Origin of the sequence: Micromonospora sediminicola (assembly GCF_900089585.1) — a bacterium.
Classification (GTDB): Bacteria; Actinomycetota; Actinomycetes; order Mycobacteriales; family Micromonosporaceae; genus Micromonospora; species Micromonospora sediminicola.
Window position 1 is genome coordinate 331269 of record NZ_FLRH01000003.1, and the last position, 55337, is coordinate 386605.

Consider the following 55337-nt stretch of genomic DNA (forward strand, 5'->3'; position numbering starts at 1 on the left):
CGCCTCCTCCGCCACCTCGGCGGCCTCGGTCAGCCGACCGGCGGCCCGGTAGGCCTCGGCCAGCTCCCAACGCAGCAACGCGTCGCCCGGCAGCCCCTGCTCGACGCAGAGGGTGACCGCCTCGGCGAGATCCTCCACCGCCTCGGCGGCCCGCTCGGCGGCGAGCAGCGCCCGCCCCCGGGTGACCCGCAGCGGCAGCCGGGCGCCCGGCGGCGCGACCGCCAACGCCTCGTCGCACGCCGCCACCGCGTCGGCCGGGTCGTCCGTCGCGCGGACGTAGGCCAGGCAGGCGGCGGTCAGCATCTCGCCGTCACCCACCTCGCCGGCCAGCCGACGGGCCCGCACCGCCGCGTCGCGGAACTCGTCGGCCCGCTCCAACCGCTCCAGCACGTGCGTGCGGTGCAACGCCACCCGGCCGTCCAGCCACGGGTCGAGGCCGGCGTCGGCGTCGGCGCGGTCGAGCGCGTCCAACGCCTCCGCCCACCGCTCCCGGTGCACGTGGGCCAGCGCGAGCCGGTCCCAGGCGGCGGCGCGCTCGCGCGGCTCACCGTGCGCGGCCAGGTGCTCGGCCGCCTCCCGAGCCAGGGTCAGCCCCTCCTCGGCGCTCTCCTCGACGGTGCTGAGCAGCGCGCCGAGCCGACCGGCCACCACCTGGGCCCGGAGCGGGTCCGGCACCTCGCGCCAGGCGGCCAGCGCGGCGCGGTTGACCTCGATCGCCACCGGCACGCCGTCGTCGTCCTGGGACACCTCACCGGCCCGCAGTTCGAGCCGCCGGGCCCGGGTGGCGGCCGGCAGCTCGGCGTCGCCGAACCGCTCGTCGTACGCGCGCAGCGCGGCGACCAGCCCGTCCCGCCGGTTGGTGCGCCAGCACTCCTCGGCCAGCGCCAGCAGCTCGTCGGGGTCGGCCTGGGCCGGCACGGTGACCGGTGCGGCGGTCACCGGCCCGCCGCCGGAGCGCGGGGCGGGCACCGGCGGGCGGCGCAGGCTCGCCGAGAGCGGGAGGTGCTCGCCGTCCGGCTCGGCCGCGATCCGCCGGGCGATTCGCTCGGACTGGTGGGTGGTGCCGTTGCGGGCGTCGAACCGCTCGGCCAGCGCGGTGGCCGAGTCGGCCAGCTCGTCGGCGAGCGCGCCCGCCGGCACGTCGGCGGCCGGCCGGTCAGCGGCGGCCCGACGGTGCACGGTCAGGTCGGCCGGCACCTGCCGCAGCGCCGCCGCGGCGGCGGCCGCGAAGTGCATGCCGGCGGCCGGGGTGGGTGCCCGGTCCAGCCAGTCGAGGTGCCGTTCGACCAGCTCCAGCGCGCGTGCCCCGTTGCCGGTGACCGTGCAGAACTCGACGTGGTCGGCGATCTCCCACAGGTCGGCGAGGCGACCGCGCAACCGCCGGTACGCCTCCCGGTGCGCGTCCCGCGCCTGCTCCTGGCGACCGGTCTCGCGGTAGGAGGCGAGCAGCGCGGTGAGGATCCCCTGCGGCTGCTCGACGCAGTTCAGGCGCCCGGCGAGCACCGGCTCGGCGAGCGCCACCGCCTCGTCGTGCCGGCCGATGTCGGCCAGGTAGCCCACCTGCGTGGTCGGGTCGCAGCCGGCGCAGTCGGAGAGCGCGTCCCGGGGGGTGGTCATCCAGAGGCGGTACGCCTCGGCGGCCGCCGACTCGTCGCCCAGGTGGTCGGCGACCAGGAACCGGTGCTTGTGGACCGCCTGGAGCGAGTGCCCGGACTCGCGGTAACGCCGTTCCATGTCGTCGAGCACCGCGTACGTCCGGTCCAGCGGCAGCTCGGGGAACTTCAGCATGGCGTTGACCATGTACTTGAAGTACCAGAGGAGCTGGTGGGTGTAGCCCTGGTGGTAGGGCTGCGGGTCCCGGTCGAACTCGGCCAGGCACCAGGAGAACGTGACGAACGACTTCGCCGGCTCCCCACCGTGGACGTACGCCGGGGTGGCGGTGATCCGGGCGGCGAAGGCCAGGTGCCGGTCCTCGCCCGCGTCGGCCCGGCGCAGCAACTGCTCCAGCGCCGCGATCTGCCCCGGGCCGTACGGCATGGACTCGATCTCGCGCAGCATCCGCCAGAGGTCTTCGTCGGTCACGAGGTCACTCCTGTCCCGGTACGGCCCGGCCGAGCAGGCCGAGGAAGGAACTGTTCAGCAGCGCGGCGTCGGCCGCCCGGATCGGATGGTGGCCGAGCAGCAGGGCCTGCCCGTAGAGCGCCTCGACGGCCAGCCCGACCAGCTCCGGGTCGGTCAGCGTGGTGACCCGGCGGACCAGCGGGTTGCGGTGGTTGAGGACCAGCTGCGGCCGGTCCGGCGGGGCGGAGGCGGCCAGCGCGTCGAGCACCCCGCCCCACAGCTCGTCGGCCCGGTCGCGGCTGGCGGCGAGCTGGTCGTGGAAGGCGGCCGAGCGGGACACCAGGTAGAGCGCCGGCAGCGAGACCGGGTCGTAGGCCCGGACCACCACCTCGCAGCCGAGCCGTTCCAGGGCCCGCTGCGCCCCGGCGAGGAACGGGCGCAGGGCCAGCTCGGTCGCCGGGTCGAGGATCTCGAACCGGGTGGTGAGGTCGCTCGGCTCCAGCCGCTCGATCAGCACCGACCGGTCCACCGTGGGCAGCCGCTCGATCAGCTCGGTGTCGTAGGTGTAACCGCCGTTGACCACGGCCAGGTCCTGCGCGGCGGCCACGGCGGCGAGCTGGCGGAACTCGTCCAGGCTGGCGGCGTAGCGGATCAGGCCGTGCCGGCTGCGGAACTCGGCGAGCGTGAGCGTGCCGACGTTGGTGTCCATCGGCCACCACTGGTCGACCAGGCGGAGCATCTCGTCGTCGTGCAGCGCCAGCGCCTTGACCCCGAGGTGGTGGACCTGGAGGAACTCGGCGAGCCGGTGCGGGTCGTGCGTGGCGAGCCGGACCAGCCAGCCGCGGATCTGGTCGCCGAGCGACTCCCGGACGGCGCCGAGCAGGGCGTCCTCGTAGAGCGCCTCGCGGCTGGCGGTGGGACGCAGCTCGCCGGCGTCGACCACGCAGTGGGCGAAGAACGCCCACTCGGGCAGCAGGCCGTCGGCGTGCTCGGCGAGCAGCATCCGCTTGAGGTAGACCCGGTGCCCGGCCCGCGCGGCCGGGTTCACCGGCGTGGGCAGGATGAAGGCCACGCCGGTGAGGCCTGCCTCGGGCACCGACAGCGGCACCACGTCGAACGGGACGAAGCCGAGCAGGTCACGGGCGTAGCGGGCCAGCCCGGCCCGGTCGACGGCCGCGCCGGGCGTGGTCGGCCAGGGCGGCGGGCCGGCGGTGGTCGGCGTGTCGCCGACGCGGACGTCCACCGGCAGCAGGCTGCCGTAGAGGCGGGCCAGCTCGGTCACGGTGGGGGTGCCGAACCACTGGTCGGCGTCGCGTCGGGGCACCAGCGTCACCGTGGTGCCGGGCTCGCTGCGGGCCTGCTCCGGCTCGGCGAGCCGCACCGCGTAGCGCCCGTCGGACCAGCCCGTCCAGAGCACGGTCGGCTGGTCGGCGTGTCGGGTGACCACCCGGATCTCGTCCGCGACCAGGAAGCAGGAGAGCAGGCCGATGCCGAACTGACCGAGGAACTCGTGCCGGGAGAAGCCCAGCTCGTCCCGCTTGGAGCTGCGGCCGATCGTGGCGAGCAGCTCGTGCACCTGGGACTCGGTGAGGCCGATGCCCGTGTCGTGCACGCGCAGCGTCCCGTCGCCGGTCAGCTCCGGCGGCTCGACCCGGACCCGGGCCGGGGCGTCCGGCTCGGTGGCCCGACGGGCCGTGATCGCGTCGACGGCGTTCTGGAGCAGCTCGCGCACGTAGACCCGCGGACTGCCGTAGAGGTGATGACTGAGCAGGTCGACCACACCACGGAGGTCGACCTGGAAGGTGCGGTCCAATCGCGCTCCCGGTTCCGATTTCGGCGCTCACCGTACCGGCCGTGGCCGACAGTGTCCGCCCCCCTTTCCGTCGGTCGGCTTGACCCTCGACCCGGTGCAGGCCGCACCGTCCGTCGGCATGACCACCACCGTCCTGGGCCGGAGCTACCGGCTGCTCTGGTCCGCCGCCGTCTGCTCCCGGCTCGGCGACGCGCTGCGTACGCCGGCCCTGGCGCTGCTGGCCGCGACGCTCACCCGGGATCCCCGGGCGGTCGCCGCGGTGACCGTGGCCGGGCAGCTCCCGCCGCTGCTCCTCGGCCTGCTCGGCGGCGTCTACGCGGACCGGTGGGACAGGCGGCGGACGATGGCCGTCGTGGACGGGGCCCGGGCCGTGGTGGTGGCGGCACTGGCCTGGCTCGTGGCCACCGGGCAGGCCGGCATCACCACGCTGGCCGCCGCCGCACTGCTGCTCGCTCTGCTGGGCACGCTCTTCGACGCGTCCGCGTTCGCCCTGCTGCCCGCCGTGGTTCCGCCCACCGCGCTGGCCCGCGCCAACGCCCACCTCCAGGCCGGCACCACGGTGGCGGGCGGTTTCGTCGGCGCCCCCCTGGCCGGCGTCCTCTTCGCCACCGCCGCCGCCCTCCCGTTCACCGTGGACGCCCTCACCTTCGCCCTCGCCGCCGCCCTCGTCCTCGCGATCCCCCGCCGATCTTGCACTTCCGGCCCGGACGAAACCCCGGAAAGCAGACGGAACGCGGGCCGCAACCGCAAGATCGGCGGCATCGGGGTGTGGCGGGAGGGGTGGGAGGGGGTGCGGTGGGTCTGGGGGGATCGGGGGTTGCGGGGGTTGGCACTCGCGTCGGCGGGGTCGAATCTGGCGATCAGCGGGCTCGCGGCCGTGCTGGTGCTCTACGCGCTGGAGGTGCTGCGGGTGCCGGCGGCGGCGTACGGGCTGTTCTCGGCGGGCGTGATCGCCGGCGGGTTGGTCGGCGCGCTGCTCGCCGGCCGGCTGGCCGCTCGGTTCGGCACGCTGCCGGCGCTGCGCGGGGTGCTGCTCGGGCAGACGCTGGCGTTGACCGGGTTCGCGCTGGCCCGGCACCCGCTGACCGGTGGGCTGGCGCTGGCCGGCCTGGCCGCCGGCACCACGATCTGGAACAGCCTCTGGTCCGCGTACGGGCAGCGGCACGTGCCCCCGGGCCTGCTCGGCCGGGTCGGCGCGGCACAACGGACGCTCGGTCTGGCCGCCGCCCCGGTCGGCGCGGCGCTCGCCGGGTTCGCCGGCCGGGCGTACGGGCTGGCGCCGGTCGGTTGGGCCGCCGCGGCGGTGTTCGCGCTGGTGACGGTCGCCGCCTGGATGACGTTGCGGGACGGCGGCGTCGGGTCACCCCCGGCCGGGCTCGAAGCCGGCCAGCCGGACGGCGAGCCGCTGCCGGGCCGGCGGGAGCGCGGAGACCACGCGGAGCAGCAGGTTCCGTAGCGGCCGGACGGCCGGCGGGGCGGCGGCGAGCCGGGTGAGCCCGGCGGCGAAGCCGAGCACCTCCTCGGCCCGGGGGCGGCGCTCGGCGGCGTACGCGTCGAGGGCCTCCGGGCCGGCGGCGAGCGCGTCGCCGAGCGCGACCGCGTCCCGCAGGCCGAGGTTCATCCCCTGCCCACCGGCCGGGCTGTGCACGTGCGCCGCGTCGCCGGCCAGCAGGACCGGGCCGGACCGGTAGGTGTCCGCGATCCGGTGGTGGATCCGGAACCGGGAGGCCCAGGCCACGTCGAGGACCCGGTCCGGCCGGCGGACCGGGCCCCGCTCGTCGAGCAACGCCTGGAAGTGCCGCGCCTGCGGCTCGCGCGGCGCGTCAGTCACGGTGGCGACCAGCCGGACCGTGCCGTCGGGCAGCGGCGCCCAGATGAGCGGGCCCTGTCGGGACAGGAAGAGGGTGACCTGGTCGCGCGGGAGCGTGCTGTCCACCCGCACGTCGGCGAGCAGGAACGACTCGCCGGGGTCGGCCGGGCCGCCGAACCCGATGCCGGCCAGTTCGCGGACCCGGCTGTGCATGCCGTCCGCGCCGACGACCCAGCGGGCCCGGACCGTGCCGCCGTCGGCGAACCGCGCGGTGGCGCCGCCGTCGTCGAGGTCGAGGCCGGTCAGCTCGTACGGCCGGCGCACCCGCCCGCCGAGCGCGGTGAGCCGGTCGGTGAGCACCACCTCGGTCTCGGCCTGCGAGATCAGCAACGCGTACGGGTAGCGGGACGGCAACCGGTCGAAGGGGACGGCGGCGAGAACGCGGTCCCGGTCGCGGACGGTGAACCGGGTCGAGTGCAGCCCTCGGGCGGCCAGCGGGGCGGCCACCCCGATCCGGTCCAGCACCTCCAGCGTGCCGGCGTGCACGACGGCGGCGCGGGAGGTGACGGGCGGCTCGGCCAGCCGGTCGACCACGGTCGCGGTCATGCCGTGACCGGCGAGGGCCACCGCCACGGCGAGGCCGGTCGGCCCGGCTCCCACCACGAGGACGTCCGTGGACTCGGGCAGCATCGCTCCACCTCCGGCTGGGTCAACAACTGTTTGCCAACGCTTGTTGACCCAACACTAGCGTCGATGTCAACGGCTGTTGGCCTACAGTCGTGGACATGACCGACACGGCCCCCCGCACCCGCCGCTCGGACGCCACCCGGGCGGCCATCCTGCGCGCCGCCCGGGCCCGCTTCGCCGCCGACGGCTACGACCGCGCCACCATCCGGGCCATCGCCGCCGACGCCCGGATCGACCCGTCCATGGTCATGCGCTACTACGGCAGCAAGGAGGGGCTCTTCGCGGCGGCGGCCGAGTTCGACCTGCACCTGCCCGACCTGACCCAGGTGCCGCCGGAACGGCACGGTGAGACGCTGATCCGGCACTTCGTGCGCCGCTGGGAGGCAGACGGGACGCTGGTCGCCCTGCTCCGGGCCGCCAGCACCAACCCCGGGGCGGCCGAACGGATGCGCGGCATCTTCGCCGACCAGCTCGCCACCGCCGTGGCCCGGTCCGGCGCCGACCCGGCCACCGCCGCCCGCCGGGCCGGACTGGTGGCCAGTCAGATCCTCGGCCTCGCCCTCACCCGGTACGTCGTCCGGCTGCCGCCCGTGGTCGACCTCGACCCGGAGGAGCTGGCCGCCTGGGTCGGCCCGACGATCCAGCGCTACCTGACCCAACCTTTCCCCCCGTCCCACGCGTCTGCGAGGTGACGGAGGGAGGAGCCGGATGAGGCGTGCAGCGGACGACGGGCGGGCCGACTACCTCGCGTTCGTCGAGGCCCACCAGCACCGGCTGCTGCGTGCCGCGTACCTGGTCTGCGGCAACCGGCACCAGGCCGAGGACTTGCTCCAGGAGGCGTTGCTCAAGCTGGCGCTGCGCTGGCCCTCGGTGCGCGACGGCGACCCGGCCGCGTACGTGCGGGCCATCCTCTACCGGGACGCGGTCTCCTGGTGGCGGCGCCGGCGGCGGGAACGGCTCAGCGCGTACCCGCCGGAGCGGGCGGGCGCGGACGCCGACGACGCGCTGCGACTCTCCGTCCGCGCCGCGCTCGACCGGCTCCCGCCACGCCAGCGGGCGGTCCTGGTGCTGCGCTACTTCGAGGACCTGACCGAGGCGGCCACCGCCGAGGCGCTCGGGGTCACGGTCGGCACCGTCAAGAGCCAGTGCCACGACGCGCTGCGCCGGCTCCGCCAGGTGGCGCCCGACCTCGGCGGCGCCGGCGACGGCCTGGTCACCGGGATGGAGGCGAACCCGTGAACGACCCCGACCTGACCCGGCTGCTGACCCGGGCCGCCGAGGACGTCCGGCCGACCCGGCCCGCCGCCACCGGATGGGAACGCGCTCGCCGGGTCCGCCGCGCCCGCCGGGCCGCCGGCGCCGTCGCCCTGGCCGTCGCGCTGGTCACCGGCGGCACGGCGGCGCTCCTGCACCGCGCTGCCCCCGCCCCGACCCACCCGGTGGTACGCCCGGACCCGAGCGCGCCGCCGGTGCAGCAACCCCCGCTCGAACTCGACCTGGTCGCCGATCCGCTCGGCCGGCTCGGCGACCGGGTGGCCGCGCCGCTCTCCGCCCGGCCGGTCGACCGGGCGCTGGCACTTCGCCAACCGGTCGAGCCGAAGACGGGCGAGGCCGGCCCGGTCCGGGTGCTCGGCGACGACGGGCTGGTCCGGGAACTCGACGTGGTGACGCTCGCCCCCACCCGGGACGCCAGTGGCAACGAGGCCGCGCCGCTCAAGCCGGGCAGCCTGTCGCCGGACGGCCGGACCGCCGCGTTCGCGCAGACCGGCGAGGTGGTCGTGGTCGACCTGACCGACGCCTCGGTCCGCCGCTACCCGCTCGCCGGCTACCTGGAACACGTCGTCTGGGCCGGCGACCGGCTGCTCGTCGGCGACAACGACACCGCGTACGAGCTGGACCGGGGCAGCGGGAAGGCCCGGGAGCTGCCGGTCGACCCGTGGGGCCTGGTCGTGCCCGAGCCGGGCCGCCCCGGCGACCTGCTCGCCCTCGGCGGCGCGGAGGACGGCCTGTCCGTACGCCGCTATCCCGGCACCGGCGGCACGCCGCAGCAGCACCAGGTGGGCACCGACGGCCTTCCGCCCGGCTACCGGCTCGACGAGGTCTACGGGCGGGGCTGGCAACGCGGCGACCGGATCGCCCAGGCGGGTTGGACCACGACCGGCAGCATGGGCGGGGCGGAGGGCGTGGCCGTGGTGGACGCCCGCACCGGGGCGGTCACCCGCCTGCTCGACCTGGGCCGCGAGGACCGGGCGAAGGCCTGCTGCGGGGTGCTCGGGTGGTCGGCCGACGGTGCGGTGCTGTTCCGCTCCGACCCCACCGGCCTGGCCCGCTGGCGGCCGGAGACCGGCGAGGTCGACCTGGTGGCCCGCGACGTGGCCGGGCCGGTGTCGTTGCCCGCCCGCTGACCGGCCGGCCCCCCGGCGCGTTCGGGAGGGCCGGCCGGGACGGTCAGCGGGTCAGGCCGCCGGGCTGGTCGCCCTTGACCACTGGCGCCCGGACCAGGTTGCCCCACTCGGTCCAGGAGCCGTCGTAGTTGCGCACCTGCGGGAAACCGAGCAGGTGGTGCAGCACGAACCAGGTGTGGCTGGACCGCTCGCCGATCCGGCAGTAGGCCACCACGTCGTCGGACGGGCTCAACCCGAGCTGGTCGGCGTAGATCGCGCGCAGCTCGTCGGCCGACTTGAACGTACCGTCGTCGTTCGCGGCCGACTTCCACGGCTTGCTCACCGCGCCCGGGATGTGCCCACCACGCAGCGCGCCCTCCTGCGGATAGTCGGGCATGTGCAGCATCTCGCCGGTGTACTCACCCGGCGAACGCACGTCGACCAGCGGCCGACCGGCCGCCACGTGCGCCATCACCTGCTCCCGGTAGGCCCGGATCGGCGCGTCGTCGCGCGTCGGCACCGGATAGGTGGCACGCGGCCGGCTCACCTTCTCCCGGGTCAGCTCCCGCCCCTCGGCGGTCCACCTCTGCCGGCCGCCGTCGAGCAGCCGCACGTCGGCGTGGCCGAAGAGGGAGAAGACCCAGAGGGCGTACGCGGCCCACCAGTTGAAGTTGTCGCCGTAGAAGACCACCGTGTCGTCGCGCCCGATGCCCTTGGCCGCGCACAGCTCGGCGAAGCTCGCGGCGTCCAGGTAGTCGCGGGTGACCTGGTCGTTCAGTTCGGTGTGCCAGTCGACCTTGACGGCGCCGGGGATGTGGCCGGTGTCGTAGAGGAGCACGTCCTCGTCGGACTCGACCACCACGAGGCCCTCGTCGCCCAGGTGCTCGGCCAACCACTCCGTGGTGACCAGGCGCTGCGGGTCGGCGTACGACTGGAGGCGGGGATGCGGATCACTCGGCACAGGCATGATCCCCAAGGTACGCCGGATCAGCGGGCGGCGGCGCCGGTCAGGCGCGGCGGTGCACCAGCCGGCCGGCGACCACGGTGGCCCGGCACGAACCATCCGCGTCGAACACGGCCAGATCGGCCCGGCCGCCGACCACCAGCGTGGCCGGTCGCGCCCCGGGCAGCACGGCCACCTCGTTGCGGACCGCGGCGGCCCGCAGCGCCGGGTCGGCGACGTGCGCGTCGAGCACCGCGGCGACGCCGAGGCGGAACAGCGCGTGCACCCGCTCGCGGGGCGTCGGGGCCTCGGGCAGCGGCCCGTCGTGCACCAGCGCCGGCCCGAGCGTGCCGGACCACCGCCGCACCCGCACCCCGGGGTACGCCTCGGCCAACTCCTCCGGCGATGCGACGGCCTCGACCCGGTCGCCGGCGACCAGGACCGCCAGCCCGGCGCGGGGCTCGTCGTCGAGGGTGAGCCGCAGCAGGTCGGCGGCGTGCACGGTGCGCACCGGTCAGTCGGCCTCGACCGGGCCGAGCACCGGCCGCTTGGCGGTGACGAAGTCGCCGGAGGACCGCCCGGTCAGCCGCCGCCGGATCCACGGGGCCAGGTGCTGCCCGGCCCAGCGCAGGTCGGCGGCGCGCGCGGCCAGCCACGGCGTGGGCGCCGGGTGCGGCGGCACCATTAGCCAATCCTCGTCGCAGCCGACGCCGAGCGCGTCGAGCACCTGGGCGGCGACCCGCCGGTGCCCGGCCGCGGACAGGTGCAGCCGGTCGGTGCTCCACAGCATCGGGTTGAGGTAGGCCTCGTCGGCGTAGAGGTCGACCAGGATCGCGCCGTGCCGCTCGGCGACCTCGCCGACCACCCGGTTGAGCAGGGTCACCCGGGGCGCCACCAGCCGCTGGCCGGGCAGCCGGGCCATCACGTCGGCGAACCGGAACAGCACCACGTCGCTGCCGCCGCCGCGCAACCGCCCGACCACCGCGTCGAAGCGCGGCACGAAGGAGTCCGGGTCGAAGTTGCGCCGCAGCACGTCGTTGCCGCCGGCCGCGAAGCTGATCAGGTCGGGTTTCATGGCCAGCGCGGACGGCACCTGCTCGGCCACGACGTTCGGGAACAGCCGGCCCCGGATGGCCAGGTTGGCGTAGCCGAAGTCCGGCCCCGCCTCGGCGGCGAGCCGGGTGGCGACCAGGTCGGCCCAGCCCCGGTAGCTGCCGTCCGGATACGCGTCGTCCATGCCCTCGGTGAAGCTGTCGCCCACCGCCACAAAGCTGCGCCAGCGCACGGCGCCTCCCCCTCAGACGTCCCGGCAGAATCGCGTCGCTCAGTCTGTCACCGTCCGGGCCGGTCCCGACGCCCCTGGGGGCCGGACGTGGCGGACGTCTCGACGTCCTGTTCCCGACAGCCCGCCGACCGGACAAAACCCCCGGCACGTCCGGGCGGGGCAGAATCCGTCGGCCGGACCGGGGATGATGTTCGCCGTCATCCGGTCGGGCGAGCCGCCCGGCCGGTCCCGCGTACGGCACGAGCGAGGAACCACATGACGCAGGGGCACCCACCGGCGGCAGGTTGGCCACCGCCCGGCAACGCTCATCCCCCGGCCGGCCCGCCGCCCGCACCCGGGCCGCCGTGGGCGCAGCCACCACCGCCGCCACCGAAGTCCCGCCGAGGGCTCTGGATCGGGCTCGCGGCCGGCGCGCTCGCGCTGGCGGTCTGCGCCGGCACGCTGGTCGGCGTCGGGCTGGGCCTGCGCGGCGACGACGAGGAGGGCGCCGCGCCGAAGGCGGCCGCCGCGGCCAACGGCGTCACGGTCACCAACGCCGAGCTGGCCGCCCTGCTCGACCGGCACACGAAGGCGCTGGCCGACAAGGACCTGGACGGCTACCTGGCCGCGTTCGACCCGGCCCGCAAGGACCTGGTGGCCGGGCAGACGCAGCTCTTCCGCAACCTGGGCAAGCTGCCCCTGTCGGTGGCCCGCTACGAGACCGTCGAGCAGCAGGGCCGGGCCAGCGACGCGTTCGGCCAGGGTGTCACGTTCCAGCTCGACGTCTCCTTCGTGCACCAGTTCGACGGCTTCGACCTGGCCCCGGTGACCGAGTGGTACCGCTGGACGATCGTCCGCACCGGCCGGGACGCGCCGATCCGGGTCACCGCCGTCACCGGCGCGCCGGCCGCCGCCGGGGGCAGCTCGAAGACCGTCTACCACCCCGGCCCGTGGGACAAGTGGCGGGACATCCACGTCGAGCGGACGCCGCACGCCCTGCTCATCACCGACGCCACCCGCGCCGCGGAGGCGAAGCGCCACGCCCCGGCGGCCGAGGCCGCGGTCGCCCACGACCTCGCCGTGTGGCGGTCCGGCGGGCTGCCCGGCCCGGTGCCGAAGGGCTTCGTCCTCGCGCTGGCCAAGGGCAAGGACGAGCTGACCTCGCTCTACCGGGTCGGCAAGGAGAAGGCCACCGAGGCGGGGTTCTCCCTCGGCATGGTGGCGGCCGAGCGCACGGACGGGAAGTTCACCATCGGCGGCACCCGCGTGGTCGTCGACACCGGCGAGGACTACTTCACCCGCTCCGGCGGCGGCGGCAACGACGCCGGCATGGTCTTCCGGCACGAGGTGGCGCACTCGCTGATGACCCCCCGGACCGACCTGGCCGAGGTGGACGCGTTCGACCGGCTCGACGAGTGGGTGGTCGAGGGCTTCGCCGAGTACGTCGCCTTCCACGGCCGCCCGCTGGGCGCGAGCGAGCGCACGGCGGCGGCCCGGCGGCTCGTCCGGGACGGGTGGAACGGCACGCTGCCGGGCAACGGCGAGTGGGACGCCCCGGGCCGGGTCAGCTTCCACTACTGGCTCGGGCACGCGGCGATGAACCACCTGGCCGAGAAGTACGGGGAGGCGAAGCTGTTCCGCTTCGTCGACGCCGTCTACGCCGGCACCCCGACCGACCGCGCCGCCCGGGACGTGCTGGGCGTGTCACTCGACGAGTTCCAGGCCGGTTGGGCCTCCTACGTCCGCGCCCAGGCGCGCTGAGCCGGATCGGAGACGACGGATGACGTACCAGCACCAGCACCAGCAGCCGCCGCCCGCGTACCCGCCGGCGGGTTGGCCCGGCCCGGCCGGTCCGCCGCCCGCGGTGCCGAAGCGGCGCGCGCGTCTGGCGCTGCTCCTGGCCGGCGGTCTGGTCGCCGTGCTGGCGGTCGCCGCCGGCACCGCCTACGGCGTGTCCCGGCTGGTCGGCGGCGACGACGGGCGGGAGCTGCGCACGGCCTGGGTGCTCGACTTCCCCGAGCGGCAGCGCAACGGCCTGAAGACGTTCGACGGGCAGGACATGTTCGGCGCCTGGCTGATCGGCGACGCGGTGGCGCGCGCCCAGCCCGACGGGATCATCGCCTACCGGTTGACCGACGGCGGGCAGGCGTGGGGCGTGCCCGCGCCGCCCGGCAGCTCGCTCTGCGGCGCCGCCCAGACGCTGGCCGAGGGGCGCGGCGTGGTGGCGCTCGGCTCCGCCGACTCCTGCGACACGTTGGTCGGCTTCGACGCCGCCGCCGGCACCCGGACCTGGCAGGTGACGTTCCCGGCCGAGCGCCTGAAGGGCCGGGGCATGCTCACCGCGCCGGACCTGTCGGTGGCCGGCGGGCAGGTGGTCGTCCGTTCCGACCAGCGCGTCCTCGGCTACTCGCTGGCCGACGGCAAGCGGCTCTGGCAGACCGACGCCGACCGGCTGCTGCCCGGCCGGGACTGCCGGGTCACCGACGCGCAGGCCGCCGGCACGCAGGCCGTGGTGACCGCCCGCTGCGACGGCGTCCGGGGCGCGCTGCTCGGCCTGGACCCGGCCACCGGCGCGGTGCGCTGGCGGCAGCAGTTGCCCGACGCGCAGCAGAGCGACGGCGTGCTCAGCGTCGACCCGCTGGTCAGCCTGCCCGGCCTGGACGGCCGGACGTTCGTCGCGCGCGACGCCGCCGGGAAGGCGCGGGCCACGTTCGGCAACCCCGTCGGCGGTACGCGCTTCAGCGACCTGCCGGTCAACCGGTCGAACACGGTGGAGGGTCCGGCGGTCCGGCCCTACCTGGCCGACGCCGGCACGCTCTACCTGCCCACCGAGGCGGCGAACGTGCCGGGCAAGATGCGCCAGGCCAACCAGGTGGTGGCGATCGACCTGGCCACCGGGGAGCGACGCTGGGTCTCGACCGGGCACACCGACAGCGAGGTGGAGCTGATCCGCCTCGACGAGCAGGGGGTGCTCGCCTGGGAGGTCGGCGACCACCGGGACCTCCCGCCGCGGCTGGTCCGGATCGACCCGGCGACCGGGAAGGCGGCGGTGCTCGCCGAGGGGCCCCGGTCGGCCGGCACCGAGGGCAGCGACGCGAAGGTCCTGGAGCGGGACGGGACGGTGGTGCTGGTGCCGTGGAAGCACGTCAGCGCGGACGCGGCGATCACCGTCCTGCGGTGAACGGCCGCGGGGCGGGCCACCCGTCGGTGACCCGCCCCGCGTGACGGCTCCGGTCAGGGGACGTAGGCCAGCAGCGCCGCCCCGCCCAGCCCGGCCGGCTCGGTCACCGTGCCCACCGGCTGGAACGTGCGGTCCAGGACGGTGATGCCGCCGTCCCGCCGGACCAGCACCGTGCCGTCGGTGGCGAACAGGATGCTGCGGACCGTACCGTCGCCGGGCAGGTCCACCGTCTTGCCGGTGGTGGTGTCGACCACCGCGAAGCTCCCGTCGTTGCGGGACGTGTCGGTGTTGATCCAGCCGACGGCCACGTACCGGCCGTCGGACGAGACGCTGCGGACCCGCCAACCGTCGTGGCGCGCCGCCTCGGCCTTCGGCGGGGTGTAGCGGTAGAACACGGCCTTACCGTTGTTGGTCGCGTACGGCCGGCCCTCGGAGACGGCCGCCCAGTTCCGCCCGTCCGGGGTCCACCACTTCAGGGTCTCGTTCCCGGCGTCCCCGTCGGCCGGCCGGCGGGTGGTCAGGTCGAGGAGCGCGAGGTGGCCCTCCTGCTGCACCAGGAGCCGGTCGTTGGTGTTCCAGACGAGCGGCTGGTCACCGAGGCAGGTGGTTCGGCCGGAGTAGGGCGACCGCTTCGCGATCGTGGCCCGGCCGGAGCCGTCCACCAGGGCGGTCACGAGCGTGCCGGCCTCCGCCCCGGCCGCTCCCTCCACCCAGGCCAGTCGCTCGCCGTACGGCGAGATGGTGATCGTGTTCCGGACACACTCGCCGCCGCCGTACGGCACGGTCGTGCTCACCCGGTCCGTGTCGCCCCGCACGACGTGGATCTCGGCGGCCCGCTCGCCGAACGCCAGGTAGTAGCGGGTGCCGGACAGCGCGGTGGACGAGGTGGCGGGGGCGGCGGCCGGGGTGACGGCGACGGTGGCGTCGGACGACGGCGTGGAGGTGGGCGCGGACGGTCTGGTTCCGGTCCCGCCGCAGGCGCTGACGCCCGCCGCGACGAACGCGGCGGCGGCGAGGGCGGCGACGGTACGCAGTCCGCGAGCGGTGGTGAAGACGTTCACGATGCAATCCTCGGGGGTTCGGTGACGCGGGTGTCTGACGCACTGCCAGACGTAGGTTTTGATGTGGATGGTTGCCGCCCGGGTGGAAGAAAACCTTGCCGCCGGTCCGGCAGACGCGAGGTGAACGGCCGCGGGGCGGGGCACCTCTCGGTGACCCGCCCCGCGTGACGATCCGGTCAGTCGACGACCTGAAGGATCTGCTGGTCCTTGAGCGCCGACGGTTCCCGGATCTCGCCGGTCTTCCGGCCGTCCGCACCGATCAGGACGAGCGCGTTGTGGTCACCGGCGTCGACCCGGGCCACCAGCGTGCCCTGGCTGGAGAACCAGGCCTGACCCAGGGTACGACCGCCGAGCGGCAGTTTGATCTCTCGTCCGGTCCGGGTGTCGATCACGGCGTTGGCGTCGAGTTCCCGGGCCACGTCACCGTACGGCTCGTCCGGCGACCGCAGCCTCAGCGCCATCCGGGTCCCGTCCGCGGAAATGCTCGCGACGTCGAAGGACGGGCGAGCCTCCTTCACCCCGACGCCGGGCACCAGCTTCTCCGCCGTGCCGTCGGGCCGGTTTACCGCCACCCGGCCCTCACCGTCCGCGTAGGCAAGAACCTTTCCGTCGGCCGACCACAACGGGTGACAGCCCCCTACCTTGGCGATCGGGGTGTACGTGCCGCTGGCGAGGTCGAGGACGGCCTTCTCCGACACCGGGGTCGGATCCGTCCGCAGCACGGCCGCGATCGTGAGTCGGCGGGAGTCCGGGGACCAGGTGGGCGTCCAGCAGTCCCCTTCGACCCGCTGGTGGCCGCCCGGGGTGAGCTTCCGGGCGTTGCCACCGTCCATGTCGGCCACTCGCAGAATGTTGTCCGGATCGACCCAGGCGACCCGCTTGCCGTCCGGTGACACGGCCGCGCTGGACAGGGCGGAGATCCGGGGGAGCTTCGCCAGCCGCGTCGGCTCCACGCCGGGCTTGAAGGACCAGAGGTACGCGGTGGGCGTCTCGTCGTTGCTGGGCGCCGGGCCGTAGAAGATCCTGCCGATGGTCGGGCCGGCGGGGCCGCCCCCGGTGACCGTGCTCGGGCTGCCCGATGCCGTGGGGGACGGCTCGACGGACGGGGTGGGCGTGCTGTCGACCGGCGGGGCGGTGCTGGTCACCGACGGTCCGGCCGGCGCGGGTGCCTGGCTGTTCGGCCGGATGGCCAGCGCCGTACCGGTCGCGGCGGCCAGCACCACCAGCGCGGCGGCCGAGGTGGCGACGGCCCGCTGGATGCCGAGCCGGCGCGAGGTACGCAGCGCCCGGTCCCGCAGGTCGACCGGGGTGACCTCCTCGGCCAGGTCGGCCAGGTCGAAGCGCAGTCGGTCCTGGTTCATCGGGCGGTTCCTTCCGTGACGTACAGCTCGGCGAGTTCCGGGGCGACGCTGCGCAGCTTGGCGAGGGCCTTCGAGGTCTGGCTCTTGACCGTGCCGACGGTCACGCCGAGCAGGTCGGCGGCCTCGGACTCGGTGCGGTCCTCGAAGAAGCGCAGCACCAGCACCGCCCGTTGCTTGGCGGAGAGCCGGGCCAGCGCGGCCCGGAGGGTGAGCCGCAGCGTGGTCTGCTGGGCGTGGTCGGGGGCCGAGTCGCCTCCGCGTGGCTCGGGCAGGTCGCCCGGCATCGACTCGGCCACCTTGCGCCGCCGCCACCAGGAGACCTGGAGGTGGTACATGATCTTTCGGGTGTACGCCTCGGCGTTGCCGCTGTCGTGCAGGCGGCTCCACGATCGGTGGGTACGGGCCAGGGCCGACTGGACGAGGTCCTCGGCCAGGTGCTGGTCGCCGGTCAACAGGTAGGCCGAGCGCAGCAGTGCGGGGGTGCGGGTTCGCACGAACGAGTCGAACTCACTCAGGAGAGGGTCCACACGAGCCGATCCTTGGGGTCAGGTGGTGCGTCAGTGGGGATGCCCTTCCAGACGTCACCCCGCCGCGCGATGGTTGCCGGTCCGGCCGGTCGTCTTTTCCACGATCCTTCGGCCGCGGTCAGCAGTCGAACACGGACCAGCAGATGTCGTTGCGCAACCGCTGGTCGTCCAGGACGAGGGCACGGATCGCCGCCGGCAACCGGTCGCGTTGCCACCGGCACTCGGCCCGCCCCTCCGCCACGCTGCGGTCCGCCGGCGCCGCCGCCCGCACCGCCTTGATCGCGTACGCGGCCGCGCCGAGTTCGTGCGCGGCGACGTGGGCGACCACCGCGGCCTGGCCGGCGGCGTACGCGGCGTGCCGGGCGGCTCCGCGCAGGTGCCGGGCCGCGCCCATCGCGTGCCCGCCCGCCGTCCGCGAGGACGTCATCGTGACCTCGCCCCGCGTCCAGGCGCGGACCCGCTCGATCGCCTCGCGCGGACGCGGGTCCCCGGGCTGCGCCGCCTCGAACAGGGGAAGGACGTGCTCCGCGCACACGGCGGCCCACAGGGCGAGGAGGTGGTGGTCGGCGTCGGTGAGGGACCCGCCCCGACGGATGGTGGTGAAGCGGGGGTCCCGCACCTTCGGGAGGATCACGACCGGCGCTCCGATCCGGTGGACCGCGTGCCCCGCAGCGCCGTGTCCAGGGCGTTCATCAGCCGGGCGACCCGGCTGCCGCCACCGGTCGTGGGCGGGTACCGGCGGAGCACGTCGACGAGCGTCGGCGTGGCCCACCGCCGGGACCGCTCCAGGAGCGCCTCGCCGACCGCCGGGTCGTCGCCCGCCGCCAACTCGCCGATCCGTGCGGCGCTCGCGGCGGCGCGCAGGATGTGGCCGACCTGGGTGGCCCGGGCGATGGGGTGCAGGTACGCGGCCGACGCGGCGTCCCCGGCACATCGGGCGGCCAGGCGCGCGGCCTCGGACGGCGCGGACCGGGCGGCCCGGTGCGCGTCGACGGAGGTGACCCGTTGCCGATTGGTCCGGTCGGCGCCGTCGACGAACGCGCGGGCGGCCTCGATCGCCGCGCGGGGACGCGGGTCGCCGGGAACGGCCCGTTCGTAGACCGGCAGGACGTCTTCCGCGTGCCGGGCCACGTAGCGGGTCACCTCGCGCAGTTCGTCCCTGGTCAGGGCGAAGTCTCCGGTGGTCATGCCCTTGAATCGTATCGTTGAACTGTCGGTGGAGACCTCGCGCCGATCTCGGCGCACATGGGTGCCGGAAAGCCTCAACCGGTGGTCATTCCCGGATGCCGCGCCGGTACGGCCCCCAGCCGACGAACCGCTCGAACAGCTCGCGCGGGGCGGGCCCGTCGTGCGGGTTGAGCCGGAACAGGTCGTGGGTGGCCTCGTGGTAGAGCCCGGACAGGTAGACGGCCAGGTCGACGGGGTGGTCGGCGTACTCGACCTTGAGCAGCAGGCGCGCCTGCGCGCAGGGCCACGGCGCGCCGCACGCCCGGCACAGCCAGAGCGGCCGGATCGGCAGGTGCGCCGGATGGTCCGGCGGGTAGGGGCGGGGCCGGTCCGGGTGCGGCCCGAGCCGGGGTACGGGAAGGATCATGCGTGACAGTCTGCTGAGGACACCACTACGCTCGGAAGTCGTCGGCGTCGGCCCGGGGAGGGGTCGGGAAACCGGCGGGTGACCGAGGAGGACTGGTGGAGAACGAGCCGACCGCCGAGCTGATCCGCGCGCAACTGCGGCGGCTGCGACTCAAGGCCGAACTGAGCCAGGAGGAGTTCGGGAGGCTGGTGCACTTCTCCAACTCGCAGGTGTCGGCGGTGGAGCTGGGCCAGCGACCGCTGGACCGGTTCTTCCTGAAGCGGGCCGACGAGGTGCTGGGCACCGGTGGGCTGCTCACGTCGCTGCTCAAGCTCGCCGAGCGGGACGGCCAGCCGAGCTGGTTCCGCCCCTGGCTCGAAGCCGAACGCCAGGCCCAGCAGCTGCGCTGTTACCAGCCCAGCCTGATCCCCGGCCTGTTGCAGACCGAGAACTATGCCCGCTCCATGATCCGCACGGACGACATGCTGGACAGCGAGGAGGCCGACCGTCGGTTGGCGGTCCGACTGGACCGGCAGTCCGTGCTCACCCGCCCCGATCCACCCAAGTTCGTCGCGGTGATCGAGGAGGCCGTGCTGCGACGTGCGGACGAGTCATTCCGTGGGGTGATGGGTCAACAGGTGGCCCATCTGATCGAGGCGAGCGAGCTGCCACACGTCGCCGTTCACGTCATACCGGTCGACGTCAGCCTGCACATCGGACTGACCGGACCGTTCACGCTCGCACGCGGCGGCGACGGCGGCTGGGTCGGCTATCTGGAGAACCAGCTCGGCGGAACGGTAATCGACAACGATGAGGACGTGGCTATCCTGCTGTCCAGGTGGGAGAGCGTCCGCAGCGAGGCGCTGTCCCGCCGCCAGTCGATCGAGCTGATGAAGGAAGTGGTCGAGTCATGGAGCTGATCGGCGCTGTCTGGCGTACCTCGACGCGGAGCGGGCAGAGCGAGTGCGTCGAGGTGGCGGACAATCTTGTCGGGGTGGTCGGCGTGCGCGACAGCAAGGACCCGACCGGTCCCGTCCTCACCTTCAGTCCGGCCGCCTGGCGCGCCTTCGTCCGGGTCAGCGGGGGCCGCGCGTCGCGCTGATCAGCACCGTGTGCTTGCGTACCCGGAAGGCGCCCTCGGCCTCGATCCGGGCGCGGACCCGGTCCTGGACGGCCGACTCCTGCGCGGCGGTGAGCGGCCCGACCATGCTGGCGAGGTAGGCGAGGACCGGCTCGACGGTGGGCACCGCCAGCTCGTCCGGGTAGCGCTCGACCGTCACGTCGTCCAGGTGGGCGGCGATCCGGGCCGGCGCCTCCTCGGCGGTGGTTCCGTCCTGGTGAAATCCGGCGGCCACCTGGGCGCGGTCGACCGCCGGCCCGAGCGTGTCCAGCTCGGCGAGGTGGTCGCGACCGTTCAGCGCCACGGCCAGCCGGCCGCCCGGGCGCAGCACCCGGGCGAACTCGCGCAGCGCGGCGTCGGGGTCGTCGAGGTGGTAGAGCATGTGGTTGGCGATCACCGCGTCGAAGGCGGCGTCGGCGTAGGGCAGGCGGGTGGCGTCGCAGCGCTGCACCCGGGCCCCGGGCACCTCGCGCAGCCGGGCGCACATCGCGGGTGAGAAGTCGGTCAGGGTGAGCCGCAGCCCGGCCGCGGGGCGCTCCACCCGCCGCCACAGCTCGCCCGTGCCGGCGCCCACCTCCAGCACCTCCCCGGTCAGCGGCAACCGCTCGCCGAGCCAGGAGAACCAGTCCTGCGGGTTCGTCCCGTACGCGTGCAGCGCGATGCGCGCGGTGAGGTTGTCGGTCGTCGTCGCGTACTGGCTCACGGCGCGGGCCGACGGTGTGGTGGTCACCCGTCGACGGTAGGACAGAACCTCGGTATTCAGCGTTGCTATCTACCGGTACCTAGTGTTACTTTCTACTGGTAGTCAGCGTCACTTGGTAGCGAGGGGATGACGACGTGGGCAACCAGATGACCGAGATGCTCAAGGGCACTCTCGAAGGCATCGTCCTGGCGATCCTGGCCCGCCGGTCCGCGTACGGCTACGAGATCACCGCGTGGCTGCGCGACCGCGGATTCTCGGACATCGCGGAAGGCACGATCTACGCGCTGCTCGTCCGCGTCGAGCAACGCGGCTTCGTGGACGTGGAGAAGGTTCCCTCCGAGAAGGGGCCCCCGCGGAAGGTCTACTCGCTCAACGCGAAGGGGCGGGAGCAACTCGCCGAGTTCTGGGGGACGTGGAGCGTCCTCACGGAGCGCATCGAGCAACTTCGCCACACCGACAACGCACACGACGAAGGAGCATGACCATGGCCGCGAAGTGGATCGAGACGCTCGTCGGATCGCTCGACCAGAAGAAGCAGTACAAGCAGCACATGGCCCGCATGGAGGCCCTGCCGGAGCCGTACCGCGGCGCGGCCAAGGCCCTCCAGCGGTACTTCATGTACCAGGGCGGGATCGTCGACGGGAACACGCTCATCACGATGCTCGGCGACTTCGTCGACCTCTGGGAGCGCGCGGCGGCCGACGGCACGCCGGTCCGCGCGATCGTCGGCGACGACCCGGTCGAGTTCGCCGAGACGTTCCTGCGGGCGTACTCCGGCCGGCAGTGGATCGACAAGGAGCGCGAGCGCCTCCGGACGGCGATCGACGCCGCCGCCGGCGACACCAGCGAGGAGAAGGACGCATGACCACCGGAACGCGCGAACCCGCGATCAGCGTGCGGGGCGTCACCAAGTCCTACAAGGACCTGCACGTGCTGCGGGGCGTCGACTTCGACGTGGCGGCGGGGAGCATCTTCGCCCTGCTCGGCTCGAACGGCGCCGGGAAGACCACGCTGGTACGGATCCTCTCGACGCTGCTCAAGGCGGACGGCGGCACCGCGACCGTGCACGGCTTCGACGTCGCCTCGGCACCGCGCGAGGTCCGTGAGTCGATCAGCCTGACCGGCCAGTTCGCCGCCGTCGACGAGGTGCTCACCGGCCGGGAGAACCTGGTCCTGGTCGCGAAGCTCCGCCACCTGAAGAACCCCGGTGCGGTCGCCGACGACATGCTCGCCCGCTTCTCGCTCACCGACGCCGGGAACCGCCGGGCGGGGACGTACTCGGGCGGCATGCGCCGGCGACTCGACATCGCGATGAGCCTCGTCGGCAACCCGCCGGTCGTGTTCCTCGACGAGCCGACCACCGGCCTCGACCCGCAGGCCCGCATCGAGGTCTGGCGGACCGTGCGGCAGCTCGCCGAGGACGGCACCACCATCCTGCTGACCACCCAGTACCTGGACGAGGCCGAACACCTCGCCGACCGGATCGCGATCCTGCACGAGGGCACGATCATCCAGAACGGCACGCTCACCGAGCTGAAGCAGCTCATTCCGAGCGCCCGGGTCGAATACGTCGAGAAGCAGCCGACCCTCGAGGACGTCTTCCTCGCCCTCGTCGGCCACAGCGGAGGGGAATCCCGATGACCACCCACGTCCTCAGTGACACCGGAACCCTCACCGGCCGCTCCCTGCGGCACATCCTGCGCAGCCCGGACACCATCATCACCACCGCGGTCACCCCCGTCGCGCTGATGCTGCTCTTCGTGTACGTGCTGGGCGGTGCCATAGACATCGGCTCCGGCGGTTCCTACATCAACTACATGCTGCCGGGCATCCTCCTCATCACGATTGCCTCCGGCATCGCCTACACGGCGTACCGGCTGTTCCTGGACATGCAGGGCGGCATCTTCGAGCGCTTCCAGTCGATGCCGATCCCGCGACCCTCCGTGCTGTGGGCGCACGTCCTGACCTCACTCGTGGCCAACCTGGCCTCGCTGGTGATCGTCACCGGCGTCGCGCTGGCCATGGGGTTCCGCACCGGGGCGTCCGTGCTCGACTGGCTCGCCGTCGCGGGCATCCTGATCCTGTTCACCCTCGCCCTCACCTGGATCGCCGTGATCGCGGGCCTGTCCGCCAAGACCGTCGACGGCGCGAGCGCGTTCAGCTACCCGCTGATCTTCCTGCCGTTCATCAGCTCGGCGTTCGTCCCCACCGACTCGATGCCCGGCCCGGTCGCGTGGTTCGCCGACAACCAGCCGGTGACGTCGATCGTGAACACCCTCCGCGCGCTGTTCGCGGAGCAGCCCGCCGGCAACGACATCTGGATCGCCCTCGCCTGGTGCGCCGGCCTGCTCGTCGCCGCCTACGCCGCGGCGACCGCGATCTACCGGAAAAAGGTCAGCTGACCAGTCGTACGGGAGGCAGCGCCGCATCCGTGGATGCGGCGCCGCACCCGTCACCGCTCAGAGGTAGAGGCAGAACGGGTGCCCGGCCGGATCGAGGTGCACGCGTACGTCGTCCTGCGGCTGGAAGTCGGGCACGGTCGCGCCGAGCGACACCGCGTACGCCGACGCCGCGTCGAGGTCGTCGACCTTGATGTCCAGGTGCAGCATCATCGGCGGGTCACCCGGCCCGGCCGGCCACACCGGACGCACGTATGCCGGCTCGTCCTGGAACGCGAGGCCGGCGCCACCGCCCGGCGGGACGAGGACTACCCATTCCGGCTCGTCCTCGCGTCGGGGCCAACCGAGCAGCCGCTCGTAGAAGGCGGCGAGGTCCTGGGCGGACGGTGCGTCGAGCACCGTGGTGGTCAACGAGAAGCGAGGTCGCTGTTCCATGTGGCCTTCCTACCTGGGCGGTACGACGGTCACCGGAACCGGAAAGGGATCGCCGACCGGTGACCGTGGTCGTACGCTGCGCCAATGCTGCTGCGCATGTCGACCCTGCTGCTCCGGACCCTGCGCGAGGACCCGGCCGACGCCGAGGTGCCGAGCCACCGGCTGCTGCTCCGCGCCGGCTACGTGCGTCGGGCCGCGCCCGGCGGCTACACCTGGCTGCCGCTGGGCAAGCTGGTGCTGGACCGGATCACCGCGATCGTCCGGGACGAGATGACCGCGATCGGTGACCAGGAGGTGCACTTCCCGGCGCTGCTCCCGGCCGAGCCGTACCGCACCAGCGGCCGCTGGACGGAGTACGGGGACCTGCTCTTCACGCTCGCCGACCGCAAGGGCGCCGAGCACCTGCTCGCGCCGACCCACGAGGAGATGGCCGCGCTGCTGGTGAAGGACCTGTTCACCTCCTACCGGGACTTCCCGGTGACGTTGTTCCAGATCCAGACGAAGTTCCGGGACGAGGCCCGGCCCCGGGCCGGCGTGCTGCGCGGACGCGAGTTCCTGATGAAGGACGCCTACTCCTTCGACCTGGACCCCGTCGGGCTCCAGGCGGCCTACGACCGGCACCGGGAGGCCTACCAGCGCGTCTTCGCCCGGCTCGGGCTGGACGTCACGGTGGTGGCCGCGACGTCCGGGGCGATGGGCGGCTCCGCGTCCGAGGAGTTCCTGGCCGCCACGCCGGTCGGTGAGGACACCTACGTCGGCTGCACGGCCTGCGACTACGCGGCCAACACCGAGGCCGTGGTGACCCGTGTCCCGGCGGCCGGCGACCCGGACGCGCACCGCGCCGCGGAGGTGCACGACACCCCGGAGACGCCGACCATCGCGTCCCTGGTCGACCTGGCGAACACCCGCGCGCTCGGCGGCCGCAGCGACTGGACCGCCGCCGACACGTTGAAGAACGTGGTGCTGACCGTCCGCCGGCCCGGCGCCGAAGAGACCGAACTGCTGGTCGTCGGCCTCCCCGGGGACCGCGACGTCGACCTGAAGCGGGTCGAGGCGGTGCTGCACCCGGCCACCGTGGCGGTCTTCGACGACTGGTCCGCGCACCCGGAGCTGGTCCGTGGCTACCTCGGGCCGCAGATCCTGGCCAAGCACGGCATCCGCTACCTGGTCGACCCCCGGGTGGTGACCGGCTCCACCTGGCTGACCGGGGCCAACGAGCCGGGGCGGCACGCCACCGACGTGGTGTGCGGGCGGGACTTCGTCCCCGACGGCACGATCGAAGCGGCCGAGGTACGCCCGGGCGACCCCTGCCCGGCCTGCCCGGACGGTGAGCTGACCACGCGGCGGGGCATCGAGGTGGGGCACATCTTCCAGCTCGGCCGGCGGTTCACCGACGCCTTCGCCGTCGACGTGCTCGGGCCCGAGGGCAAGCCGGTCCGGCCGACCATGGGCTGCTACGGCATCGGGGTGTCCCGGGCGGTCGCCGCCGTGGCCGAGCAGCACCACGACGACCGGGGGCTGGTCTGGCCGGCCCAGGTCGCGCCCTGCGACGTACACCTGGTGGCCGCCGGCAAGGGGCCGCAGCTCGACGCGGCGCTCGACCTCGGCGGGCGGTTGGCCGCCGCCGGCCTGCGGGTGCTGGTCGACGACCGCACCCACGTCTCCGCCGGGGTGAAGTTCACCGACGCCGAGCTGATCGGCATCCCCCGCGCCGTCGTGGTCGGCCGCCGCCTCGCCGACGGGTACGTCGAGCTGCGCGACCGGGCCACCGGCGAGCGGACCGAGCTGCCGGTGGAAGGGCTCGTCGAGCGTCTGCGCGACGAGGTTGGCGCGACGCGCCGCGACCGGGTGTAGCGAACGCGCCACCGGGTACCGCAGAAGGATCGACCGAGGCGTTTTTCGGAGGCTCTCATGTACCGCGTCAGTGATGTGATGACCAGACAGGTGGTCTACCTGCCGGCGGAAACCCCGCTGGACGAGGCGGCCCGGGTGATGAAGGAGTCGGACATCGGCGACGTGGTGGTGACCGACGGGGCCACCCTCGCGGGCATGCTGACCGACCGGGACATCGTGGTGCGGGCGGTGGCCGAGCGCGCCGACCCGGGCACCACCACGATCGGGTCGATCATCACCCGTGAGGTCGTCATGATCGAGCAGCACTGCACGGCGAACGAGGCGGCGGCGCTGATGCGCGAGCGCAACATCCGGCGGGTGCTGGTCTGCGACAGCGACCGGAAGCTGGTCGGCATCGTCTCCCTCGGCGACCTGGCCATGCAGCTCGACCCCCGGTCGGCGCTCAGCGACATCAGCGAAGCAGCCCCGAACACATGAAAGGAGGGGCCCCTTCTTAACGCCTCCGGTAGAGGAGGGGCCCCCTCTTAACACCCCACCCGCTCGCGCCCGACGCGGCGGATAGCCTCGACCCATGCCCGAGATGCCGACCAAGCTGGCCGAGATCGTCGACGAGTTCGCCGCCGCACCGCGTGACGTCGTGCTGGAGATGCTGCTGGAGTTCGCCGACGTGATCCCGCCCCTGCCCGAGGGCGTGGACCGGGCCGAACTGGAGCAGGTCCCCGAGTGCCAGACCGCGTTCTTCCTGCGCGCCGAGGTCAACGCGGACAAGACGGTGAGCACGCTCTTCGACTGCCCGCCGGAGGCGCCCACCACGCGCGCCTTCGCCGGCATCCTCGCCGAAGGGCTGGCCGGGGCGAGCGCCGAGGAGGTGCTGGCCGTCCCGGACGACCTCTACCAACGGATGGGGCTGGCCCAGGCGATCAGCCCGCTCCGCGTCCGCGGCGGCACCGCCATCCTGGCCCGGCTCAAGCGCCAGGTGCGGGAACAGATCTCCTGACCGGCGGGTTGTCGCTGGTCATGGAGATCGAGATCTACGCCGACGTCGTCTGCCCGTGGTGCTGGATCGGCAAGCGCCGGCTCGAACAGGCCCTGGAGTCGTACGACGGCGAGGTGACCGTCCGGTACCGGCCGTTCCAGCTCGACCCGACGCCGGTCACCGAGCCGAAGCCGCTGCTCGACGCACTGGGTGACAAGTTCGGCGGCCGGGACAAGGCCGAGGGCATGGCCGCCCACGTCTCGAAGGTCGCCGCCGGCGCCGGCCTCGATCTGCGGTTCGACAGCGCGATCGCGGCGAACACGTTCGACGCGCACCGGCTGGTCCGCTTCGCCACCGAGCACGGCCGCGCCGCCGAGACGGTCGAGCGGCTCTACCGGGCGCACTTCTACGACGGCCTGGACGTCGGGTCGGTCGACACGCTGGTCACGCTGGCCGGCGAGGTCGGCCTGGACGAGACCGAGACGCGGCGTTACCTCGAGTCCAACCTCGGCCGCCGCGAGGTGGCAGCCGACCTGAGCAGCGCCCACCAGCTCGGCGTCTCCAGCGTGCCGACCTTCGTGCTCGCCGGGAAGTACGCGGTGACCGGCGCCCAGGAGCCGGAAACGCTGCTCGCCGCGCTGCGTGAGGTGGCGCAGCGCGAAGCGGCCGGGTGATGTTTCACGTGGAACAAGATCGATGCGGATGAGGCCCTAGGCCGGCCTGGCCAGGTCCTCCACCACCCTCGCCCCGGGCAGGGCGCCGAGCGCCGGCCCGGGCAGGGCGATCTTGCTGTGCCGTACGCCCGACCCGATGATCACGTGGGGCGTGGCGATCACCCGCGAGTCGACCAGGATCGGCCACTCCTCGGGCAACCCGATCGGCGTGATCCCGCCGTACTCCATCCCGGTCAGCTCCACCGCCTCGGCCATCGGCGCGAAGCTCGCCTTGCGCACGTCGAGCAGCCGACGGACCACGCCGTTGACGTCCGCCCGGGTGGTCGCGAGCACGATGCACGCCGCGTAGCGCGTCTCGCCGCCCCGCTTGCCGGCGACCACCACGCAGTTGGCCGACTCCTCCAACCCCACCTCGTACGCCTCGCAGAAGGCCGCCGTGTCGGCCAGCTCGGCGTCGATCGGGGCGACCAGCACCTCGTCCACGTCCACCGGAGCCTCGTCCGGCCACCGCTCCACCGCCGCGGCGACCGGAGCAGCCAGCAGGTCCAGCCGCGCCCGGGCCGGCTCGGTCTTCAACGTCCCCATCACGGTTGCGATCCTCGCACCCGCGCCGGCCATCCGCTCGTCGGCCCGCCTGGTGAGCGGGACCCGTCCACTCCCGGATCCGATGAGCCCGGGGGCCCGGCCCCGCGCCTCAGTTGGGGTTGGTGAGGAACGCGTTCTCCTGGGCGAAGTCGCGGTTCTCGGTGGCGCCGAGCTGCCGCCGGCGCAGCACCTCGGGTCGGTTCGCCTCGGCGTCCTCGATCCCGTGCCGGACACCGACCCGGATCACGCCGTAGAGGAAGACGAAGCCGAAGACGTAGAGCACCACGGTGGCGACGAAGACCAGCATGCGGTCACGGTAGGTCGGTCCGGAACCGACCAGGTCTCACCTTCCGCCGGTTCCCCCGTACGTGTCGGCGAGATGATCGGCCCAGGTCCGGACACCGGTCGGAGTGGCGGACGTGGTGAGGCCGCCGGCACGCAGTTCCCGGCCGAGCCGCCCGGGAATCCGCAGCGGAACCAACGGACGACGCGATCCGCGCGCGGCCAGCCAGGCCCGGGCCGCCTCGTCGAAGCGGAGCACCTCCGGCCCACCGAAGTCCTCGGTGCGGTGGGACGGTCCGGCGAGCAGCAGCACCGCGAGTCGGTCCGCGACCTCGCCGGGATCGACCGGCTGGGCGAGCACGGCCGGGTCCCCGAGCACCGGGCCGAGCCGGCTCGCGCCGCGCAGCAGGTCCGCCAGGAACCCGGGGAACTGCGTCGCCCGCAGCACGCTCCACGGCACCGGGCCGGCGGCCACCACCTGCTCGGCCGCGAGCTTGTGCCGGTAGTAGCCGAGCGGCACCCGGTCCACGCCGACGATCGAGACGTACACCAGGTGGCGCACCCCCGCGTGCCCGGCGGCCACGGTCAGGCGGCGGGTGCCGAGCACGTCGATCTCGTGGGTACGCCGGTTCGGCGACGAGGCCAGGTGCAGCACGGCATCCATCCCGTCGACCGCCTCCGCGAGCCCCGCGCCGGTGCCGAGGTCGGCGGTCACCCACTCGACGCCGGCACCGTCACGCGGCCGGCGGCTCACCGCCCGGACGAGGAAACCCTCGTCCCGCAGTCGTGGCACCGCCACCTGCCCGAGCCGTCCGGTCGCCCCGGTCACCAGCACCCGCATCGCCACTCCTTCTCGCCCTGGTCCACACACGCCCGCGCGCTTTCCGTCCACGCGCCGCTAACCCTGTCCACGCCCCACGCAACGCTGTCCACGCTCCGCGCCCCACGCAGCGCGTTCACGCCCGCGCGCCGCGCAACCCGCCCACGCTTCGCACAACCGTTCACGCCCGCGCGCCGCCAACCCGCCACGCTTCGCACAACCGTTCACGCCCGCGCGCCGCGCAGCCCAGCCACGCTCCGCGCAGCCCAACCACGCTGCGCGGAACACGTTCACGCCCGCGCGCCGCGCAGCTGACCCACGCTCCGCGGAACACGTTCACGCCCGTGCTCCACGTAGCCGTTGACGCCGCGTGACGGGCTGGCCGTCCGTGGCCGATCCACTCCGACCCGGCGATGGGACGAGGCGGCGTCCCTGATCGTGACAGCCCGACGGACCAACGCCGCCCGGTCCGGGCAACCGGTGCCTCCCACCCGATCCTGCGCCACCCGACGACCACCCTGGCCCGGATCGGTCCGCACGGCGCCCGCCTCACCGGCCGCATCAATCCCCCGGTTGACCAAGGAGTTTCCGTCAAGCGAGGCCTGGCATCTGACGCACACTCCTTGATCACCGGAGCGGAGCGTGGTTCCTCGGAGAAGGGATATACCACTGGGTCATAAATATGACGCAGCGGTATAACGCCTACAGGTGGATGGCGTTCGTCGGGGCGTCACGGAGCGTGTCCGCGCCGGACCGGCGGAAAGGGTGGGCCACCTTTCGGGTTCCGGGGCAGTCCGAACCGGGAGTCGGCGGGCCCGGGAACCCCGGGCACGGCAGGGCCGGAACCCCGGGCACGGCAGGGCCGGAACCCTGGGCACGGCAGGTTCAGAGCCCGGAGACGGCAGGGTCGGAACCGGGCAGGGTCGGAACCGGGCAGGGTCGGAACCGGGCGGGGGCGGGAAGCCGCACGGGCGGGGCGGTCAGGCGGCCGTGCGGGGGACGACCCGGCCGGCGAGCAGCAGCCCGAGCAGCCCGCAGCCGGCCGCGACGGCCAGCGTGCTCGCGTAGCTCGCCGGGCCGGGCGACGAGCCGGCGGCCAGCACCGCGCCGGTCAGCGCCAGCACGGTGGCCGCGGCCAGCGAGTCCCCCAGTTGCAGCGCCGAACTGTTCCGGCCCTGCTCGGCTGGGGCGGACAACTCCAGCGTGAGCACGGACAGCGAGGGATACAGCAGGCCCATGCCGAGTCCGGCGACCGACCAGGCGAGCACCGCCGGCGCGACCGGCACCCCCGGCAGCAGGGCCAGTGTGACGCCGGCCGTGCCGACGGCGATGCAGGCCAGGCCGGCCCGCGGCAGGCTCGCCGCCGAGCGGGGTGCGGGGATCCGGCCCTGGATCCACGAACCCACCGACCAGGAGAGCGCGCCGACGGTCAGCACCAAACCGGCCCCGGTGGGCGAGAACCCGCGCTCGCGGGAAAGCATCAGCGGGATCACCACCTCCGCGCCGGCGAACGCCGCCGAGGCCAACCCGCGCAGTCCGATCACCGTCGGCAGTCCACGCGCCGCCCGCAGGAAGCCCGCCGGCAGCAGGCGCGGCACGGAAACGAGCAGCCCGGCCAGTGCCGCCCCGACCAGGCCGGCCGCGAGCACGCCGCGCTGCTGCCCCCCGTGGTGCAGCAGTGCGGCGCTCGCCCCCGCCCCGCAGGCCCAGCCGATCCGCGCCAGCGCGCCGGTCGGCGGCCTGGTCGGCACCCGTGCGGCCAGTGCGCGCAGGCCCGGCTGGACCAGCAGCACCGCCGGCACCGCGATCGCCGGCACCGCGAGGAACACCCAGCGCCAGCCCAGGTGCTCGACGATCAGCCCGGCCACCGCCGGCCCGACCAGGGACGGCACCACCCAGGCCGCCGCGAAGGCCGCGAAGATCCGCCGCCGCAACCCCTCCGGGTACGCCTGCCCGACGATCACGTAGAGCGCCACGGAGAGCAGCCCGGAGCCGAAGCCCTGCACGACCCGCCCGGCGACGAGCGTCCCCATGGTCGTGGCGGCGCCCGCCACCGCCAGCCCGGCCACGAACCAGGCCACCCCGTGCCACATCGCCGGGCGTGGCCCGCGCGCGTCGCACCAGATGCCGGAGACGACCATCGCCACCACGCCGGAGGCGAACGGACCGCCGAACGCCAGCGCGTACAGGCCGAGCCCGTCCAGGCTGCGCGCCACCGTCGGCATGGCGGTGCCCACCGCGAGGGCCTCGAACGCGAGCAGCGACACCAGGGCGACGATGCCCACGGTCATGGCCCGCAGGCGCGGCGACCACAGGTCGAGCGGGTCGCTTGCCGGTGCGGCGGTGGCGGTCGTCATGGGCACCAGCCTGGGACCTCAACCCCGGTTGAGGTCAACTGTGTGCCCGGTCTCGTCAGGCGGTCTCCAGCGCCTCGCCCACGCCCTTCACCAGCCCGGAGAAGTGCTGGTCGGCCAGCACGTGGCCGGCCGTGATCACCAACGCGAGCGGCCACTCGATGACCTGCAACGCGGCGAGCACGCCGATGCCCGCGTAGTAGGCGAGCTTGTCCGGCGGAGGCACGGCCACCTCGCCCAGCAGCGGAACCTCCACCCGGCGGCAGTAGGCCCGGACCATCTCCCGCGATCCGCTCAGGTGTCGTGTCAGCGTGCTCATCCCTGCCTCCCCGGTTGCGACGGCATCGACCCGACCGGCATTCCACCGCCCCCGGCGTCCATGCCCCGGGCAGCAGGGAAACTTCCCCCACCCGAGGGGCATAACGGACGCCGCGCCGGGAAGTCGGGCCGCCGGGACGAGACCGGGAGGCGACATGGCGTACGGGATCGCCGGTCTCCTGCTGTCGCCGGCCGCCCTACCGGACGCCATGGCGCGGGTCGCGCGTACCGTCGGGTCGGCCCTGCCCGGCCCACCCGTGCCGCCGGCCGTCGCGCAGGCGGCCGGAAGCATGGGTACGGCGGCCAGCCGGTTGGCCCGCCTGGCCGGGCTGACCCGACGCCGCGTCTGGTCACGGGACGGCCGGCACCACATCGAGGTGCACGGCGTCTGTCAGGACGGCGGAGACCGGTTGGCCCGGCAGGTCGAGGCGGCGCTGGAGGCGGTGCCGGGGGTGACCTGGGCGCGGGTGAACGCGCCCTCCGGCCGGGTGGTGGTGGCGACCGGCGAACCGGCGCCGAAGCTGCGCGACCTGATCGCGACCGTGGCGCGCGCCGAGCGGGCGTGCCCCTACGAGCCGGACCCGGAGATCCCGCCGCCGCACCCGCCCGAGGAGGGGCCGCGAACCCCTCGTACGCTCGGCGCGCTGGCTTCCGACGCGCTCGGCCTGACCATCTCCGCGGCCACCCGGATCCTGCCGTTCACTCCGGTCCCCGGCGAGGTGGCGGGCCTGCTCACCGCTGTCGACCTGCACCCGAAGCTGCACGCGTTGGCCGGCCGGGGCCTGCGGGCCGACCCCCGCGCCGAGGTGCTCTTCCCGCTCGCCGAGGCGGTGGTGCAGGGCCTCACCGGCGGTTGGGCCGGCATCGTGCTCGACGGCGCGCAGCGGGTGGTGCAGTGGGGCGAGGCGCGGGCCCAACTCGCCGCGTGGAGCCGGGCCGAGCCGGCACTGACCGGCGACCCGGAGCGGGCTGTCGCCCGGGTGCCGGACGGGGAACGGCCCTGCCCGGTCCCGGACGGCCAGGCCGAGCGTTACATCAAGCGGATGCTGGCGGCCGGCGCGGTGGCCGGGGCCGCCGCCATCCCGGTGGCCGGCGGCAAACGGGCCGCCGCGCTGGCGCTCTCCTCGTTACCGAAGGCCCCGGGCAGCGGCCGTGAGGGGTACGCGGCCCAGCTCGGCCGGATGCTCGCCCGCCGCGGCGTGATCGCCATGGACCGCAGCGTGCTGCGGGAGCTGGACCGGATCGACACCGTCGTGCTGGACGCGGCCGTCCTCGGCTCCGACCGTGGGGTGCTGGCCGACCTGGCGCCGCTGGCCGGCGCCGACACCGGGCAGGTCGCCGCCCGGGCGTTCGCGCTGTTCGACCCGGCCGAACCGGACGCCGTACGGGACGTCGACGACTGGCGGATCGGGCCGCTGGACCGGATCGACGCGGAAGACCCCGGGGACACCCCGGACAGTGGGCGACTGCGCGCCGACGGGGGACGGCTGCTCGGGCTGGCCCGGGGCGGCCGGCTCGCCGCCGTGCTCCGGGTCGAGCCGGAACCCGCCCCCGGGGTGGACGCGCTGGCGTCCGCCGCCCGCCAGGCCGGCCTACGCCTCGTGGTCGCCGGCGCCGAGGACGGCCGGTACGACTTCGCCGACCGCCGCGTACCGGGTGGGTCACGGCTGGCCGAAGCGGTCCGTGACCTGCAACGGGAGGGTGCCGTGGTGATGGTGGTCTCGGGCGAGCGCTCGGCTCTCGCGGCCGCCGACTGCGGGCTCGGCGTCGCCGCGCCGGACGACCTGCCCCCGTGGGGCGCGCACCTGCTCGTCGGCGACGACCTGCGCATCCCCGCCCTGCTGATCGACGCGGCCGGGGTCGCTCGTCGGATGACCGGGCAGAACCTCAGGATCGCCATGGCCGGCAGCGGACTCGGCGCGCTCGGCGCGTTCACCGCAGCCCCCCGGCAGCTGCCCGGGCGGACGATGGCGGCGGTGAACGGGGCCGCCGCGGCCGCCTTCGCGCACGGGGTCTTCCGGGCGCACCGCCTGCCGGACCGGACCGGCGCGCCGGTGCCCGTGCTCACCGCGTGGCACCTGATGCCGGTGGAGACGGTCCTCGACCAGCTCGGCACCCACCCGACCGGGCTGACCGACGAGGAGGCGACCCGCCGCCGCGGCCCGGCGGGCGGGGCCGGGAACGGACCGGCCGGCCTGCTCCGCGCGTTCGTCGACGAGCTGTCCAACCCGCTCACCCCGGTGCTGGCCGCCGGGGCGGTGCTCTCCGCCGCGTTCGGCTCGCTCGTCGACGCGGCGCTGGTCGGCGGCCTGGTGGGCGGCTCCGCGCTGGTCGGCGCCGTGCACCAGCGGAACACCGAACGGTCGCTGGCCGAGCTGCTGTCCCGCTCCGCGGTCACCGCCCGGGTGCTGCGGGACGGCGTGGAACGGGTGGTACCCGCCGAGGAGTTGGTGCCCGGTGACGTGGTCAGCGTCAGCTCCGGGGACGCCGTACCGGCCGACTGCCGGGTGCTGTCCAGCGACGGGTTGGAGTCCGACGAGTCGTCCCTGACCGGCGAGTCCCTGCCGGTGGCGAAGAGCCCGGAGCCGGTGGTCGCCGCCGCGATCGCGGAGCGGCACTCGATGCTCTTCGAGGGCACCACGGTCGCCGCCGGGCACGGCACCGCCGTGGTGGTGGCCACCGGCGCGGAGACCGAGGCCGGGCGGAGCATGGCGATGGCCCGGGAGGCCCCGCCGACCAGTGGGGTGGAGGCGCGGCTCGGCAGGTTGACCAGCAGCGCCGTACCGCTGGCGGCCGGCTCGGCGATCGCGGTGGCCGGGGCGGGGCTGCTCCGGGGCGTACCCCTGGCCGAGACGGCGGCGACCGCCGCGAACCTGGCCGTGGCGTCGGTGCCGGAGGGGCTGCCGTTCCTGGTCAGCGCCGCGCAGCTGGCGGCGGCGCGACGGCTGGCCGAGCACGGCGCCCTGGTGCGCAACCCGCGCACCATCGAGGCGCTGGGGCGGGTGGACGTGCTCTGCTTCGACAAGACCGGCACGCTCACCGAGGGAAAGCTGCTGCTGGCCGGCGTGGGCACCGGCGACGACCGGTACGGCCCGGCGGACCGGCTCGACGAGCCGCTGCGGGCGACGCTGGCGGCGGCGCTGCGTGCCACCCCCTTCGCCGCCGACCCGGACGAGTTGCCGCAGCAGACCGACCGGGCGGTACGCCGGGGCGCGAACGCGGCCGGGGTGGCCGAGCAGACCGGCGCGGCGGGTTGGACCGCGACGGGCGGGCTGCCGTTCGAGCCGTCGCGGGGCTACAGCGCCACGGTCGGGCGGACCGCCGACGGCCTGCTGCTGAGTGTGAAGGGCGCGCCCGAGTCGGTGCTGCCGCGCTGCGCGTCCCGGCGTACCGCCGGGGGCGACCGCCCGCTGGACGCGGCCGGCCGGGACGAGGTGCAGGCCATGCTGGCCGCTCGGGCCGGTGCCGGGCACCGCATCCTCGCCGTCGCGGAGTGTCCCGTGTCCACCGGGTCAATCAGCGACGAGCAGGTCGACGGGCTGGTGTTCGTGGGCTTCCTGACGCTCGCCGACGGGGTGCGGGAGAGCGCCCGGCCGTCGGTGGAGCGGATCCGCGCGGCCGGCGTGCACACCGTCATGATCACCGGTGACCATCCGGCGACCGCCGAGGCGATCGCGGCCACCATCAGCCCGGACCACGGGCAACAGCGGGTGGTGACCGCCACCGATCTGGACCGGCTCGACGACGCCGCGCTGGCGGAGCGGCTGATGGCCACGGACGTGGTGGCCCGGTGCACGCCCGCGCACAAGGTCCGCATCATCCAGGCGTTGCAGCGCCGGGGCCGGACGGTGGCGATGACCGGTGACGGCGCCAACGACGCCCCGGCGATCCGCCTCGCCGACGTGGGGATCGCCCTCGGTCAGCGGGGTACCCCGGCCGCCCGGGCGGCCGCCGACCTGGTGGTGACCGACGACCGGCTGGAGACGATCATCGCCACGCTGGTCGAGGGGCGCGCCATGTGGTCGTCGGTCCGCCACGCGCTCAGCATCCTGGTCGGCGGCAACCTCGGCGAGATCGCGTTCAGCGTGCTGACCGCCGCGTCGACCGGCCGGTCCGCCCTGACCGGACGCCAACTGCTGCTGGTCAACCTGCTCACCGACCTCGCGCCGGCGCTCGCCATCGCGGTCCGTCCGCCGGCCGACGACCGCGCCGACCATCTGTTGCGCGAGGGACCGGACTCCTCGCTCGGCGCCACCATGACCCGGGAGATCGGGCTCCGGGCGGCGGCGACCACGCTGGGCGCGACGGCGGGCTGGACGATCGCCCGGTGGACCGGCACCCGACGCCGGGCCGGCACCGTCGCGCTCGCCTCGCTGATCGGCACCCAGCTCGGCCAGACCGTGCTGGCCGGCGGCACCAGCCCCACCGTGCTGGCGGCCACCGCCGCGTCCGTCGGGGTGCTGGTCGTGGTGGTGCAGACGCCGGGGGTCAGCCAGTTCTTCGGGTGTACGCCGCTGGGCCCGGTGGGCTGGACCATCGCCACCGGCTCGGCGTTGGGCGCGACGTTCGCCAACGGCGCGCTGACCCGGCTGGTGGACCGCCTGCCGCAGCCCGGCTCGCATGGGCGCCCGGAGCAGGGGTACGGCGAAGGGCATGACGCCTGAGGTGACCTTCGTCGGTACGGGCTACCTGGGCCCGAGACGGTGCCGCTGACCCCGTGACCGCGAACGCCGCCCCACCGGCTCTCACCGGGTGGGGCGGCGCGCACGGGGAACCGCTCAGGCCCGCTCGGAGATCGCCTCGATCAGGTCGCCGACCGGGCGGTCCGGCAGCGACCGGGCCACGTCGGCGACGGCCACGATGCCGACGAGGTCGTGCCCGTCGATCACCGGCAGCCGGCGTACCTTGTGCTGCCCCATCGTCCGCAGGATCTCGGCCGCGTCGTCGTCGGCCCCGATCGTCACCGCCTCACCCTGGGCCAGCTCACCGGCGGTCACGTCGGCGGGGTCCTTGCCGGCGGCCAGCACCTTCACCACGATGTCCCGGTCGGTGACCATGCCCTTGAGACGGTTGTCGTCGCCGCAGATCGGCAGCGACCCGACGCCGAGTTCGGCCATCCGTCGGGCGGCGGTGCGGAGGTCGTCCTGTTCCCGGACACAGCTCACGTCGTTGGTCATGATCTCGCGCGCGGTCGGCATACGCGTCACACCTCACTTCCGGGGGGGATCGGTCTTCCTCTTCTCTCCTACCCCCGGCCCGGCGACCCATTCGCGAGGTCAGTGCCAGGTGGCGGCGGCCCGGCGCAGCCGGTCGTTGACGGCTCGCCCGACCCCTTCGTCGGGCACCGGCTCGGCCACGATCTCGGTCACCCCGGCCGCGTCGAGCCGGTGCAGCGCGTCGAAGAGACGCGCCGCCGCGGCGGTGAGGTCGCCGTCCGGTGCCAGCACCTCCACCGCCGCCCAGTCACCCGCCGCCGGTGGCTCGCGGAACGCCAGGAACCCGCGCCGGCCGCCGTCGGGCTCGCCCGCCGCGTCCAACCGCAACGGGGTACGCGGGGCGTAGTGCGCGGCCAGCGTCCCGGGTGCCACGGGCTGGCCGGAACTGCCGAGACGGACGTCGACCGGCCCGACCGCCTCGACCAGCGCCTCGACCGGCAGCGCGCCCAGCCGCAGCACCACCGGCCGGTCGCCGCGCGCGTCCACGATGGTCGACTCGATCCCGCACCGGGTGGGTCCACCGTCGAGCACCACGTCCACGGCGCCGCCCAGACCGGCCACGACGTGCTCGGCGCGGGTGGGGCTGAGCTGGCCGAACCGGTTGGCGCTCGGCGCGGCCACCGGCACGCCGGCGGCGGCGATCAGCGCCCGGGCGGCCGATTCGTCGGGCACCCGCACGGCCATGGTCTCCAGGCCGGAGGTGACGATCGGCGGGATCGCCGCCGGCCGGTCCACGATGAGGGTGAGCGGGCCGGGCCAGAACCGGTCCGCCAGCGCGGCCACGGCCGCCGGCACCGCACCGACCAGGGCGGTCAGGTCGGCGGCGTCGGCCAGGTGGCTGATCAGCGGGTCGAAGCTGGGCCGGGCCTTCGCCTCGAAGATCCGCGCGGCGGCGTGGGCGTCCAGCGCGTTCGCGCCCAGCCCGTAGACCGTCTCGGTGGGGAAGGCGACCAGCCCGCCGGCGCGCAGCACAGCGGCGGCCTCGTCGATGCCACTGTCGGCTGGCAGGACGCGCGGGGTTCCGGTGCTCACGCTCCGACGCTAGCCTGCGCCGGAGGCCGACCCGGCGGGACCCCGGCCGGATCAGTCCCGCTCGTCGGCGGCGTCGGGGAGGCTGGGCGCGTCGGTGGGGTAGAGGCCGGCCGCGAAGCCGTACACCTGGTCGCCGGCGCGGGGGATCTGGGCGAACTTCCGGGCCAGCGCCTGCACCTCCGCCCAGAACTCGCGGACGTCCTCGATCGGGATGCGGGCGTGCACCAGCGTGCAGCGCAGCTCGTCGGCGGCGTGCGCGGCGGCCGCCTCGGCCGCGGCCTCGGCCAGGCCGTTGATCCGGGCGACGACCTGCTTGTCCTCGGGGCGGTGGAGAGCGCCCACGTAGAACGTGCGGGCGACCCGGCCGTAGAAGCGTTCCTCGATGGCCCGGACCCGCCGGGTGCGCACCACGCGCAGCAGTCCCGCGTCGACCAGCTGGTTCACGTGGTAGGCCACGCTGCTCTTGGGCCGGTCCACGGCACGGGCCATCTCGTTCACCGTGGCCGCGCGTTCCAGCAACAGCTCCAGGAGGGTGCCGCGCAGGGGGTCGGCGAGCGCGCGCAACTGCTCGGGGGCGGTGACCACGAGCAGGTCGTCGAGGTCGTAGTCCGGGATCCGCTGATTGACCGACATTTCTCGACCGTTCTAAGATTCTGGTTCGTTCGATGATTCTGGTCCGACAGTCAGGAGTCTAGGGATGGCCGAGATCCTCCTTTTCCACCACCTGCGGGGGCTCACCGATGGCGTCCGCGCCCTCGCCGACTCGCTCGGCGCCGCCGGGCACACCGTGCACGTCCCCGACCTCTTCGACGGCGAGCGGCCGGCCAGCCTTGAGGACGGCTCGGCGCTGATCAAGCGGATCGGCGGCGACGTCCTCGACCAGCGGGCCGACCGGATCGCCGCCGACCTGCGCCCCGACCTGGTCTACGCGGGCGTCTCCTGGGGTGCCGCCATCGCCCAGCGGCTCGCCCAGACGCGGCCCGGCGCACGGGCCGCCCTGCTCTACGAGGCCTGCCTGCCGGTGACCGGCGAGTGGGCGATCGGCCCCTGGCCCGACGGCGTGGCCGTGCAGGTGCACGGCATGGAGCAGGACCCGTTCTTCGGCCTGGAGGGTGACGTCGACGCCGCTCGGGAGCTGGTGTCGATCGTCGGCCCCGAGCGCGGCGAGTTGTTCGTCTACCCGGGCGACCGGCACCTGTTCACCGACCGCTCCCTCCCGTCGTACGACGCCGACGCGACCGCGCAGGTGGTGAGCCGCAGCCGCGACCTCCTCGCCCGGCTCGGTTGACCGCTCACCCGGCGTCCCGCAGCCGCGCCACCGCGGCGACGTACTCGGCGTCGGTGAGCGCACCCCGCTGGTGTTGGCGGGCCAGCACGTGGAGGTCCCGGCGCTGGTCGGCGCTCAGCGTGGGTGAACCGGCCGCCCCGGCCGGCGGGGACGGCGGTCCGGCCGGCGGGGACGGCGGTCCGGCCGGCGGGGACGGCCGCCCGAGCGGCGGGGACGGTGGCCCCGCCCGCCGGGCGGCCCGGTGGTGCGCCCGCAGGGTGGTGAGGATCTCGTCGTAGTGCTCCGGCCAGGTCGCCAGCCGGCCCAACTCGGGGTTGAGCGAGAACAGCCGGAAGTGGCCGCGCTGCAACGGCGTCTGCACCGGCTCGCCGTCGACCCGGTCGATGACGATCGCCAGCCGACCCATGTCCAGCCCCGCCATCGAGCCCGTGCCGCTGCGGATCTCCGCCACCGACTCCCACGGCACCGTCGTCGTGCGGAACATCGCACGGGAGCGCACGCCGACGTCGCTCACGTAGACGCCCAGCATCGCCTGCCGGACCCCCACCACGAGGCCGAGCGCGAGCCAGGCCGCACCGAACACGGCCACCGGCGCCGGGACCACTCCGTACAGGCCGCTGACCACGAGGAAAGCCCCGACGCCGGCCGTCAGCAGCACGCCGAGAAGCGCGCCGGCGGTCTCCAGGTCCAGTGAGTACGGTCGCTGCCACCGGGTCATGCCGTCAGGGTGACCGGCCGTGTCCAGTGCTACTTGTACTGCGCGATCTGGATCAGGTTGCCGCAGGTGTCGTCGAACACGGCGGTGGCCACCGGGCCCATGTCGACCGGCTCCTGCGTGAACAACACCCCGAGCCCGCGCAACCGGTCGTGCTCGGCGGCGACGTCGTCCACCGCGAACTGCGTGAGCGGGATGCCGTCACCGGCCAGCGCCTCCTTGAACGCCTTGGCGGCCGGGTGCGCATCGGGCTCCAGCAGCAGCTCGACGCCGTCCGGGGCCTCGGGCGAGACGACCGTCAGCCAGCGGTGCTCCCCGGTCGGCACGTCGGTCTTCTTCACGAAGCCGAGCATGTCGGTGTAGAAGCGCAGCGCCTTCTCCTGGTCGTCGACGTACACGCTCGTCAGGTTGATCCTCATGGCGTCTCCTCGGTGGGTTCGGACCTGAGCCATCGCTCGGTGATGGACCGCAGCGGGCGGGTGTCGAGGTGGTGGAACTTGTAGCGACCCTGCCGCCGCGTGACGATCAGGCCGGCGGCCTCCAGGACGTCGAGGTGCTGCGAGATCGCCTGCCGGGACGAGCCGACCTGGTGCCGCGTCGCCAACCGGCCGCAGATCTCGAACAGGGTCTGACCGTCGCGCTCGGTCAGCTCGTCGAGGATCAGGCGGCGGGTGCGATCGGCCAGCGCCTGGAAGAGATCGCCCACGTCCACCACAATAGGCAAGTCGCCGCTTGCATACAACGAGGGCGCACATGATCGTTCCGATGATCGACCTCCCTGCGGCCAGGCCGACCACCCTTGGCCGCGGCTACGCGGGGAAATGCCTCCAGTGCCCCTCGGAAACGACCTCGACCGTGCCGTCGGCCACCTTGATCGCCGTCTGGTCGTCGATGGCGTACGCCGACCCCCCGATCTCGGCCGCCCACTTCTCCGCACCAGCCATGGTGTTGTCCGGCTCAAGACCCAGGTGGGGGAAGATCGAGAAGTCGACGACCCCCAGCGTGCGGTCGTCGGGCGCTGCCTGCCACGCGACGAAGTCCGCGCCGACCCGGGGGGTCAGCACCATGCTCCCCGCACTCAACCCCACCCAGACGGTGTCCCGCAGCGACGGCAGGAGATCGGCCAGCCCGGACTGCCGCATCCAGTGGCACAGGTACGTCGCATCACCGCCGCCCACGAGCATGACATCGGCCTCCCGAACCCAGGAGACCCACCGCTCGTCGCCGATGCTCGGCAGTGCTGTCAGCTCGAGGACGCCCAGCGACTTCCAGCCCAGGTCGCACATGGGCAGCGGCGTCTGCCCGGTGATGAAGCGCCAGGCCGAGGCCGGCCCGCCCATGGGATACGTCGCCGTGGGGATGCAGAGGGCACTGGAGTCGGCGATCGGCTTGCCCAGCAGGTCGACCAGCGCGTCGCGGATGCTCGGGTTCATGACGCCCGCGGACGTGAGAAGAAGTTTCACGCTTGCCTCCTGTACGTAGCGGCCATGACCCTCTCCGCGAGAGTCGGGATCAGGCGCTCTCGCCACTACAGACCAGACACCGCAACGAAACTCATCGCCGTTGCGAACCCGAAGCCCTCCGCACGCACATCGGCATGGCTAGGGCGTTCGTCGGCGGCTCCTGCCACTCCTGGCCCCCTGGGACCTGTCGCGCACCACCTGGCTTCGGGAACTGGGCATGCGAGCACGACTCCTGGATCTGAAGGAAAATCAGAAGAGGCGCTCGCGTGCCAGCTTGTCCACGACGCGTTTTGCGCCTAACTGCCACCGCATCGTCAATGGGAATGCCAGGGGTTGACTCACATTGATGCAGGCCGACTCGGGAAAGTCGACACTACCGACGTTCCCGTCCGCTTGTACGGAGGAGTACGCGCGGCCACGAAATTTGCGCGCCCATCCAGTTGGGGTTTAGACGTAGGGCGACGTGCCGAGGCGTACACCGTTGGCAGACCCCACAGAGTTCACCGAGATGACCTTGCTGAGGGTGATGGTGCGTCCGAAGCACACTGTCCACCCGTTCGCCGCCAGCGCCTTGGTGGCGCATTGCCACGCCCCCTGGTTGCCACCGTTGGAGGTGAACAGGTCCGCGTACGTGTGCACCGAATAGGCGGTGGATCGGTTGTTGCGGACGATCACTGCGGACTGGGTGCCCGTGTTGTTCGCCGCCCTGATCGCGCAGACCTGGGCGAGCACATCGGTGGCGAGCGTCTGGCTGCCGGCGCAGCCCCAGGTGCTGGAGCTGGAGGTAATCGGGTTTGTGTTGCCGTAAGCAACCCAGGTGCCGCTCTCCGCCGCCGCGGCGGGGCCGGCGGTTGCCAGACTCAGCCCGAAAACTGCAGTCACGACCGCTGTCGATCCTGCAACCATCCGCGCAACTCGCATATCGATCCCTTCTGGACCTTGGTAGGAGGGGAACCGCAGCCTAACGAAATCGCTTCGAGGCCGCTGCCCCGCTGCAACCTGCCGTCACGTTCTGCTCCTCATCACCGGCCGAGTTCCGCCCGGACGCGCACCCCGCACCCAGGGCGGCAGGTCGACGGACCAGAAACGCAGCTCTCACCGCCAAGAATGATCGTCGCCCGCGAGAACGTTCGGGCCATCCCACCAGACATCGCATATCTGCTCCACGACCGGTGCCCGGTCGTCACCTTCGTGCTCGGTGGCAGTCGGTCCGACCGCCTCCAGTTTCGACCAGGGTCGCTCGAGACTTGTCATCTCGGTGTGGAAGTAGGATGTTCGACCTGCCAGGTACGGCGCTGTTCGTCCGCTAGACGGTCCGGCGCCCGGACCGCAGGTTGGAGTTCGTGCCGAAGACGCACCGGTCGAGCCGGCTCTGCCGCTGTCCGCGCTGGCGGTCCGCGGTTGGAGCCTCAGCGGGCCTGGCAGGCCAGGGAACGGCTTGCAGCGGGAGAGCTGTGGTCGGCTTCGGGTGGGTCCGCGCCAGCACGTCGGCACCCCGGTGGAGCCCTGGAACGCCAGTCGGTGCTTCAAGCAGTTGCGGGCCATGGCTGCTTGGACTGGCTGCACCCGCAGGACCTCCGGCACGCGTTCGCCACGTTCCTGCTCGACCAGGGCGAGGAGCTGCGCACGGTGATGGAGCTGCTCGGGCACCCACGATCACGGCCGACACCTATGGGGCACGTCCTGCCGGCGCGGGCTCGTCAGGCTGCTGCCTCGGCCATCGACCGAGTGCTCGGCGAGGAAGGGACGACGTGACCGCTTGACTGTACTCGGACCCGAGATCAACCGGTGTTTGTGTTGGTGGAGCCCAGGGGACTCGAACCCCTAACCCCTGCCTTGCAAAGGCAGTGCTCTGCCAGTTGAGCTAGGGCCCCGTGTCGGGCGGCAACCGCCCGGTGTCAGCTCAGCGCAGGTCGGGCGCGGTGGTGGCCTCGTGCCACAGGGCGCGCTCGTCGTTCGAGGCCTTGACCTTCTTGGCCACGACGGCGGCCACACCGACGATGCCGGCCAGGATCAGCAGCTTCTTGAACATGGGCTTGACCCCTCGCGCTCGACGACCGTCGGACGGTGTGCGGTGGGGCTAGCTGGAATCGAACCAGCGACCTCAGAGTTATCAGCTCTGCGCTCTAACCGACTGAGCTATAGCCCCGCGTAGCGACGAGCAAGGTTAACCCATCGCCTTCTGCGCCCCCAAATCGGGGGTCCCATGACGGAACCTACCCGGAGACACGACGCCGGGGCGACCGCTTTACGCGGCGGCGCCCCGGCGTCGTCCGGTTCAGTCCCGCTCGGCGAGCGTCAGCTCGATCCCGCCGACCAGGTCGGCGCAGACGTTGTAGACGAACGCGCTCAGCGTGGCCAGCGCGGTGAACAGCACGACGTTGACCAGGCCGATCAGCGCGGAGGTCAGGATCACGCCCTTGGCGGTGATCCGGAACCCGCCCCCGCCGCCCGAGCCGCCGCCGGCGTTGACCAGGTCGGTGAGGCTGTCGTTGACGCTCTTGAACACGCCCATCGCGTCGAGCGCGAGGTAGAGCACCGAGGTCGCCACGACCACGACGATGAAGAGCACGACCGAGACCGCGAACGCGAACTTCATCACGGACCAGGGGTCGATCCGCTTGAGGTTCAGCCGGGCCCGGCGCGGCCCGCGCGACGCGGCCGAACTGACCGAGGTACGCGCGGCGCGTACCGCCTCACCGACACGCGCGGCGCCGACGGCCGCCGCGCCGCTGATCCCCGGCGGCAGGCCACCGCCGTTGGCGGGGCGGCCCCCCTGGGGCTGCTGGGCCTGGGCGCCGCCGGCGGGGCGGGCACCGTCGGGCGCCGTCTTGGGCGCGGTGCCCAGACCGGCGCCGATGCGCGGCTGGGTGCCGGTCGTCCCGGGGGACGGCCGGGCGGCCGCCGTCGGCGTGGTCGGCGGTGTGCTCGTGGCGGGCTTCGCCGCGGCCGGGGCGGCCAGGCCGTCGGCCGAGGTGGGCGCGTCGACCTTGGTCTCGGTGGCGTCGCGTGTCCCCGAGTCCTCGGCGGGCTTGTCGGGAGGCGGGGCCATGCCGGGGGCCCGGGTGAACTTCGGGGCAGGCGCGTCGGCGGGGACCGTGGCCCGACCCACGGCCGCGCGGCCGGTCGCTGGTGTACCGCCCTGCGCGGCCTCCTCGTCGACCGGGGTGGCCGAGGTCCCCTTGTTCCCCGACTTCGCCTGTGTCTCCGTCATCAACTAGTCCTGTTCGTCAGGCTCGTCGGCATTGCGAGCAATCGCCACGATAGTCACGCCGTCCGGGAGGTCCATCAGCTTGACCCCCATTGTGTTCCGGTCACGCGTACGGCGTACAGGCTTCACCGGAGTCCGGATGACGCCGCCGTTGCTGGTGATGGCGAACAGCTCGTCCTCCGGATCGATCACGACCGCGCCGACCAGACCACCGCGTCGCTCGGTGATCTTCGCAGTCAGCACGCCCTTACCTCCCCGGCCCTGGACCGGGTATTCCTCGATCGGGGTACGTTTCGCGTAGCCCCCGTTCGTCGCGACCAGAACGTCCAGACCCTCCCGGACCACCTCGACGGCGAGCAACTCGTCCTCGCCGCTGAAGCGCATGCCGATCACGCCGGAGGTGGCCCGGCCCATCGGACGCAGCGCCTCGTCGGTGGCGTTGAAGCGGATCGCCTGCGCGTTCTTCGACACGAGCAGCAGGTCGTCCTCCGGAGCCACCAGGACCGCACCGACCAGCTCGTCCTCATCGCGCAGGTTGACCGCGATGATGCCGCCGGAACGGTTGGAGTCGAACTCCTCGAGCCGCGTCTTCTTCACCAGGCCGTTTCTCGTGGCCAGTACCAGGTAGGGCGCCACCTGGTAGTTCGGGATTTCGATGATCTGCGCGATCTGCTCGTCCGGTTGGAACGCGAGCAGGTTGGCCACGTGCTGGCCCTTGGCCACCCTACTGGCCTCGGGAAGCTCGTACGCCTTCGCCCGGTAGACCCGACCCTTGTTCGTGAAGAACAGGATCCAGTCGTGGGTAGAGCATACGAAGAAGTGGCTCACGATGTCGTCCTGCCGGAGCGTCGCCCCGCTGACGCCCTTGCCCCCACGCCGCTGCGACCGGTAGAGGTCGACCTTCGTCCGCTTGGCGTACCCGGTGCGCGTGATCGTCACGACCACGTCCTCGCGGGCGATGAGGTCCTCCATCGAGACCTCACCGTCGAACGGCACGATCTTGGTGCGGCGCTCGTCGCCCCACTTGGCGATGATCTCGCCCAGTTCCTCCGAGACGATCCGCCGCTGCCGCTCGGGCTTGGCCAGGATGTCCTTGAGGTCGGCGATCTCCAGCTCGAGCTTGGCCAGGTCGTCCAGGATGCGCTGCCGCTCCAGGGCGGCCAGGCGACGCAGCTGCATGTCCAGGATCGCGGTCGCCTGGACCTCGTCGATGTCCAGCAGCCGGATCAGCCCCTGCCGGGCGTCCTCCACCGTGGGCGAGCGCCGGATCAGGGCGATCACCTCGTCCAGCGCGTCCAACGCCTTGGACAGGCCGCGCAGGATGTGCGCGCGCTCCTCCGCCTTGCGCAGCCGGAACGCGGTCCGCCGGCGGATCACCTCGATCTGGTGCTCGACGTAGTAGCGGATGAACTGGGCCAGGTTGAGCGTGCGCGGCACGCCGTCGACCAGCGCCAGCATGTTGGCGCCGAACGTCTCCTGGAGCTGGGTGTGCTTGTAGAGGTTGTTCAGCACCACCTTGGCGACCGCGTCGCGCTTGAGCACCAGCACGATCCGCATGCCGGTACGCCCGGAGGACTCGTCCCGGATGTCGGCGATGCCGGCGAGCTTGCCTTCCTTGATCAGCTCGGCGATGCGTTCGGCGAGGTTGTCCGGGTTGACCTGGTAGGGCAGCTCGCTGACCACCAGCGCCGGCCGCCCCCGCTTGTCCTCCTCCACCTCGACCACCGCGCGCATCCGGATCGAGCCACGCCCGGTCCGGTACGCGTCCTGGATGCCCGCCTGGCCGACGATCAGGCCGTGGGTCGGGAAGTCCGGGCCCTTGACGATCTCCAGCAGGGCTTCCAGCGTGGTCGCCTCGTCGGCCTCCGGGTGCTCCAGGCACCACTGCACGGCCGCGCCGATCTCGCGCAGGTTGTGCGGCGGGATCTTGGTGGCCATGCCGACCGCGATGCCCTCGGATCCGTTGATCAGCAGGTTCGGGATCCGCGACGGCAGGATGGTGGGCTCCTTGGCCCGGCCGTCGTAGTTGTCCTGCAGGTCGACGGTGTCCTCGTCGATGTCCCGCAGCATCTCCATGGCGAGCGGGTCGAGCTTGCACTCCGTGTTGTGGCTGACGAAGCCGTCGGAGACGAACGAGTGGTCGTCGGTGTCGACCCGGATGCTGTAAACCGGCCGAACCCCCGCGTCGGTGACGTCGGTCACCTCGGCGTAGTAGAACCGACCGTCGACCAACGGCTCGACCACGTCGAGGATCCCCGGCTCGGTGATCCGGGCGGCGATCTCGTCGCGGTCTCGCTCCCAGCGCTCGATCCGGTCGACGTTGTGCCGACGCAGCCAGTCGCGCTCGGTCCAGCGGCTCGCGCCGTGCTCACGGACGAAGTCGCCGACGAACGGCACGTGGTCGCCGGACAGCGCGGTGCTGCTCGCCGGCACCTGGGCCAGCTCGGACTCCAACTTGGCCTGCTTGCGGCCGAGGAAACCGACGTGAGCGGCGAAGATCCGGGCGTCCCGCCGGTTGGTGACGACGACCTTGATCTCACCGTTTTCGTACCGGCACTGGCGGCTGACGACGCCGAACTCCAGCAGGAGCTGCTGCACCTCGCGGGCCAGACGCTCACTGCGGGTCGAGTACGAGACCTGGATGGTGTGGCGCGGCAGCAGCGAGGACGAGCCGTCGCCCTCGAACAGCGCCTGGAGGAAGGCCCGCTTGACCGCGGCCGGTCCGCGCCAGACGAACTCCGGCACGAACTTGGCGGCACTCCGCGCGCCGACCATCTCGCCGAGGACACTCGCCCGGAGTGCGGAGAGGTCCTGTACGTCGAGTTCGTGCAGCGTGCTACCGGAGGCGATGACGCGCTCGGCGACGTAGCGGGGGCCGCCGACCGCGAGGTCGTAGGCCGTCAGGACGCGGACGAAGAAGTCCCGGTCGACGTTGTTGAAACCGGCCCGGCGCTCCGACACCCAGCCCTCGGACACGAACGCGCCGGCCAGGACGGCCGCCTCGACGTGCTCCAGCATCGGGTAGCCGATCTCGTCCGGCACGGTGCGCTGCAGGACCACCCGGTCGCCCGGGGCGATCTCGGCGAGCAGCTTCCACAGCAGGGTCGGCACGCCGGCCACGCTCACCAGGCAGAGCACCGGGTGGTTGTGCGTGCCGGTCAGCTCGTACCCCTCGCGGGTGCGCAACCGCAGCGTGGGGTGCTCGCCGGAGTGGAAGAACCTGCTGGCGCGGACCAGGTCACCGTTGCGGTCACGGACCTTCAGCTCGACGTCGGTCTCGCTGCTCGGCGCGGCGTCCGGCACGACGTCGCCGATCCGCACCGTGCCGTCGACGGTACGGATCCGGGCATCTGCGGTGAGGCAGTAGCGCATGGCGGCGGCCGGATCGTTGCCCGGCGAGCCGAAGTTGCCGTTGCCGTCGACCAGCGGGTAGCGCAGCGACCACGGCTGTGCCATCCGGACCAGCGCGTCGTAGATGGCCGAGTCACCGTGCGGGTGGAACTGGCCCATCACGTCGCCGACGACCCGGGAGCACTTCACGTAGCCGCGGTCCGGGCGGTAGCCGGAGTCGAACATGGCGTAGAGGATCTTGCGGTGGACCGGCTTGAGCCCGTCCCGGACGTCCGGCAGGGCCCGCCCGACGATGACGCTCATCGCGTAGTCGAGGTACGAGCGCTGCATCTCGACCTCGAGGCCGACCGGCTCGATCCGGTCGTGCTGGACGACCGCGGCCACTGTCTCCGGGGTCTCCGGCTCGTTCGGGGTGGACTCGGGAGTATCGGTCACTGTTAACCCTTATCAGACTCAGAGTCGTGATCTCGCTGTGGATAACGGCTGTGGAAAGCGGCCAGACTGTGGATAACTCTGTGGACCGCCGGGCCGGCCGGTGGATTTCCGGCCGGCCCGGACCGGTCCGTCAGATGTCCAGGAACCGCACGTCCTTGGCGTTGCGCTGGATGAACGAGCGGCGCGCCTCGACGTCCTCACCCATGAGGACGCTGAACAGCTCGTCGGCGGTTGCGGCGTCGTCCAGCGTGACCTGGCGCAGGGTGCGGGTGGCCGGGTTCATCGTGGTCTCCCACAGCTCGGGGTAGTTCATCTCACCGAGACCCTTGAACCGCTGGATGTCGTCCGGCCGGGCGTTGGGCTTCTTCTGCTGCCGCAGCGCGATCAGCCCGTCACGCTCCCGGTCGGAGTACGCGTACTGGGCGTCGTCGCCCTTCTTGTTCCACTTGATCTTGTAGAGCGGCGGGGCGGCCAGGTAGACGTGCCCCAGCTCGACCAGCGGCCGCATGAACCGGAACAGCAGGGTGAGCAGCAGCGTCTGGATGTGCTGGCCGTCGACGTCGGCGTCGGCCATCAGCACGATCTTGTGGTAGCGCAGCTTCTCGATGTCGAAGTCGTCGTGGATGCCGGTGCCCAGCGCGGTGATCAGCGCCTGCACCTCGTTGTTCTTCAGGACCCGGTCGATCCGGGCCTTCTCCACGTTGAGGATCTTGCCGCGGATCGGCAGGATCGCCTGGGTGCGCGGGTCGCGGCCCTGCTTGGCCGAACCACCGGCCGAGTCGCCCTCGACGATGAAGACCTCGGACTCGCGCGGGTCGGTCGACTGGCAGTCGGCCAGCTTGCCCGGCATCGAGCCGGACTCCAGCAGCGACTTGCGGCGGGCCAGCTTGCGCGCCTGCTGGGCGGCGATGCGGGCCCGGGCGGCCTGGGACGCCTTCTGGATGATGGTCTTCGCCTCGGCCGGGTTGCGGTCGAACCAGTCGACCAGCGACTCGTTGCAGACCCGCTGCACGAAGCCCTTGACCGGGGTGTTGCCCAGCTTGGTCTTGGTCTGGCCCTCGAACTGCGGGTCGGTGAGCTTGACCGAGATGATCGCGGCCAGGCCCTCGCGGATGTCTTCCCCGGAGAGCCGCTCGTCGCCCTTGAGCAGCTTCTTCTCCGCGCCGTAGCGGTTGACCACGCTGGTCAACGCGGCCCGGAAGCCCTCCTCGTGGGTGCCGCCCTCGTGGGTGTTGATGTTGTTGGCGAAGGTGTAGACCGACTCGCCGTACGACTCGTTCCACTGCATGGCGATCTCGACCGACATGCCCGTCTCCTCGGCGCCGAACTCGACCACCGTCTTGTGGATCGGGTTCTTCGAGGCGTTGAGGTGCCGGACGAAGTCGGCGATGCCGCCGTCGTAGTGGAAGGTGACCTCGCGGAGCTTCCCCTCCTCGTCCTCCGGCACCCGCTCGTCGAGCAGGTGGATGGTGAGGCCGCGGGTGAGGAAGGCCATCTCCTGCAGTCGCCGGTAGATGGTGTGGAAGTCGAAGTCGACCGTCTCGAAGACGTCCGGGTCGGGCCAGAACGACACCGCGGAACCGGTCCGGTCGGTCGGCTCACCCTTCTCCAGCGGCGTCGGCTTGGAGTGGTCGTAGCGCTGGCGCCAGACGAAGTTGTCCTTGTGGATCTCCACGGCCATCTTCGTGGAGAGGGCGTTCACCACCGAGACGCCGACGCCGTGCAGGCCGCCGGAGACCGCGTACGCCTTGCCGTCGAACTTGCCGCCGGCGTGCAGCACGGTCAGCGCGACCTCGACACCCGGCTTCTTCAGCTTGGGGTGCAGGTCGACCGGGAAGCCACGGCCGTTGTCGGTGACCCGGACCCCCCCGTCGCCGAGCAGCACCACGTCGATGGTGTCGCAGTGCCCGGCCAGCGCCTCGTCCACCGCGTTGTCGACGACCTCCCACACCAGGTGGTGCAGACCGCGCTCGCCGGTGGACCCGATGTACATACCGGGCCGCTTCCGGACCGCTTCCAGGCCCTCCAGCACGGTGATGGACTCGGCGCCGTACTTCTTGTTGTCCTCCGCTGCCACCCTCGGCCACTTTCTCGCACCGGCCGCGCGTGGGCGCGGGGCGCGGGTTTCGGCGGACAGGACGCGACGTCGGCGCGCACGGGCCGCCCCCGGGATCGCCAGGTCACGGATCGTGCACACCGGTCGCCGCGGATGCCCGCGGATCGCGATCGGCTCGGACCCGATGCGGGACAATGATCAAGGGCCCTGGGGGCCCGTGTCCGTCGCTCCGTGTCGGGTCTTTCGTCTCGCCCCCAATCTTACTGTGCGGAGCCGACCAAACCGCCACTCGGCACCCTCTCCGAGGCGGCTGAGAATGCCGTAGCCGGACGAACCTCGCTGCCCGCGACTCCCCCTACACGCCACTGGGGCCGTGCCGCGCCATCGGCCGCCGCGACCCGTGGCCGCTCGCCGGCCCGGCCGACGACGGGCGCCGACCGGGGGTCGCGGTGGAACTCGACGTGCCGTACCTTTTGCGGCGCCGCCGTTGCGGTCTTGATCTTTCGCGCCCGAACCGGGGACCATCGCCGGAGATGGTCCGACGACGCTTGGTGAGAGGTGACGCCAGATGGGGCTGGACAACGTCGCGGTGCACTGGCCGCGTACCGGCCGCTTCTACGACCCGGTCGCGCCGGCTGAGTTCGTGGACTTCGGCGAGATCGTGGACATGCCACGGATCTCCGCACCGACCGCCGCGCTCGCCGAGCTGATCGCGAAGACCGGCACGGTGCGGGCAACCGTGTACACGGAGCTGGTCGACCTGATCCTCGGGTTGGAGAATGTGCTCTACGCCACGGAGAACGCCGCCGAGGACGAGGATCCGGTGATCGACCCGGACGGGTGTTCCTGGATCGCCGAGGGCGTGGAGAAGTTCGTCGCCCGGCACCGCCCGTACGGCGAGGCGGTCACGTTCGAGTCGGTCAGCGAGGTGTTGCGCGCGCTGCTCGGCGACGGTCGGCTCGCCGAGCAGCAGCTCCGCTGGCTGGACAGCCGGCTGGACCGGTTGCGGGACGAGAGCGGCGATCCGCCGCAGTGGAACTTCACCTGCGCCGAGCTGAGCGTGCTGGCCGCGTTCTACCGGCGGTGCGCCGAGCGCGGCTTCGCGGTCTACGCCGACGCCTGACCCGGGTTCCCCGCCCCGCCGGGCCCGACGGTGGCCCGGTTGGCGGCGGCGATCACCTCGGTGAGCGCGTCGTGCAACTGCCGCAGGTCGGCCAGCGGTAGGCCGAGCCGCTGCACGATGGCCGGCGGGATCCGCTCGGCCTGCGCCCGCAGGGCCCGTCCCTCGGCGGTGAGCGAGACGGCCAGGCTGCGCTCGTCGGAGGCGTCCCGTTCGCGCCGTACGTAGCCGGCGGCTTCGAGGCGCTTCAGCAGCGGCGACAGCGTGCCCGGGTCGAGCTGGAGCAACCGGCTCAGCTCCCGGCCCGACAGCGGCGCGTGCTGCCAGAGCGCCAGCATGACCAGGTATTGCGGGTGGGTGAGTCCCATCGGTTCCAGCAGCGGGCGGTAGACGGCGACCACACCGCGCGCGGCGACGGACAGGGCGAAGCAGACCTGCTGCTCCAGCGCCAGGGGATCGTCCTCGACCCGGTCGGTCACGTGCGCCCTCCTCGTCGTCGTTGCGATGATACCAACGATTGGTGTACCAATTGTTTGTACGCCAATCGTCTGGGAAGGATGCCGATGAGCAGCGACGAGCAGGTGGGCGACACCTCCGGCCAGGGCGGACGCCTCCTGGGCTGGGTCTTCCGCAACCTCGCCGGCCCCTCCCAGGTGCAGGGTGCCGTGCAAGGCGGCTCACGGCTGGCGCGCGAGGCCTGGAAACAGGACCTGGAGCGGCGCAAGCAGTGGAGCCGCGAACAACGGGAACTCAAGCGCGCCCGCCGGGAGGCCCGGCGGGCCGGGGGCGACGGTCAGCCGTAGGTGTCGCGCGGTCCCCGGCCGCGCACCCGGCGCGGCCCCCGCGACCATGACGGCGCGGCCGGACCGTGGATGTGCAGCTTGCGCACCACGTTGTGGCCGACCTCACGGGCGATCTGCTTGAGCAGCGAGCCGGCCAGCAGGCGCAGCTGGGTGGCCCACGCCGTCGACCGGGCCTCCACGGTCAGCTCACCGTTCTCCAGCTTCACCGGGCGGCTGTGCTGGGCGACCTCCGGCCCGACCACCTTCTCCCAGGCGCCGAAGACGGTCGCCTCGGCCGCCGGCTGTTGCCAGCCCCGCGCCTTGACCAGCTTGTCCAGCACCGCGCCGAGCGGCTGCGGGTCACGCGGGTCCGGCCCGGCCCCGGAGTAGCCGCGCAGCCGCCGCTCGCCGTCGCCGCGCACCGCGGCACGCCGCCGGGGGGCCGCCGTCTGGCGCCGGGCCTTCGCCGCGTCGAGCACCGCCCGGGCCAGTTCCGGCCCGCTCGCGCCCTCCGGCAGGCCCGCGGCCGGCTCGCCGTCCGCCGACTTCCCGGGGGTACGCGCGTCGCGTCCCGGCCCCAGCCGGGCCGGCGGGAGTCGCACCTCGTCATCCGACACGTCGCACCGTCCCCTCCGCGACCGTGTAGCGGGCGCCGCGCAGCGTCGCCGGCACGTCGTCGTCCACGGCACAGGTCACCAGAAGCTGGCCGGCACCGCCGACCAGCTCGGCCAGCCGTTCCCGCCTGCCGGCGTCCAGCTCGGCGAAGACGTCGTCCAGCACCAGCACCGGCTCGATCCCGTCGGCCCGCAGCAGGTCGTAGCCGGCCAGCCGCAGCGCCAGCGCGTACGACCAGGACTCGCCGTGGCTGGCGTACCCCTTGGCCGGCAGCGGGCCCAGCGTGAGGGCCAGGTCGTCGCGGTGCGGCCCGACCAGCGTGGTGCCGCGCTCGATCTCGGCGGACCGGTTCGCGGCGAGCGCGGCGGTGAGCGCCTCGACCAGCGCCGCCCGGTCGGCCGCCGGCTCGGGCAGCTCGACCGACGGCCGGTACGCGATGCCGGCCGCGCCCCGGCCGGCGGCCACCGCGTCGTACGCCTTCGCCACGTGCGGGGTGAGCGCGGCGACCAGCTCCAGCCGGCCGGCGAGCAGGTCGGCCCCGTGCTGCGCCAGGTGGGCGTCCCACACGGCGAGGGTGGACAGGTCACCGCCGCGCGTACCGCCGGTCTTGCGGGCCAGGTACGACGTCCGCAGCAGCGCGTTGCGCTGCTTGACCACCCGCTCGTAGTCGGCGCGGACGCCGGCGTAGCGGGGCTGGCGGGTGACGAGCAGGTCGTCCAGGTAGCGGCGGCGTTCGGCCGGATCGCCGCGGACCAGCTCCAGGTCCTCCGGCGCGAAGAGCACCAGGCGCAGCGCGCCCAGCACGTCCCGGGCGCGCCGGGCCGGGGACCGGCCGAGCCGGGCCCGGTTGGCCTTGCCCGGGACGATCTCCAGCTCGACCAGCAGCTCCCGGCCGTCGTGCACCACCGCGCAGCGGATCACCGCCGAGGTGGCGCCCATCCGCACCAGCGGGGCGTCCGTGGCGACCCGGTGCGAGTCCAGGGTCGCCACGTAGCCCAGCGCTTCGACCAGGTTGGTCTTGCCGACGCCGTTGGCGCCGACGAGCACGTTCGGACCCGGCTCAAGGTCGACGCCGACCCGCTCGTAGGAGCGGAAGTCGACCAGTTCGAGCCGGCGGACGTACACAGGCTGTGGACAGCGCTCAGCGCTTGTGGACGGCGTGGCCGCCGAACTGCTGGCGCAGCGCGGCGACGGCCTTCATGGCGGGCGAGTCGTCCTGCCGCGACGCGAACCGGGCGAACAGCGAGGCGGTGATGACGTTGAGCGGGACGGCCAGCCGGACCGCCTCGTCGACCGTCCACCGACCCTCGCCGGTGTCCTCGGTGTAGCCGCTCAGCTCGGCCAGCTCCGGGTCCTCGTCGAGCGCCCGGTCGAGCAGGTCGAGCAGCCAGGACCGGACGACCGTGCCCTCCCGCCAGGACTTGAACACGCCGGGGACGTTGGTCACCAGCTCGGAGGCGGTGAGCAGCTCGTAGCCCTCGGCGTAGGCGTGCATCAGGCCGTACTCGATGCCGTTGTGCACCATCTTGGCGTAGTGGCCGGCGCCGACCGGACCGGCGTGCACGAAGCCGAACTCGCCCTCGGGCTTGAGCGCCTCGAAGATCGGCATGAGCCGCTCGACGTGCTCCTGGGCGCCGCCGACCATCAGGCCGTAGCCGTTCTGCCGGCCCCACACGCCGCCGGAGACGCCGACGTCGATGTAGCCGATGCCCTGCTCGTTCAGCCGCTCGGCGCGCGGGGCGTCGTCGCTGAACCGGGAGTTGCCGCCGTCGATGATGATGTCGCCCTCGCCGAGCACGCCGGCGAGTTCGTCGATGGTGGCGTCGGTGACGGCGGCGGGGACCATGACCCAGATCGCGCGCGGCGAGTCGAGCTTCTCGGCCAGCTCCGCGAGACTCGCGGCGTCGCTGAGCTCCGGGTTACGGTCGAAACCGACCACCTCGTGCCCGGCGGCGCGCAGCCGCTCGCGCATGTTGCCGCCCATCCGGCCGAGTCCTACCAGGCCGAGCTGCATCTGCTCCTACCTCCGTACGTCAGGGTCGTGCTGCCTGCGATCAGCGGGACACGCGGATCGGCATGATGAGGTACCGGTACCCCGGGATGACCTCGCCATCCTCGCCGGCCGGGGAAATGACCGCGGGCTTGAACGCGTCGACGAACCGCAGCAGGGCGTGCTGGGCGCCCAGGTTGTTCAGGCCGTCGATCAGGTACTGCGGGTTGAAGCCGATGGTGAGCGGGTCGCCGCTGAAGGTGGCCTCCATGGCCTCGCTGGCCCGGGCCTCCTCGGTGCCGCCGGCCTCCACCACGAGCCCGTCGGAGCTGAAGCTGAGCAGCACCGGGGTGGTGCGCTCGGCGACCAGCGCCACCCGCTTGACCACCTCGATGAGGGTGGCGACCGGGACGCGGGCCTCGGCGTTGTGGTCGGCCGGGAAGAGCGACCGCACCGGCGGGTAGTTGGCGCCGTCGAGCAGCCGGCTGGTGGTCCGGCGGGTGCCGCCGGAGAAGCCGATCATGCCCTCACCGGCGCCGCCGGAGGAGAGCGCCATGGTGACGTGCCCGCCGAGCGGGCCGAGCGCCTTGGCGGTGTCGTGCAGCGTGCGGGCCGGAACCAGCGCGTTGAGGCTGATCTCCGGGTCGTCCGGGTTCCACTCCATCTCGCGCAGCGCGAGGCGGTAGCGGTCGGTGGCGAGCATCGCCATGGTGCCGCCGGACAGCTCGAGCCGGACGCCGGTCATCATCGGCAGCGTCTCGTCCCGGCCGGCGGCCACGGCGACCTGGGCCACGGCGGCGGCGAAGGCGGCGGCGTCGACGGTGCCGGCGCTCTCCGGCATCTCCGGCAGGGTCGGGTAGTCCTCCACCGGCATGGTC

General features: G+C 73.3%; 57 protein-coding genes and 2 tRNA genes (2 of these 59 cut by a window edge). 21 read left to right on the forward strand and 38 right to left on the reverse strand.

Translation table 11 applies throughout. From position 1 onward, the window contains the following. Positions 1-2082 carry the 5' portion of a tetratricopeptide repeat protein gene (locus tag GA0070622_RS02025; RefSeq protein ID WP_091566171.1) on the reverse strand. 756 nt of this gene lie to the left of the window's left edge, so the window shows 2082 of its 2838 coding nt (coding positions 1-2082); the start codon lies at positions 2080-2082; its stop codon lies beyond the left edge, outside the window. Positions 2083-2086: 4 nt separating this feature from the next. Further along, positions 2087-3874 carry an HSP90 family protein gene (locus GA0070622_RS02030; protein ID WP_091566174.1) on the reverse strand — a complete coding sequence of 596 codons (1788 nt, stop codon included), beginning with the start codon at positions 3872-3874 and terminating at the stop codon, positions 2087-2089. A 118-nt stretch (positions 3875-3992) separates the two neighbouring features. Between GA0070622_RS02030 and GA0070622_RS02035 the strand changes: the two genes are divergently transcribed. Then, positions 3993-5330 carry an MFS transporter gene (locus tag GA0070622_RS02035; RefSeq protein ID WP_091576767.1) on the forward strand — a complete coding sequence of 446 codons (1338 nt, stop codon included), beginning with the start codon at positions 3993-3995 and terminating at the stop codon, positions 5328-5330. Here GA0070622_RS02035 and GA0070622_RS02040 read toward each other — a convergent pair. Further along, positions 5235-6374 (reverse strand): FAD-dependent oxidoreductase, encoded by a 1140-nt coding sequence (locus GA0070622_RS02040; protein ID WP_091566177.1) that lies wholly within the window; start codon positions 6372-6374, stop codon positions 5235-5237. The two genes, GA0070622_RS02035 and GA0070622_RS02040, sit on opposite strands and share 96 nt — an antisense overlap. Positions 6375-6463: 89 nt before the next feature. Between GA0070622_RS02040 and GA0070622_RS02045 the strand changes: the two genes are divergently transcribed. Genes GA0070622_RS02045 through GA0070622_RS02055 form a run of 3 tightly spaced genes read left to right on the forward strand, consistent with a single transcriptional unit; the run spans position 6464 to position 8776 of the window. Beyond that, positions 6464-7063, forward strand: coding sequence for a TetR/AcrR family transcriptional regulator (locus tag GA0070622_RS02045; RefSeq protein WP_091566181.1), 600 nt, complete (start codon positions 6464-6466; stop codon positions 7061-7063). 16 nt (positions 7064-7079) lie between these two features. Then, the gene (locus GA0070622_RS02050) at positions 7080-7610 is read left to right on the forward strand and encodes a SigE family RNA polymerase sigma factor (RefSeq protein WP_091566185.1); all 531 of its coding nucleotides are present in this window, start codon (positions 7080-7082) and stop codon (positions 7608-7610) included. Beyond that, positions 7607-8776 (forward strand): hypothetical protein, encoded by a 1170-nt coding sequence (locus GA0070622_RS02055; RefSeq protein ID WP_091566188.1) that lies wholly within the window; start codon positions 7607-7609, stop codon positions 8774-8776. Before GA0070622_RS02050 ends, GA0070622_RS02055 begins: the two co-directional genes overlap by 4 nt. Positions 8777-8819: 43 nt before the next feature. Here GA0070622_RS02055 and GA0070622_RS02060 read toward each other — a convergent pair whose 3' ends face one another. From GA0070622_RS02060 to GA0070622_RS02070, 3 genes are read right to left on the reverse strand one after another with little or no spacing between them, the layout of a single operon-like run. Next, positions 8820-9722, reverse strand: a complete 903-nt coding sequence (locus GA0070622_RS02060; protein ID WP_091566191.1) for a sulfurtransferase — start codon at positions 9720-9722, stop codon at positions 8820-8822. Positions 9723-9762: 40 nt separating this feature from the next. After that, positions 9763-10209 (reverse strand): hypothetical protein, encoded by a 447-nt coding sequence (locus GA0070622_RS02065; protein ID WP_091566194.1) that lies wholly within the window; start codon positions 10207-10209, stop codon positions 9763-9765. A gap of 3 nt (positions 10210-10212) precedes the next feature. After that, a complete protein-coding gene (locus tag GA0070622_RS02070) occupies positions 10213-10983 on the reverse strand; it encodes an SGNH/GDSL hydrolase family protein (protein WP_091566198.1) in 771 nt (256 codons plus the stop codon). Between the two features lie 255 nt (positions 10984-11238). Between GA0070622_RS02070 and GA0070622_RS02075 the strand changes: the two genes are divergently transcribed. Together GA0070622_RS02075 and GA0070622_RS02080 are read left to right on the forward strand one after the other, a co-directional pair. Then, on the forward strand, positions 11239-12723 hold the full coding sequence (locus tag GA0070622_RS02075) for a hypothetical protein (protein ID WP_091566202.1): 1485 nt from the start codon (positions 11239-11241) through the stop codon (positions 12721-12723). 19 nt (positions 12724-12742) lie between these two features. Continuing rightward, positions 12743-14143 carry a PQQ-like beta-propeller repeat protein gene (locus GA0070622_RS02080; protein WP_091566206.1) on the forward strand — a complete coding sequence of 467 codons (1401 nt, stop codon included), beginning with the start codon at positions 12743-12745 and terminating at the stop codon, positions 14141-14143. A gap of 53 nt (positions 14144-14196) precedes the next feature. Here the strand turns inward: GA0070622_RS02080 and GA0070622_RS02085 are convergent, their stop codons facing one another. From GA0070622_RS02085 to GA0070622_RS02110, 6 genes are all read right to left on the reverse strand, one after another. Then, positions 14197-15204 carry a hypothetical protein gene (locus tag GA0070622_RS02085; protein WP_245666102.1) on the reverse strand — a complete coding sequence of 336 codons (1008 nt, stop codon included), beginning with the start codon at positions 15202-15204 and terminating at the stop codon, positions 14197-14199. A 176-nt stretch (positions 15205-15380) separates the two neighbouring features. Further along, complete coding sequence (locus GA0070622_RS02090) at positions 15381-16565, reverse strand: TolB family protein (protein ID WP_091566210.1); 1185 nt, start codon at positions 16563-16565, stop codon at positions 15381-15383. Continuing rightward, positions 16562-17092, reverse strand: coding sequence for a SigE family RNA polymerase sigma factor (locus tag GA0070622_RS02095; protein WP_091566213.1), 531 nt, complete (start codon positions 17090-17092; stop codon positions 16562-16564). Before GA0070622_RS02095 ends, GA0070622_RS02090 begins: the two co-directional genes overlap by 4 nt. A gap of 118 nt (positions 17093-17210) precedes the next feature. After that, positions 17211-17726: a putative immunity protein gene (locus GA0070622_RS02100; RefSeq protein ID WP_091566218.1), complete on the reverse strand. Its 516-nt coding sequence runs from the start codon at positions 17724-17726 to the stop codon at positions 17211-17213. Next, positions 17723-18280, reverse strand: coding sequence for a putative immunity protein (locus tag GA0070622_RS02105; RefSeq protein WP_176710407.1), 558 nt, complete (start codon positions 18278-18280; stop codon positions 17723-17725). The genes GA0070622_RS02100 and GA0070622_RS02105 overlap by 4 nt, the downstream gene beginning before the upstream one ends. Positions 18281-18365: 85 nt before the next feature. Beyond that, positions 18366-18686: a hypothetical protein gene (locus tag GA0070622_RS02110; RefSeq protein WP_091566221.1), complete on the reverse strand. Its 321-nt coding sequence runs from the start codon at positions 18684-18686 to the stop codon at positions 18366-18368. 95 nt (positions 18687-18781) lie between these two features. Between GA0070622_RS02110 and GA0070622_RS02115 the strand changes: the two genes are divergently transcribed. Beyond that, positions 18782-19585, forward strand: coding sequence for a helix-turn-helix domain-containing protein (locus GA0070622_RS02115; RefSeq protein ID WP_091566224.1), 804 nt, complete (start codon positions 18782-18784; stop codon positions 19583-19585). Next, the gene (locus tag GA0070622_RS02120) at positions 19576-19767 is read left to right on the forward strand and encodes a DUF397 domain-containing protein (protein ID WP_091566227.1); all 192 of its coding nucleotides are present in this window, start codon (positions 19576-19578) and stop codon (positions 19765-19767) included. The genes GA0070622_RS02115 and GA0070622_RS02120 overlap by 10 nt, the downstream gene beginning before the upstream one ends. Here the strand turns inward: GA0070622_RS02120 and GA0070622_RS02125 are convergent. Next, complete coding sequence (locus tag GA0070622_RS02125) at positions 19742-20515, reverse strand: class I SAM-dependent methyltransferase (RefSeq protein WP_091566231.1); 774 nt, start codon at positions 20513-20515, stop codon at positions 19742-19744. The two genes, GA0070622_RS02120 and GA0070622_RS02125, sit on opposite strands and share 26 nt — an antisense overlap. A gap of 107 nt (positions 20516-20622) precedes the next feature. Between GA0070622_RS02125 and GA0070622_RS02130 the strand changes: the two genes are divergently transcribed. From GA0070622_RS02130 to GA0070622_RS02145, 4 genes are read left to right on the forward strand one after another with little or no spacing between them, the layout of a single operon-like run. After that, on the forward strand, positions 20623-20970 hold the full coding sequence (locus tag GA0070622_RS02130) for a PadR family transcriptional regulator (RefSeq protein ID WP_091566235.1): 348 nt from the start codon (positions 20623-20625) through the stop codon (positions 20968-20970). A 2-nt stretch (positions 20971-20972) separates the two neighbouring features. Continuing rightward, complete coding sequence (locus GA0070622_RS02135; protein WP_091566239.1) at positions 20973-21353, forward strand: DUF1048 domain-containing protein; 381 nt, start codon at positions 20973-20975, stop codon at positions 21351-21353. Further along, positions 21350-22129, forward strand: coding sequence for an ABC transporter ATP-binding protein (locus tag GA0070622_RS02140; protein WP_091566243.1), 780 nt, complete (start codon positions 21350-21352; stop codon positions 22127-22129). The genes GA0070622_RS02135 and GA0070622_RS02140 overlap by 4 nt, the downstream gene beginning before the upstream one ends. After that, positions 22126-22890: an ABC transporter permease gene (locus tag GA0070622_RS02145; RefSeq protein ID WP_091566247.1), complete on the forward strand. Its 765-nt coding sequence runs from the start codon at positions 22126-22128 to the stop codon at positions 22888-22890. Before GA0070622_RS02140 ends, GA0070622_RS02145 begins: the two co-directional genes overlap by 4 nt. A 57-nt stretch (positions 22891-22947) precedes the next feature. On the opposite strand, the gene GA0070622_RS02150 is transcribed toward GA0070622_RS02145, so the two are convergent. Beyond that, entirely contained in the window at positions 22948-23322 is a 375-nt protein-coding gene (locus GA0070622_RS02150; RefSeq protein ID WP_091566251.1) for a VOC family protein, read from the reverse strand. A gap of 84 nt (positions 23323-23406) precedes the next feature. Between GA0070622_RS02150 and GA0070622_RS02155 the strand changes: the two genes are divergently transcribed. The 4 genes from GA0070622_RS02155 to GA0070622_RS02170 all read left to right on the forward strand — a co-directional run bounded on the left by GA0070622_RS02155 (position 23407) and on the right by GA0070622_RS02170 (position 26826). After that, positions 23407-25176: a proline--tRNA ligase gene (locus GA0070622_RS02155; RefSeq protein ID WP_091566254.1), complete on the forward strand. Its 1770-nt coding sequence runs from the start codon at positions 23407-23409 to the stop codon at positions 25174-25176. Positions 25177-25233: 57 nt separating this feature from the next. After that, positions 25234-25653 (forward strand): CBS domain-containing protein, encoded by a 420-nt coding sequence (locus GA0070622_RS02160; RefSeq protein WP_091566257.1) that lies wholly within the window; start codon positions 25234-25236, stop codon positions 25651-25653. 94 nt (positions 25654-25747) lie between these two features. Next, a complete protein-coding gene (locus GA0070622_RS02165) occupies positions 25748-26173 on the forward strand; it encodes a SufE family protein (RefSeq protein ID WP_091567545.1) in 426 nt (141 codons plus the stop codon). A gap of 20 nt (positions 26174-26193) precedes the next feature. Further along, positions 26194-26826: a DsbA family oxidoreductase gene (locus GA0070622_RS02170; protein ID WP_091567549.1), complete on the forward strand. Its 633-nt coding sequence runs from the start codon at positions 26194-26196 to the stop codon at positions 26824-26826. Positions 26827-26862: 36 nt separating this feature from the next. Here the strand turns inward: GA0070622_RS02170 and GA0070622_RS02175 are convergent, their stop codons facing one another. The 5 genes from GA0070622_RS02175 to GA0070622_RS02195 all read right to left on the reverse strand — a co-directional run bounded on the left by GA0070622_RS02175 (position 26863) and on the right by GA0070622_RS02195 (position 31186). Further along, on the reverse strand, positions 26863-27411 hold the full coding sequence (locus GA0070622_RS02175; RefSeq protein ID WP_091567552.1) for a YbaK/EbsC family protein: 549 nt from the start codon (positions 27409-27411) through the stop codon (positions 26863-26865). 109 nt (positions 27412-27520) lie between these two features. Beyond that, positions 27521-27718, reverse strand: a complete 198-nt coding sequence (locus GA0070622_RS02180; protein WP_091567555.1) for a hypothetical protein — start codon at positions 27716-27718, stop codon at positions 27521-27523. A gap of 36 nt (positions 27719-27754) precedes the next feature. Continuing rightward, complete coding sequence (locus tag GA0070622_RS02185; RefSeq protein ID WP_091567558.1) at positions 27755-28534, reverse strand: SDR family oxidoreductase; 780 nt, start codon at positions 28532-28534, stop codon at positions 27755-27757. 959 nt (positions 28535-29493) lie between these two features. After that, a complete protein-coding gene (locus GA0070622_RS02190) occupies positions 29494-30870 on the reverse strand; it encodes an MFS transporter (protein WP_091567561.1) in 1377 nt (458 codons plus the stop codon). Positions 30871-30925: 55 nt separating this feature from the next. Continuing rightward, a complete protein-coding gene (locus GA0070622_RS02195; RefSeq protein WP_091567565.1) occupies positions 30926-31186 on the reverse strand; it encodes a hypothetical protein in 261 nt (86 codons plus the stop codon). A 208-nt stretch (positions 31187-31394) separates the two neighbouring features. On the opposite strand from GA0070622_RS02195, the gene GA0070622_RS02200 reads away from it, so the two are divergent. Continuing rightward, on the forward strand, positions 31395-35849 hold the full coding sequence (locus GA0070622_RS02200) for a cation-translocating P-type ATPase (RefSeq protein ID WP_176710524.1): 4455 nt from the start codon (positions 31395-31397) through the stop codon (positions 35847-35849). Positions 35850-35963: 114 nt separating this feature from the next. Here GA0070622_RS02200 and GA0070622_RS02205 read toward each other — a convergent pair whose 3' ends face one another. From GA0070622_RS02205 to GA0070622_RS02215, 3 genes are all read right to left on the reverse strand, one after another. Then, the gene (locus GA0070622_RS02205; RefSeq protein ID WP_091567574.1) at positions 35964-36383 is read right to left on the reverse strand and encodes a CBS domain-containing protein; all 420 of its coding nucleotides are present in this window, start codon (positions 36381-36383) and stop codon (positions 35964-35966) included. Positions 36384-36461: 78 nt separating this feature from the next. After that, positions 36462-37409, reverse strand: a complete 948-nt coding sequence (locus GA0070622_RS02210) for an L-threonylcarbamoyladenylate synthase (RefSeq protein WP_091576774.1) — start codon at positions 37407-37409, stop codon at positions 36462-36464. A 75-nt stretch (positions 37410-37484) separates the two neighbouring features. Next, on the reverse strand, positions 37485-38066 hold the full coding sequence (locus tag GA0070622_RS02215) for a winged helix-turn-helix domain-containing protein (RefSeq protein ID WP_091567576.1): 582 nt from the start codon (positions 38064-38066) through the stop codon (positions 37485-37487). A 64-nt stretch (positions 38067-38130) separates the two neighbouring features. Here GA0070622_RS02215 and GA0070622_RS02220 point away from each other — a divergent pair, with 64 nt between their 5' ends. Beyond that, positions 38131-38721: a dienelactone hydrolase family protein gene (locus tag GA0070622_RS02220; protein WP_091567578.1), complete on the forward strand. Its 591-nt coding sequence runs from the start codon at positions 38131-38133 to the stop codon at positions 38719-38721. 4 nt (positions 38722-38725) lie between these two features. Here GA0070622_RS02220 and GA0070622_RS31900 read toward each other — a convergent pair whose 3' ends face one another. The 5 genes from GA0070622_RS31900 to GA0070622_RS02245 form a co-directional block, all read right to left on the reverse strand. Continuing rightward, positions 38726-39439 (reverse strand): PH domain-containing protein, encoded by a 714-nt coding sequence (locus GA0070622_RS31900; protein WP_141684511.1) that lies wholly within the window; start codon positions 39437-39439, stop codon positions 38726-38728. A gap of 29 nt (positions 39440-39468) precedes the next feature. Then, positions 39469-39855 carry a VOC family protein gene (locus GA0070622_RS02230; protein WP_091567584.1) on the reverse strand — a complete coding sequence of 129 codons (387 nt, stop codon included), beginning with the start codon at positions 39853-39855 and terminating at the stop codon, positions 39469-39471. Then, positions 39852-40154 carry an ArsR/SmtB family transcription factor gene (locus GA0070622_RS02235; protein WP_176558860.1) on the reverse strand — a complete coding sequence of 101 codons (303 nt, stop codon included), beginning with the start codon at positions 40152-40154 and terminating at the stop codon, positions 39852-39854. Before GA0070622_RS02235 ends, GA0070622_RS02230 begins: the two co-directional genes overlap by 4 nt. Before the next feature lie 91 nt (positions 40155-40245). Further along, positions 40246-40899 carry a Type 1 glutamine amidotransferase-like domain-containing protein gene (locus tag GA0070622_RS02240; RefSeq protein WP_091567587.1) on the reverse strand — a complete coding sequence of 218 codons (654 nt, stop codon included), beginning with the start codon at positions 40897-40899 and terminating at the stop codon, positions 40246-40248. A 447-nt stretch (positions 40900-41346) separates the two neighbouring features. Next, a complete protein-coding gene (locus GA0070622_RS02245) occupies positions 41347-41781 on the reverse strand; it encodes a hypothetical protein (protein ID WP_218012338.1) in 435 nt (144 codons plus the stop codon). Positions 41782-42450: 669 nt separating this feature from the next. Here GA0070622_RS02245 and GA0070622_RS32345 point away from each other — a divergent pair. Further along, on the forward strand, positions 42451-42654 hold the full coding sequence (locus tag GA0070622_RS32345) for a tyrosine-type recombinase/integrase (protein WP_176558761.1): 204 nt from the start codon (positions 42451-42453) through the stop codon (positions 42652-42654). Between the two features lie 43 nt (positions 42655-42697). On the opposite strand, the gene GA0070622_RS02255 is transcribed toward GA0070622_RS32345, so the two are convergent. From GA0070622_RS02255 to gyrB, 6 genes are all read right to left on the reverse strand, one after another. Next, positions 42698-42773, reverse strand: a tRNA-Ala gene (locus GA0070622_RS02255). A gap of 29 nt (positions 42774-42802) precedes the next feature. Further along, a complete protein-coding gene (locus tag GA0070622_RS32825) occupies positions 42803-42931 on the reverse strand; it encodes a DLW-39 family protein (RefSeq protein WP_013283222.1) in 129 nt (42 codons plus the stop codon). Positions 42932-42974: 43 nt separating this feature from the next. Then, a tRNA-Ile gene (locus GA0070622_RS02260) sits at positions 42975-43048 on the reverse strand. Positions 43049-43177: 129 nt separating this feature from the next. Beyond that, positions 43178-44113, reverse strand: coding sequence for a DUF3566 domain-containing protein (locus GA0070622_RS02265; RefSeq protein ID WP_091567596.1), 936 nt, complete (start codon positions 44111-44113; stop codon positions 43178-43180). Positions 44114-44116: 3 nt separating this feature from the next. Then, positions 44117-47896 (reverse strand): intein-containing DNA gyrase subunit A, encoded by a 3780-nt coding sequence (gyrA, locus tag GA0070622_RS02270; RefSeq protein ID WP_091567600.1) that lies wholly within the window; start codon positions 47894-47896, stop codon positions 44117-44119. 130 nt (positions 47897-48026) lie between these two features. Further along, complete coding sequence (gene gyrB / locus GA0070622_RS02275; RefSeq protein WP_091567604.1) at positions 48027-49973, reverse strand: DNA topoisomerase (ATP-hydrolyzing) subunit B; 1947 nt, start codon at positions 49971-49973, stop codon at positions 48027-48029. Between the two features lie 547 nt (positions 49974-50520). Here gyrB and GA0070622_RS02280 point away from each other — a divergent pair. Continuing rightward, entirely contained in the window at positions 50521-51075 is a 555-nt protein-coding gene (locus GA0070622_RS02280; protein WP_091567607.1) for a hypothetical protein, read from the forward strand. On the opposite strand, the gene GA0070622_RS02285 is transcribed toward GA0070622_RS02280, so the two are convergent. Next, a complete protein-coding gene (locus GA0070622_RS02285) occupies positions 51060-51551 on the reverse strand; it encodes a MarR family winged helix-turn-helix transcriptional regulator (RefSeq protein WP_091567611.1) in 492 nt (163 codons plus the stop codon). The two genes, GA0070622_RS02280 and GA0070622_RS02285, sit on opposite strands and share 16 nt — an antisense overlap. Positions 51552-51635: 84 nt before the next feature. Here GA0070622_RS02285 and GA0070622_RS02290 point away from each other — a divergent pair, with 84 nt between their 5' ends. Continuing rightward, positions 51636-51875 (forward strand): hypothetical protein, encoded by a 240-nt coding sequence (locus GA0070622_RS02290; RefSeq protein ID WP_091567615.1) that lies wholly within the window; start codon positions 51636-51638, stop codon positions 51873-51875. Here the strand turns inward: GA0070622_RS02290 and GA0070622_RS02295 are convergent. The 4 genes in view from GA0070622_RS02295 to dnaN are tightly spaced (at most 40 nt apart) and all read right to left on the reverse strand, a layout consistent with a single transcriptional unit that may run on beyond the window. Continuing rightward, positions 51866-52471 carry a DciA family protein gene (locus GA0070622_RS02295; protein WP_091567619.1) on the reverse strand — a complete coding sequence of 202 codons (606 nt, stop codon included), beginning with the start codon at positions 52469-52471 and terminating at the stop codon, positions 51866-51868. The two genes, GA0070622_RS02290 and GA0070622_RS02295, sit on opposite strands and share 10 nt — an antisense overlap. Beyond that, positions 52461-53594 (reverse strand): DNA replication/repair protein RecF, encoded by a 1134-nt coding sequence (recF, locus tag GA0070622_RS02300; protein WP_091567624.1) that lies wholly within the window; start codon positions 53592-53594, stop codon positions 52461-52463. Before recF ends, GA0070622_RS02295 begins: the two co-directional genes overlap by 11 nt. A 16-nt stretch (positions 53595-53610) precedes the next feature. Further along, positions 53611-54483: a phosphogluconate dehydrogenase (NAD(+)-dependent, decarboxylating) gene (gene gnd, locus GA0070622_RS02305; RefSeq protein ID WP_091567627.1), complete on the reverse strand. Its 873-nt coding sequence runs from the start codon at positions 54481-54483 to the stop codon at positions 53611-53613. Between the two features lie 40 nt (positions 54484-54523). Beyond that, positions 54524-55337: the 3' portion of a DNA polymerase III subunit beta gene (gene dnaN, locus GA0070622_RS02310; RefSeq protein ID WP_091567631.1), read on the reverse strand. 320 nt of this gene lie beyond the right edge of the window; 814 of the gene's 1134 nt are visible here — the last part of the coding sequence; its start codon lies off the right edge, out of view; it ends in the stop codon at positions 54524-54526.

Excerpts from the sequence above, each read along its gene's own strand:
- GA0070622_RS02175 (WP_091567552.1), bottom strand. The coding sequence starts at position 27,411 with ATGGGGACGTTGAAGACCGAGCCGGCCCGGGCGCGGCTGGACCTGCTG.
- GA0070622_RS02185 (WP_091567558.1), bottom strand. The coding sequence starts at position 28,534 with ATGCGGGTGCTGGTGACCGGGGCGACCGGACGGCTCGGGCAGGTGGCG.
- GA0070622_RS02145 (WP_091566247.1), top strand. The coding sequence starts at position 22,126 with ATGACCACCCACGTCCTCAGTGACACCGGAACCCTCACCGGCCGCTCC.
- GA0070622_RS02120 (WP_091566227.1), top strand. The coding sequence starts at position 19,576 with ATGGAGCTGATCGGCGCTGTCTGGCGTACCTCGACGCGGAGCGGGCAG.
- GA0070622_RS02135 (WP_091566239.1), top strand. The coding sequence starts at position 20,973 with ATGGCCGCGAAGTGGATCGAGACGCTCGTCGGATCGCTCGACCAGAAG.
- gnd (WP_091567627.1), bottom strand. The coding sequence starts at position 54,483 with ATGCAGCTCGGCCTGGTAGGACTCGGCCGGATGGGCGGCAACATGCGC.
- GA0070622_RS02035 (WP_091576767.1), top strand. The coding sequence starts at position 3,993 with ATGACCACCACCGTCCTGGGCCGGAGCTACCGGCTGCTCTGGTCCGCC.
- GA0070622_RS02165 (WP_091567545.1), top strand. The coding sequence starts at position 25,748 with ATGCCCGAGATGCCGACCAAGCTGGCCGAGATCGTCGACGAGTTCGCC.
- GA0070622_RS32825 (WP_013283222.1), bottom strand. The coding sequence starts at position 42,931 with ATGTTCAAGAAGCTGCTGATCCTGGCCGGCATCGTCGGTGTGGCCGCC.
- GA0070622_RS02105 (WP_176710407.1), bottom strand. The coding sequence starts at position 18,280 with ATGACCACCGGAGACTTCGCCCTGACCAGGGACGAACTGCGCGAGGTG.
- GA0070622_RS02180 (WP_091567555.1), bottom strand. The coding sequence starts at position 27,718 with ATGCTGGTCTTCGTCGCCACCGTGGTGCTCTACGTCTTCGGCTTCGTC.
- GA0070622_RS02080 (WP_091566206.1), top strand. The coding sequence starts at position 12,743 with ATGACGTACCAGCACCAGCACCAGCAGCCGCCGCCCGCGTACCCGCCG.
- GA0070622_RS02160 (WP_091566257.1), top strand. The coding sequence starts at position 25,234 with ATGTACCGCGTCAGTGATGTGATGACCAGACAGGTGGTCTACCTGCCG.
- GA0070622_RS02140 (WP_091566243.1), top strand. The coding sequence starts at position 21,350 with ATGACCACCGGAACGCGCGAACCCGCGATCAGCGTGCGGGGCGTCACC.
- GA0070622_RS02220 (WP_091567578.1), top strand. The coding sequence starts at position 38,131 with ATGGCCGAGATCCTCCTTTTCCACCACCTGCGGGGGCTCACCGATGGC.
- GA0070622_RS02150 (WP_091566251.1), bottom strand. The coding sequence starts at position 23,322 with ATGGAACAGCGACCTCGCTTCTCGTTGACCACCACGGTGCTCGACGCA.
- GA0070622_RS02290 (WP_091567615.1), top strand. The coding sequence starts at position 51,636 with ATGAGCAGCGACGAGCAGGTGGGCGACACCTCCGGCCAGGGCGGACGC.
- GA0070622_RS02170 (WP_091567549.1), top strand. The coding sequence starts at position 26,194 with ATGGAGATCGAGATCTACGCCGACGTCGTCTGCCCGTGGTGCTGGATC.
- GA0070622_RS02195 (WP_091567565.1), bottom strand. The coding sequence starts at position 31,186 with ATGAGCACGCTGACACGACACCTGAGCGGATCGCGGGAGATGGTCCGG.
- GA0070622_RS31900 (WP_141684511.1), bottom strand. The coding sequence starts at position 39,439 with ATGACCCGGTGGCAGCGACCGTACTCACTGGACCTGGAGACCGCCGGC.
- GA0070622_RS02280 (WP_091567607.1), top strand. The coding sequence starts at position 50,521 with ATGGGGCTGGACAACGTCGCGGTGCACTGGCCGCGTACCGGCCGCTTC.
- GA0070622_RS02230 (WP_091567584.1), bottom strand. The coding sequence starts at position 39,855 with ATGAGGATCAACCTGACGAGCGTGTACGTCGACGACCAGGAGAAGGCG.
- GA0070622_RS02090 (WP_091566210.1), bottom strand. The coding sequence starts at position 16,565 with ATGAACCAGGACCGACTGCGCTTCGACCTGGCCGACCTGGCCGAGGAG.
- GA0070622_RS02205 (WP_091567574.1), bottom strand. The coding sequence starts at position 36,383 with ATGCCGACCGCGCGCGAGATCATGACCAACGACGTGAGCTGTGTCCGG.
- GA0070622_RS02155 (WP_091566254.1), top strand. The coding sequence starts at position 23,407 with ATGCTGCTGCGCATGTCGACCCTGCTGCTCCGGACCCTGCGCGAGGAC.
- GA0070622_RS02215 (WP_091567576.1), bottom strand. The coding sequence starts at position 38,066 with ATGTCGGTCAATCAGCGGATCCCGGACTACGACCTCGACGACCTGCTC.
- GA0070622_RS02200 (WP_176710524.1), top strand. The coding sequence starts at position 31,395 with ATGGCGCGGGTCGCGCGTACCGTCGGGTCGGCCCTGCCCGGCCCACCC.
- GA0070622_RS02265 (WP_091567596.1), bottom strand. The coding sequence starts at position 44,113 with ATGACGGAGACACAGGCGAAGTCGGGGAACAAGGGGACCTCGGCCACC.
- GA0070622_RS02190 (WP_091567561.1), bottom strand. The coding sequence starts at position 30,870 with ATGACGACCGCCACCGCCGCACCGGCAAGCGACCCGCTCGACCTGTGG.
- GA0070622_RS02050 (WP_091566185.1), top strand. The coding sequence starts at position 7,080 with ATGAGGCGTGCAGCGGACGACGGGCGGGCCGACTACCTCGCGTTCGTC.
- GA0070622_RS02040 (WP_091566177.1), bottom strand. The coding sequence starts at position 6,374 with ATGCTGCCCGAGTCCACGGACGTCCTCGTGGTGGGAGCCGGGCCGACC.
- GA0070622_RS02060 (WP_091566191.1), bottom strand. The coding sequence starts at position 9,722 with ATGCCTGTGCCGAGTGATCCGCATCCCCGCCTCCAGTCGTACGCCGAC.
- GA0070622_RS02110 (WP_091566221.1), bottom strand. The coding sequence starts at position 18,686 with ATGATCCTTCCCGTACCCCGGCTCGGGCCGCACCCGGACCGGCCCCGC.
- GA0070622_RS02075 (WP_091566202.1), top strand. The coding sequence starts at position 11,239 with ATGACGCAGGGGCACCCACCGGCGGCAGGTTGGCCACCGCCCGGCAAC.